Here is a 55,851-nt window from a genome sequence, read left to right on the forward strand (position 1 = left end):
GTGGTGGTCGAGCGGCTCGCCGAGCGTGGGGTCACCGTCGACGTCGACGCCGGGGACCGGCCCGACGACGTGGCCTGGCTGTCGGAGGCGCTCGACCGCGCGGCGGCCCTGGACGAACCCGTCGACGGGCTCGTCGACGACGACGTCGACGAGCAGCAGACCGCCTCCGACCCGGACGTGGACACGGCCGAGCAGGCCCGCGCACGGCAGGAGGCGCGGGCCGCCCGGCGTGCCGAGGCGGCCCGCCGGCAGGAAGAGATGGCCGGCCATGTGCGGGCGGCGTGGCCGGCCGAGCGCGCCGAGAAGGTCATCGCCAGCGAGGCGTGGCCGGTGCTGGCGTACAAGCTCGACCAGCTCGACCGGGCCGGCTACGACGTGCAGGCGATGCTGCGTGCCGTCCCGAGCTTCATCGACCGGGCCCACACGCCGGCGGCGTACGCCTACCGGGTGATGGACGACGCGGTCACAGACATGGCTGCCGCCGAACGCGCCCAGGCCGCCGGTGCGCGGGCCGACGAACGCGACCAGCGCACCATTGACGGGGACTGGCGCGAGCGCGCCGGCGCGGCGCACGCGGCCGGCGACGACCAAACCGCCCGGGCGGCTGCTGACCGGGCTGACACCGCGTACGCGGCCGCCGAACGCGACGCCGACCGGGCCGCCAGCCACGAGGAACGCGCCGCCCAGATCGTCGCCCAGGGCTACCCAGACCGCACCGACACCGCCGTCGCCGAGGCCGCCACCGCGGCGACCGCCGCCACCAGCCCGGGGGCAGCACGGCCGGCACGCACTGTGGCCCGGCCGGTGACTCAGACCCGCGGCACGGCCCGGGCGCTGCCGCGCGAGCCCGGCGGACGATGACCGTTGACGTCACCCGCAGGGGTGACGAGCGGCTATCACCCGTGCCCGCAACCTGCGGGTTATCAGTGTGCGGGCCTACCGTGGCACCATGATCAATCCCGGTGCTCGTCCGGTCGACAACGCCACCGAAGCCGCTGCGGCGGCGAACATCAAGGTCTTCGTCGTCGCCGTGATGGAGCAGGGCGGCCAGCTGGCCGGCGACCCGATCCGCGACCCGGAAGCCGACCGGGGACGGCAGGTACGGCTACCTGTTGCCGGCCGCCAACAGCACCACGATCCGGGTGCTCATGGCTGGGGTAGAACTGCAGCGCGTGCGCGACGACCGGTCCACGAGCGCGCCCTGCCTGTGGGTCGGTGATGAGGCGTGGTGGTGGCACGACGCCGTCATGATGGCTGCCGCCGACGCCCACCCGACCGTAGCCGAACCTACTGACCAGACCGAGGGGTAGTGCCGCTGCTGTGCGGCGCCGCCGCTGGCCTCCCCGGCCTGCGCCCGCACCGGCTGCGTCACACCTACGCCACCCGACTCCGCCAAGGCGGCGCCGACCCCGCCCAAGTCCAAGCACTGCTCGGCTACAGCTCCCTGGACACCACCGCCCGGGTACTTCCGGGCCGGCTCCGCCGAACAGGCAGCCATCGTCGAGCGCGTCTTCGAGTAGGCTCCGTCGGACCTGCTGACCACAACCTGAGAGGCAGCTATGGCGGAGCCATCAATCTATACGACGTGGTTCTTTATCTAGTTCGATCAACCAGTGGGTGCCGTCGCGGTCAGTAAAGTCCACTTGGAGCTCAAATAGGCTCGGTAGCTCATCGGATGGCATTCCGAAGGGCCAGGCGACAGGAAGGTCCTTCAGGTTCCAGGTCAACAAATGCTGATCGTCGGCTTTTAGGACAGGCAGAGGCTTGGGATTGTTTGGGTGCGGAAGCATCACGTCGTCAACAGGAAACCAAAGACAGCTCTGCACCTTGAAGATTGGTTGATCGCCGTAATTCCCGACGGTCACCTGGTAGTCCCTCACCGCCACAAATTGGGTACCGCCGCATCCAGGGTTGTGCAGCACCACCGCGCGGGCCTGCGGTGTTGCTGCAGAAAGACGTCCCGAGCCGAGGGTGGACAGCGTTTGGGGTGGTTCGTTGGTTGACCTCATCCTCGGGAATCGTACCGAGGGGTCAAATCGGAGATCACCCATGGCATCTTTTTGCGGTTGGGGTGGCGCGTCCCGGGGCTCGCCCGAATCATCCAGGTCCCTTAGCGCACGAACGTCAGCACGCAAGTGAGTGCCTAGGCCGCGACGCACGAGAACGATGATCTCTCGTGCTTCGCAATCTGGGTTGTCGCAGTAGAGTTCGACTCGAAATGGGTCTTGCTCCCTGTCACCGTAGGACCGCCTAAGCATCTGCGTGCCACAGAAGTAGCACGGATATGCCAAGTAGCCATCGCTTTGGTCGCGGGCGCGACGAATCGCGGGCTGGTCTCCCTCGCCGTAGCCCGTCTTGTCGAGTGCCTTCTTAGGCTCCTCTGGGACTGGCCAGCCCTTTGCGACGTGTATTGACCGCACGATCTCACGTGCGGCCCTCTCGGCGTTCTCAGCCTTCTCCGCGACGTAGCTAGCCCACTCCCAGTGCTCCTTGCCGCGCTGGTCAAGCTTGCCGTCCCAGGCTCCCACGACCAAGCGTGCGGCGTACTCGAGTTGTCCGGTCAGCCCGGTGACCCACGCTGAAGTCTCGGCATCCAGTTCGCGGGCAGCCTTGGAGTTTGGAACCGCACGTGCTTGACGTTTACCGGCTAGCTCTTGGTCCAGTTCGGCAGCAGGATCAGTGGCCTCCTGTTCGGAAGCACTGCGATTCGGCGGATCTTCGAAGTCGCGGGCAGCGACCCACAACTTCTGGAACTCTTTGACGATGTCGCCGTCGCCAGCGAGAGCCATCACGACTACTTCAAGATGTCCGTAATTGGGTAACTTTTCGCATCGCAGCACGGAATGCACCGTACTGTGGCTAATTACCTGAGTTCGTTGAGCGAGAACCCGAGTGCTCGGCTCTCCGTGTTCGCGGTGCAGGCGCTTAATTCGGAACCGCAACTGGTCCAGCGGATTGGGTTGGTCGGGTTCCCCGTTCAGGTCGGTCACGCGATGCTCTTCCTTGATTACGGCGTACCCGATCAGAGTGTCAGAACTTGTAAACGGGCGCGACCCCCCCCGCAGCCTAGCGGGTGAGTCATCGTCAGTGTTCGTAAAGATCGGTTTTGTGTTGTAAGCCGTCGTCACGGATCGTAAACGTCGCTGGTGAGGTGCATCAGGATGGAGTCACCGCGCCACCGGCCCGGCTCCGCTTTCATGACGCTCTACGTCGCCAACGTGCCAAACCGATGTGGGTGTCATAGCGGTCTGCTCTCTCATCGAAGGGATCTTCTTAGCCATGACCGATCCGACCCTGGTTGCGCTCCTGCCTGCTGTGATGGTTGGAGCATTGGGGGCGGTATACCTGTGGTCAGCCGACCGAAGCCGGCGAACGCGCGCCTGGCGCTTGCTGATGCTTCTCTTCGGTATCCGCCACTGACTGGGCTGTCCAGCAAGACCGAGGCAGTCTTACCTGCGCCACTGGGATCCGTAAGGTACGGGCGGGCAGTCAGGCTCGTCACTGTTTGTCCGTACCTTGCGGACTTCCGGTCAGCGCCTTGGCCATTTGCACTCCAACGAAGCCCAAGTCACGACATGCCGACAAACGGGGTTGCCGGCGGTTGCACGGTTAGGCCAAGGTCGATTCATGGCCACGGGGGAGGAACCGGCCAGGTCGACGCTTGGCCCGATCGCACGCGCACGGTTCGCGCTCACCGCGCTGGAGACGCTCGACCGGCTGACCGAGTCCGGCCAGCCACCCACCGACGACGACCTGGCGGCGCTGCGCGGCTGGCCCGGCTGGGGGCCGCTCGCGCCGGCGCTGCAACCCGGGGTGGGCGGCACGTGGGCCGAGATCGGGCAGCGGCTGCGCTACCTGCTTCCGCCCGAGGCGATCCGCGAGGCCGAGCAGGCTACCTACAACGCTTTCTACACCCCGGCCGAGGTCGCCGACGGAGCCTGGCGCATCCTGCACGGCCTGGGCTTCGCCGGCGGCCGGGTGCTGGAGCCTGGCTGCGGGGCGGGCGCGTTCATGGCCACCACCCCGGCCGAGCTGACCGGCCAGGTGCGATGGCTGGGGGTGGAGCGGGACCCGACCACCGCCCGTATCGCCGCGCTGCTGCACCCGGATGCCGAGGTGGTCAATGAGCGGTTGGAGCGGGCCCGGCTGGCCGCGGCGTCGGTCGACGCGGTGATCGGCAACGTGCCGTTCGGGGACGTGACCGTCTACGACCCGGCGGCGCCCAAGCCGGTCACCGACGGCATCCACAACTACTTCATCTGGCGCTCGATCCAGGCGCTGCGTCCCGGCGGCGTGGCGGTGCTCATCACCTCCCGTTACACCCTGGACGCCGCTGACCCGGCCGCCCGGGCGGCGTTCGCCGAGGACGCCGACCTGCTCGGCGCGATCCGGCTGCCCGGCACGGCGTTGGAGCCCGGCGGCACCCGGGCGGTCACCGACATCCTGGTGCTGCGCCGGCGCAAGCCGGGCGAGGCCGCCCGCGACCCACAGGCGTGGATGGACACCGCCGACCCGTTCGCCGACCACCCCGACATCCCGTACAGCGAGGTCGAGCGGCGGGTCAACGCCTGGCTGCTGGCCCGGCCGGAGATGGTGCTCGGCGAGCTGACGCCCGACACCGCAGTGCGCTACGGGTTCAACCTGGCCGTCACCCGGCCCGACGGCGCGCCGTCCCTTGAGATCGACCTGGCCGCGGCCGCCGACCGGATCGTCGCCGAAGCGGTCGGCGCCGGACTGGCCCACGACGTCGACCCGGCACCGGCGCCGCTGACCGCGCTGTCCACCCGCGACGACGGCCGCAAGGAGGGCTCGTTCCACATCATCGACGGCGCTGCGATGCAGGTCGTCGACGGGCAGCTGGTGGCTGTCACCGAGCGCCGCCAGGGCGAGGAACGGCCGCTGTCGGGCAAGGCCCTCGCCGAGCTGACCGCGCTGTGCCAGCTGCGCGACGCGGTGACCGAGCTGCTGGCGGCCGAGGCCGACCACAGCCGCCCGGACGAGGCGCTCACCCCGATGCGGCAACGGCTGGAACGCCTCTACGACGCCTACGTCGCCGCCTACGGGCCACTCAACCGTTGCACCCTGGTCAGCGGCGAGCCGGACCCGGAGACCGGGTTCGCCACGGTCAGCCGCCGCCGACCGGCGATGGGCGGGTTCCGCCGCGACCCGGACTACGCCACGGTGCTGGCGCTGGAGATTTGGGACGACGACACCGCCACCGCCACCAAGGCACCGATCCTGACCAGGCGGGTCAACAAGCCGGCCGAACGCGTCGAGCGAGCCGAGACCGCCGCCGAGGCGCTGGCGCTGTGCCTGGACGAGCACGGTCGGCTGGACCTGCCCACCGTGGCCAGGCTGCTGAACATCGACGTCGCCAACGCGCCGGCCGAGCTTGGCGACCTGGTGTACGCCGACCCAGCCACGGGGGAGTGGATCACCAGCGACGAGTACCTGTCGGGCAACGTGCGAGCCAAGCTGGAGGCCTCCCGCGCCGCGGCCGAGGCCGACCCGGAGCGGTGGGCGCGCAACGTCGCCGCGCTGGAGAAGGTGCTGCCGGCAGACCGGGGCCCGGAGTGGATCCGACCCCGGCTGGGCGCGTCCTGGATCCCGGCCAGCGACGTGCAGGCGTTCATCGGCGAGGTCATCGGCGGCCGCTGCCGGGTGAGCTACGAGCGGGTCACCGCCACCTGGGAGGTGGCCGGGCCGCGGGCGGGGAACATGCCGGCCGCGGCCACCACCGAGTGGGGCACCGACCGCGTCGACGCCTACCGGCTGGTGGAGCTGGCGCTCAACGGCCAGCCGGCGACGGTGTACGACACGGTCGTCGACGACGAGGGCCGCGAGCGGCGGGTACGCAACCAGGATGAGACGCTGTTGGCCGTCGAGCGCCAGCAGGCGCTGCGCGAGCGGTTCGGCCAGTGGGTGTGGGAGGACCCGGAGCGCACCGACCGGCTGGTGGCCGAGTACAACCGGCGGTTCCGCTCGCACGTGCCGCGCCGGTTCACCGGCGCCCACCTGACCTTCCCCGGGCTGGCCGCCGACGCCACGCCGTACCCGCACCAGCTGGACATGGTCGCCCGGTCCCTGGCCACGCCGATGACGCTGTGCGGGCACGGTGTCGGCGCCGGCAAGACGCTGACGATGTTCCTCACCGCGGTCAAGGCCAAGCAGCTCGGGCTGGCCCGCAAGCCACTGATCATCGTGCCGAACCACCTGTTGGAGCAGATCGCCCGCGACGGCGCCCGGTTCCTGCCCGGCGCGCAGATCCTGATGACCACCAAGGACGACCTCAAGGACGCCCGGGCACGCAAGCTGTTCGCCGCCCGCTGCGCTACCGGCGACTGGGACGCGGTGGTGATGACCCACCAGGCGTTCGCCGCACTGCCGGTGCACCCGCGCACCCAGGCCGACTACGTCAACGACATGGCCGCCCGGCTGCGCGAGGCCCTGGCCAACCACCCCGACGACGGGTCGCGGCGCATCAAGCAGATCGCCAAGCAGATCGACCGGATGGAGGCCCACGCCCAGGACCGGCTGGCCCACGCCACCGACGACGGCGTGTACTTCGAGCACCTCGGCGTGGACTTCATTCAGGTCGACGAGGCGCACTACTTCAAGAACCTGTTCCTGGGCGCGACCACCGAGGGCTTCCAGATCGCCCCGTCCAAGCGTGCCACCGACCTGGACCTCAAGCTCAACTGGCTGCGCGAACGCGGCGGCCGCGCGGTCATGTACACCGGGACCCCGGTGCCCAACAGCCTGATCGAGGTGTTCGTCTGGCAGCACTACCTGCAACCGGAACGCCTTGAGGAGCTGGACCTGGCGCACCCGGACGCCTGGGCCCGCACGTACGTGAAGTTCGAGACCGGCATCGAGATCGCCCCGGACGGGGCCAGCTTCCGGCTCAAGACCCGCCCGACCGGGCTGGTCAACAAGGCCGACCTGCGGCTGATGCTGTCCGAGGTCGCCGACATCCGGGCCGTCGCCGGGCTCAACCTAAGCCGCCCGGACCCCGTCTACACCATCGAGGCGATCCCCGGATCACCGTTGCAGCGCGCCTACGTGCGCTGGCTGGGCGAACGCGCCGACCGGATCTCGGGCAACCGCACCGACAACATGCTCAAAATCTGCTCCGACGGGCGCAAAGCTGCCCTGGACATGGAGCTGGTCGGCATCCCCGACCCCCACCCCGGCAAGGTCGACGCCGTGGTGCGCCAGGTGGTGGCCAACTACCACGCCACCAAGGACCTGCAGTTGCCCGGCGACGAGGGCACGGACCGCCGCGGCGGCCTGCAAATCATCTTCTGCGACCTGGGCACCCCGAACGCCAAGAAGGGAGACCAGGCCTATGGCAAGATCCGCGCCGGGCTGGTCGCCGGCGGCATCCCGGCCACCCGGATCCGGTTCATCCACCAGGCCACCACCGACACCGCTAAGGCCGCCCTGTTCAGCTCCTGCCGCGCCGGCGAGGTATCGGTGCTCATCGGCAGCAGCGACAAGCTGGGCGTGGGCACCAACGTGCAGACCCGGGTCACGCACATGCACCACGTCGACCCGACCTGGCGCCCCGCCGAGATCGAGCAACGCGAAGGCCGCGGCATCCGGGCCGGCAACCTCAACCCCACCGTCGGCATCACCCGCTACGTCACCGAGGGCAGCTTCGACAGCTATATGTGGCAGACCCTGGAGCGCAAGCAGAAGGGCCTCGACGGGTTCTTGTACGGCGATGACGACGACTCGGAGATGGAGGAGATCAGCGACGCCGCCCTGTCCGCGGCCGAGGCCAAGGCCCTCGCCTCCGGCAACCCGATGCTGCTGGAGAAGGCCGAGGTCGACGCCGAGGTGTCCCGGCTGACCAACCTGGCCACCGCCCACACCCGCAATCAACGGCGGCTGCGCGGCGACATCGAGACGTGGCGGCGCCAGATCGGCGTGCTCGACCAGCGGGTGGCCGCCCTGACCGCGATCGCCGCCCGCGCGGCCGGCAGCCGCGACCAGGCGTGGTACACCCCCGGCGGGCAGCCGATCGCCGTCGACGACGTGCCCGCCCGGCTCGCCGCCGCCGTCACCGAGGCCACCACCAGCCGGTACGGGCCGACGCTGACCTGGCGCGACCTGCGGATCACCTTCCAGGCCGACCACAGCCAGTGGCGCAAAACCACTCTCACCGCCAAGGTGGTGGCCGACTGGCGCCACGAGATCGAGGTGCCGCTGACCGAGACCTGGACCAACAAGGGCCAGCACTGGCGCATCCGGGAGGCCATCACCACCGCCGTCGACGGCGCCGCCGGCACCGCCGACGAGCTGCGCCAACGCATCGCCGACCTGCACGCCCGCATCGCCGACGCGCAGGCCCGCCTCGACCAGCCCTTCGCCCACAGCGACGAGCTCGCCGCCGCCCGCGCCCGCCGCGACCAGGTCGCCGCCGCGCTCGAAGAGGCCGCCAACGACGACACCCCCGACCACGCCACCGACCCGGACGCCCCACCCCGACTGACTGCCGAGCAGGAGCTGGAGCTGCTCGTCGCCGAGGCCCAGGCGCAGGCCCGCGCCGCGCTGCCGGCCGAGCCGATCGTCATCGACGCCGCCCCGGCCGCCAGCGAGGCGGCGGCCGCGGACGACCACGACCAGGTCGACGAGCACACTGCCGCCGCGCCGGCCACCGATACGCCGCCGGCAACACTGCCGGTGGCCGCCGAGGCGCCAGCCGCGCCGCCCGCGGCTGAGGTCGGACAGCCTGCACCGCCGACTCCTGCCGAGACGGTCGCCCCGTCGCCGGCGGCCCGCGCCGCCGCGGCGTTCACCGGCCGCAAGCCCACCCCCACCGCGGAGACGCTGCCCATCCCGGTGCCCACGCCTCGCCGCGAGGAGCCCACTCACGTGGCCCGCCCGGCCCGCCGGCCGGCAGCGCCGCGCGGGTTCGCGCCGGCGTCCAGCGCCGCGTTCGAGCAGCTGGACCTGTTCGCGTCCGCCCCGCCACAGCCTGCCCCACCGCCACACAGCGACGTCACCGCCGGCCCGCAGCTGGACCTGCTCGCCGAGCTGACCCCGGCCGCCGACGCCGCCCAACGGGCCGCGGCCGCCTACCCAGCCACCAACACCCCCGCCGCCACGGCGATTTCACCCACCGCGCCGGCGCCGGTGCGCGCCGGCGAACCCACCCAGGAGCGAGGCGAGGCCCGATGACCGTCATACCCGCGCGCTACCGTCACGCCATGACCGACCACGGGCCCTACATCGCCGCCGTCGCCACCGCGGTGCGGGCCGCCGAGGTGCCGCTCGTCGACACGGCCGCCACCACCGAGGCCGGTCGTCGCCAGGCCCGGCTGCGCCTCGACCCACAGGCCACCGTCGAGGCGTTCGGCGACGCCGTCCACGTCGAGCTGCACTGGGACGAGGAACGCGGCTGGCGCTACGTCGCGCACTACGAACCACACACTGGCCTCGCCAACACTCCCGTCTATCTCGGCATGGGCGTGCTCGCCACCCCGACCGAGGTCGCCAACTGGATCGCCGCCGTGCTCATCAACCCCGGCATGATCGCCAGCTACGGCGACGACGAGATCGACCCCGCCCGCACCGCCGGCAGCGCCGACGCACAGTTCGAGGCCGAGCTGGCCGCGTACGGCACCCCTACCACCATCTGAAATTCAGCGCCCGGCACGGTGCCGTCGACATGCCGGACCCATCGATGGCATCGCCCCTGCCTTGCATCGCGCAACTACCATGACTCCTCGAAAGGCCACACGTGCCGTAAGGCAAAAGACCGGCAGGGTCAGGTGTGGGCGGCGACCGGTAGAGCAGGCTCGTGGCGGATCCGCGGGGGAACTCTGCCGAGGACGAACTTGCCGGCGGGGGCACGCGAGAGAAGGTTGACGACCTCGCCCCCTAATGCCCAGTCACGAAGCGCGGGGCGCTCGTAGTCACGAGTGTGTGCCGCCGGACTCCAAGGAGTTCGTCGTGCTCAACTGGGCATCCCTGCCGGACTGGCTCGGACTCGTGTTGACCCTCGTGATCTATCTGTTCCCCCGGCCAGAGCGCAGGCCACGGGGCAAACACTGCCTGCGACGCGGACGACCGAGTCGACGTCGGGGCTGACGAGCGGCGCCGGCAAGCCGGCGATCTCGATGGCGCTACGCGCCCCCGCTTCTTCCTAGCGCGCCCTCAGCTTGGCACCGGCCGACTCCCGGTCAAGGGCCGCAAAGCATCTTGGGAAATCCGTCCAAGATCCTTTGCTCTTCGACCCTTGACCGCGAGCCTCCTCGGCCGGTGCGCGGCGCTGAGAAGAGCGGCGGGGCAGCCCGCCGCCACGCCCATCGGGCGCGCGATCCCTCGCGCAAGCGCCGTCGGACGCATGCGCCGTAGGCGACTGGGAGGAACGATGACCGGCACCGCTGTGTCCGTATGAGACGATGCCTGGCGGATCCTGTGCACCGCCGACGCACACACCCACCGCCCACTGGTGGCCTGGGCCGCCGGCGTGATCTCGGCCGGGACGGCGTGCGAGCTGGTGCGCTAAGCCGCCACCCGCGCGACCTGGCGCTGGCCGAATACTGAGCGGGGCAGCGGGGCAGCGCCGCTGTCGTCTATCATCAACGCCATCGCTACCAACGGGATCCGTATCGCTTACATCGTGGCGTTCCTTGCCATGGTGGCTGTCGGCATGATGCTGCACATCTCGACGCTGCTTGCCGTGGCCATTGGCGTCTTTGTCATGCTCCCCATAGCCATCGCCGACCTCGTTGTTTCCCGGCGCCGCAAGAGAGCCGCCGCCGACCGATAGTCGGTTGGCTAGGGGGCGGCCCTTAGCGGTCGAGCATCGCGGGCTAATGGTGATCTAGTACGGACGGCTGAACTCATATGGAGTCTGCCGACTCGGCCGGTCATTAGGGGAGCGGACCGTGCATTACTATTCTGTTTTTCTCGTGCTTCGTCGCTTTGCGCGTTTATCCCGGGTCTAAGAATCGCGCTGTAAACGGACGGCGTGCGGAATGCGCGAGTGGCGGCCACCGGACCGGTGGCCGCCACTCGCGTAAGCCTCTCGCGGCGTTACCTACATTCGTTGTCGTTTACGACGACGCCCTGCTGTCCCGACTGGTCAGTGAGATTGAACTGGAAGCAGCGGGAGTCACTCGCGTCGATTGACGTGCCGATGCGGTACAGCGCCAGGAACAGGGTCTTCAGGTTGAGGGACACGGCACCACACGCCATTGTGGCCAGCGACCGCAGTGCCGCGTGCGGGATCTTGCCGATGGTCGAGCAAGACACGACGATGGCGGTGCCACCAGCCGCACTGATTGCTACCGCGTAGCTCCGTGCCTCGTAGCCCCACATGTTGAGATATATGTTCCACCCGTAGCTAAGCTTCGGGTCAGTTACGACCGGGAACGTAGCGCCGGTCACGTCGGTGTGCTGCACCAGGGTGGAGCCGTCGACCTGGTAGTTGGTCGGCAGGTCCCGTCCTGTGGCGTCCTTGGCCCAAGGCGCTTCAATCATCCCGGTGATTTTTCCGGTGTTTTCCTCGACGAGGGTGAAGCCCGCGCCGGTCGGTACCAGCTTTACCCCTGCTGGCAGGTCAAGGCGGTAGCTCTGGGTGGTGGGAGCTGACTGGGTGCGCAGCACATTGATGATCTGCGCGCCACCGGCAGTCGGCCGGACGACGGTGTCGGTGTCTCGTGCGACATCACCGAAGGAGCGGCCTGCGCCCAAGGGTTGGGTTTGGCGATGATTGGCCCCCATCAGGGTCATGGTGACAGTTTCGCCGGCGGCGCTGACCTTGGCAGCCGGGGTCGCCGTGTCGATTGTTACTGCGCCGTTGCTGGCAATGGTTGGACCGGACTGCTGGTTTGCGTCGGCACGCTCCAGCGCCGCGCTGACCCGGTTGGTTAGCGGAGTTGGCGCTGCTGTCGATGTCGCAGCCTGCGCGGTTCCTGCAATTCCGGTCACAAATGCGACCACAGAAATGGCCACGCCTACGTTTCGCTTGACTGTCACAAGCATCCAATCTGCCAGCGCTGTAGCGCATTTAATAGATGCGGGTAACTTTAAATTGCCGCAGTCTGGGTCACTATCCCCAAGCTGGGAGACATAAATCACAGTTGATGAATACCCGACAATTGCGTATCGGATTTCCTGGCCTCACTCTAAGGCGATATAAGGCAGCAGTTGTTAAGGTTGTGGCAACCGGGGGCATAGCGTGCTTTCGATAGACTTCGGTTGTCATAGCGTGCCGACTGTCCTGGGGGATCCGATGCCGAGGATGTTGAGGCTGCCGTCGACAGGCCGACTGCCTGACGGCCCTCACCGCAGTTTTGTCGAAGAGTTTTTTATGCACTACCGTGAGGCGGGCCGACCTCCGCTGCGCGTCATCGCCACATGGATCCAGGTCAACGCTGACTCTCGCGACCTTCCTGGCACCGCAAGCACGGAGACGATCCGCCGGGTCCTTACCGGCGTCAGCGTTCCGCGCACCTGGCTCACTGTTGAGACGATCCTGGAAGCCCTTTGTGGCATCGCTGGTAGGAGCACAGGCGAAGAACGATGGCCCGAGGACAACTCGAGCGCGACGTTCAAGGACGCGCTGAAGGAGCGCTGGAACGCCGCGCTTGACCACTACGAGGCAGACCTGCCCACGTTGCCGCCACGCCCCAGCCCCATTTCTGCATCAGCACCGAGTTCGCAGTTCGGCGATCCGTGGGCGTCGGTGCAACCGGCGCGCTCACCGTTCGACGACGAACCACTTTTCTAGCGCCGGACCCACCTCTGGCTGTCCCTTTACGGACTTCCAGGCACGCGGCCGGGGAGGGCCTGTGCCGATCCTCCCCGGCACCTGGTCAGATCGGGATAACCGGTCCGCCGCCGGCGAGGCCGCCGTAGAGGCCGGGCTGAGCGGTGAGCACGTCGCAGTCGTGGTCGATGGCCGCCAGCACCGCGGCGGCGGCGTCCAGGCGCCCGACGATGTCGTAGGTGGCGGCGAGCGCCTGCCAGTCCTCGGGATCGGGGGCGAGCAGCGTGGTGGCGTGGTGGTTGACCAGCAGGTCGAGCCGGTCGGTGTCGGTGATCGCCCAGCGCGCCTGGGCCAGGCACAGGATCGGTAGGCCGGCCGCGCCGCTGTCGTCGGCAACCTCGGCGAGCGTCTCGCCCACATGGACCGAGCCGTGGGTGAAGTCGCGGATCGCGGAAGCGTCGAGGATGACGCGGATCGGCCGGGGCTGGCCGGTCACGCGGCGTCGGCGGACAGGCCGAGCTGTCGGCGCAGGGCCTCACGCACCTCGGGGGTGCGGCGCTCGGCGGCGGCGAGCCGCTTGCGACGGGCCTCGGCCTTGCCCTCAGCGGTGACGGTGATCCCGGCAGTCTCCAGCATCGCGGCGGTGTCGTCGCGCAGGTCGGGGCCGGGTGTCGTCACGTGTTCGAGGATACCGCCGGTGTCCTGGTCAGTCATCGGACTGCCTCCCATCGGGCTGGCCTGGCGCTACGCCGACCGGGCTGGTCGGCAACGTGCGGACGGTGACTGCCCGGCCGGGCGGGGCGAGGACGGTGGCGTCGCCGGCGGCGTCGAGGGTGAGGATGAAGCCGCCCAGATTGGCCCGGCGGTCGGTGGTGGCGGTGTCGTCGAGGTCGAAGCCCAGGGCGTCGACCGGCAGATCCACGACTGGGTACATCTCCCCTCGCTGCCAGCTGTACGGGGAGGGCAACCCCTCCAGATGGTGCAGCCGTCGGCCAGGCCGGAACCGCACCCGGGGGCGGTCGTACCCGGCCACGGCGATCGGGTCGCCGGCGACGGTGAACCCGGCGACGATCTGGCGCTGCCTGCTGCCCAAGACAGCGGCCACCCGGGCGGGGTTGATGTCGCGGTCGGCGAGATTCCAGTCGCCGAGCACCACCTCCTCCACCGTGCTCTGGCCGCGCAGCACCTCGGGCCACCGTCCACGGACGTTGACTACCAGCGCGAGGTCCCTGTCGGTCATGCTCCTCATTCGGTCGGAAACGTCATCGGTACCATACATTCCATAATAACTATATAGAAGCAGTAGACTGGCACCAGATCTTCCATGCCTCCATAAGTGGAAGTTATGGAGGCCTTTTTGTCACACGTCTCGCGTACGCTGAAACCGTCGGGTTGGCATAAAAGCGATATACCGGGAGCTAAGCCGTGGACAGCCATGAACCGCCGGCCAAGTCCGGCACCATCGCCCTGATCGGCCGACTGGATGAACTACTCGGTCAAGGCGGCGAGATCAACCGGGCCTTCACCAAGGCAGTCATGGCCGACGCCCACCCAGCCGGCCCCGACGCGGTCGCCGGAGCATGGCACGAACTCGCCGACTTGCTCACCCTGGCGACCGGCTACGCCCGCCGGCTAGCCAGGACACCGGTCGCCGGCCGGCCGGAAGACCGGTGACCGTACGCCAGCTGTACATGCGAGTACACGTCATCCGCGATGCCAGAACCTGCGAGGAAGAACAGCAGTGACCGACCAACCCGCCCCACCGGTGCTCGCCGGCGAGATCCTGCCCGCTGGCAACGCAGTCGTGCCGGCAACCGAAACGTCTCGGACGGCCGGCCCGGACGTCGACGCGCTGGTGCGCCAGTGGCTGGTCGAGTACCCCTCGAAGCACACCCGCGACGCCTACCGCCGAGACCTCGCCGAGTGGTTGTCCTATTGCGACAACTCCGGCCTGGAACCGGTGGTCGATCCGACCCGCACCCACGTCGCGGCCTGGCTGCGGCTGCGCGAGGAGCTGCGCGAGAGCAACTCGACGCGGGCCCGCCGGCTGGCCGCGGTGTCGGCCTGGTACCGGTGGCTACTCGCCACCGGCCACCGCAACCCGGAGGCGGGCAACCCAGCCACCGCGCTGGACGCCCGCAACAAGCCGAAGATGCGACCGCTGACCTCGGCGGCCGCGCTCACCCGCGACGAGGCCGAGCGGCTACTGGCCGCCGCGGACGCCGACACCGGCGGCGCAGGCCTGCGTACCCCGGCGATCGTCGCGCTGCTGCTGTACTGCGGACTGCGGGTGTCCGAGCTGGTCCACGCCGACCTCGACCAGCTCGGCTACGACCGGGGCCACCGGGTACTGCGGTTCATTACCAAGGGCGGGCAGCCGCACGTGGTTCCGCTGCCGGCCAGCGTGCTGCGCCGGCTCGACCCCTACCTGGCCTCCCGCCCCGACCTGGCCGGCGACCGGCTGCCGACCCACTTCGCCGGCGTGCGCCCGGCCCGGCCGCTGTTCGCCACCGTCACCGGCGGCCGGCTCGACCGGGGCGCGGTGTGGCGGCTGCTGCGTCGGCTGGCCAAGCGCGCCGGAATCAAGGTCACGATGAGCCCGCACGTGCTGCGCGCCACCTGCGCCACCCTCTCGCGTGACGCCGGCGCGGCCCTCGACCAGGTTCAGGAGCTGCTCGGCCACAGCGACCCCCGCGTCACCGCCGGGTACGACCGGCGGGCCGGCCGTCTCGACCACTCCCCGGCGCTGGTCCTGCAGCGCTTCCTGCACGATCCGGCCGACGCCGCCCCAGCCGGGGACAGCGCCGCGTGACAGGTTCCGGACAGGCGACCGCGCACCCATCTGTCAAGATCGAAATAGGAGGACCAATATGGACCGAGGAATACGCGGTGGTCTGGGTAACTGGAACGCCGACGAGGTCGACCGGTTCGAGCTGGCGCAGCAGACGCTGCGTACCCTGATCGCCGCCTACAGCGCCCGGATCGCCGGCGCCAACGACGTCGAGGCCGATCGCCTGCGCGCGGAGCGGTCCCGCTACGCCGACGAGCTACGCCGGCTCGACCCCACCGACACCGCCACCCTGGCCCGGATCGCGGCCGACTACCCGGCGCTGGTGGACCGGGTCCGCAACCTGCGGTGAGCCAGCTCGACCCCCAGGAGCCTCGGCTCACCGAGGCTGAGGCTGCGCGCATCTTCGTCCAGGACATCGTCCCGGACCTGCTGGCCGGCGGTCAGCCCAGTGAACAGCCGATCGTAGTGATCGTGGCCGGTCAGCCCGGCGCCGGCAAGTCCCGCGCGCAGGCCGCCCTGCTTGCCGCGTTGGGCCGCGAGGACACGGTGTCGATCGACGCCGACGACCTGCGCCCCTACCACCCCCGCTACGACGAGCTAGCCCGCGCCGACGACCTCACCGCCTCGGCCCGAGCCCACCCGGAAGCCGCCCGGTGGGTCAGCATGGCCATCGACTACGTCATCACCCGCCACGTCGATGTCGTCGTGTCCGCCACGCTCGGCAGCCCCGACACCGCCGCCACAATGATCGACCGGTTCCGCCAGGCCGACTACCGGGTCGAGGTCGCCGTGGTCGCCGTCGACGACGTGCGCAGCCGACTCGGCGTGCTGTCGCGCTACCAGAGCCAGCGCGACCAGCTGGGCATCGGCCGGTACGTGCCGCCCGACGCCCAGCGCCGCGCGTACACCGGGCTGCTCGACACCGTCGACCGCATCGACCGCGAGCACCTGGTCGACGCCGTGCACGTCTACAACCGCAACGGCCAGCAGCTCTACACCAACCAACGCGCCGCGACCGGCTGGGACCAGACGGCAGGTACCCGCGCCGCCATTGAGATCGAGCGTGCCCGCGGGTGGACCCCTGACGAGGCCACCCAGGTCGTCACCACGGCGAACGAGCTCGCTCGGTACCTGCGCGTCGAGCTGCGCGGCGAACTGGCCGCCGTCGTCCGCGACGCCCGTGACCGGGTACACGCTGTCCGGGCCGACTCCCCGGAATCAGCCGCCCCGACCACCAGCGTTGACCCTGCCCACCGAGCTGCCCAAGCCTGGTCCACCCCGACCCAGCAGGCGCTCCGCAGAGCCTCCCCGCCGTTGACGCCGCCCCCTACCCGGTTCACGCGCCAGGACGAACGCGACGACCGCGGTCCTGCCCGGTAACCAGCACGGCGGCTGCCGTGGTGGGTCAGTGGCAACCGACCTGGACAGCAGGTCCGTCCACAGCCGAGGACCGGAAGCGGCGCGGCAGTCACAAGGCTCTTCGGGTACGAGCGCGCCCACAAGATCAGCCAGGTCTACGTCACCACCTGCGGCTTCTCCGATCAGGCACGGCAACCGCAAGGTGACGTCCACCGGCGGCCCGCCTGATCTTCACGGCCGACGAGCGGTTCGACGTTCGGGAGCTGTGAAGATCAGGCGGGCTAGCCCAATGGGCAGCTACTCCCGCTGGTCGGTCTGCTCGATGACGTCGGCGTCATCGCGCTCGTGGCCGCGGTCGCGGTCCCACCGCCACCCGTACCGTGATGCGGCGGTGAGCACGGCCGCGAGGCCGAACAGTACTGCGGCCAGACCCCACAGCGCCTCGCCGGCGATGACCAGGGCGCCAGACAGGAGGAGAACGCCGACGGTGATGACCGTCGGCAGAACCGCCCGCCATCCTGCGCGGTCCTGGAGGGCCTTGCCGTGGGCAGATGGAACTGGCGGCCGGACCGGCCGCTGTTCTTCATTCATGATCTTTTAAGCCTTTCCGAGCGTTGAACTGCGGGTTTGGACTGGTAGCACCTAAAACCTTAAGGCTTACGCCGCAGCCGAATTGGCCTCCCGAAGTTGCCGCAACGGGAAACCGGACACCGCGCTTGCCGTGGATATCATCCCCTCCCCGGGCGGCGCGCGCAAACCATCCCCCGAGCGCCGTCACGAGTTTCGCGGAGGTCCCTTATCCAAGGCGTGCGCGAGCGTGCACGTGCGCGTGGCGCGGTGCCGGCGCGGGATTGTAAGTACGCCCTCCACACTCGCCGCCCCCCGGCGGCGCGTGTGGCATTCGTGGTCGGTTGCTCGGCGACGCTGGGGGTTCGGACAAGGGCCCAGCTGGTGCCGCCTGGGTCACTGGATTAGCGAGGTCACAGGTTGATAACTAGCGGGGTCACGGAACGATAACGAGGCACAACTGTGAACCACGTCATCACGAGGCGTCACTGTAAGTGATGCCTGCAACGCCGCAGGTCAACGGTGTGGAGTGAGTCCGGCTGACTCACTCCCAGTGAGTCGGCCGGACTTTGTCGTGTCAGCATCTACGTGTCGTTGCTTGCTTGACGAAACGTATGCGCCACTCCATGGCATCGGGAGGCAAGTCTATGACGCTGTCTGGTGGTTTTGACGTTTGAACGTCAAAACTTCGTAGCAAAGTTCGTGGTAAAACCCGATCTGACGATGCGGTGCACCATTGTTGTTCGGCGGGGCTATTCGGGTTTGCGACTCCACTCTTGTTGGGTCTTTGGCGGGAGACGATAGTGTCGATCGATGCAGTGGTTTCCTGTTATGCGACACGCGACAATTGCGCAAGCTTATACTGTGTGATTAAAAGGGCGAACTTAACCTTCGGCGTGTGAATCTTTTTAGCGTTTGGCATCGTGAATCTTATTGGAGTTCACTCTCCGGCTTTCATCTTGGAAGCTTGGATGGCATACTTGGTGTTGCGCATGTGCAACGCCGTTGTGGGTGTGACCTGCGCAAAGGCCCGAGCGTTGGACTGGTAGCACAGACTGCGATGGGCAGATGAACGGCCGCCTCTGTTGCCGCGGAGGCGGCCGTTGCCGTGTGTTGGATAGCACACCGGTTCGCATCCTCAGGTGGCTGACAAAGCAACGGCGCCCAAGAGAGGCACATGTGAGATCATTGTCTGTAGCCAACCAGTAACTACATCCCGCAAGTCCTCGGGACTTCTCGCCCTTGAGAGGTCGGGCAAGGGTTGACTTCGGCTCGATCGGACGTACCCCGGCCCACGGTCGAGGTCTCCAAATGTCCCGTATCGGCGCGCAAGATCCTGTGGAAATCTTGCTGCCAATCGAATCCACTCTGGAGTCTGGGCAGCGGCTCCATATGGCGCTACGGCGTTGTCACCCTATTTGGGTGAGGGGATGTCACCGCTCAGGGTGAGACCCGGAGAGTCCACAGCAGAACGTTGTACTTGACCCGGCACGGTGGTGCGCTACCCAGGCTGGCGGCCCTCGGGGAACTGCACGAGTACCTCGGTGGGCATCGGTTCGGTGGGCATCGGTTTGGGCTCGTGGTGACGTCCGGGTCGGCCTTCCTGAGGGGGTTGGCAGCGGCCGAACGGGCCGTACTCGCTGGTGAGCTGGGTCAGGTGGGGGTCGAGGTGGTCACGCCACCACACGCTCATGCCGAGGGCCTTGTCGGTAACGCGTAGGGCTTCCCAGGCCCGCCAGAGTGCGTAGATGCGGCTCAGTGCCTCGGGATGGGCCCACCACTTGGCGCACCAGAACACGCCGGCGCCGGAGCCGGCGGCGATGCGGCGCTCGACGACGTAGCGCAGGTACTCGTCGACGAACTGGGCGACGTTGTCGTACAGCAGCTCGGCGGCCTCGCCGTCGTCGGTGGCGGCCAGCGCCGACGCGCCCGCGGCGGGAGGGGCCGGCGGAGCGCCGGTGAGTTGGTCGAGCAGGGCGTTCAGGGCGGCGACGTCGTCGTTGGGGGCGGTCATCGCTGCTCTGGGCTCAGGTCGTCGGGGTCGCCGGCGGGTACCGGCTGCGGATCGAGCGCGGTGTCGTACTGGCCGGAGGGGTCCCAGCGGGCCAGCGAAGCCCGGATCGCCGCTGCGTGCGGACCGTGCTGCCAGGGCTGGGTACGGGCCAGCACCGGTGGGTTGCCGGAAGAGTAGACGACCATCCGGCCGCGCGGCAGGGCGTGCAGGTCGGCGACGTCGAGGATGCGCCGGCGCTGCGGCTGGTGGGACACCGACCGGTCGCCCCAGCCGGAGCCGCTAGTGGTGGTGGAGCGCACCATCACGTCGGTCTCGCCGATGAGCTTGCTCAGTTCTTCGAGGAAGTCGGGGTCGGCGACGCCGCCGCCGTAGGTGCGGACGTTGGCGCTGCTCCACAGCTTGCGCATCCCCTCGCGGCCCCACACCTCCACGCCCTGGGCGTAGCTCTGCAGGATCGTGATGATGGCCAGGCCGGCGGAGCCGAAGAAGCTGTACTGGCTGGGCAGCTGCCGCAGCCGGCAGATGTTGGCCGCCTCGTCGAGCACCGCGAGCAGCGCCGGGTCCAGGCGCCGGCCGGGCCGGGTGCGGGCTCGCTCGGCGCCGGCGCGCAGCACCGCGTCGGTGATCGCGGCGACCAGCGGGGCCGGCGACCCGGGGCCGCCCTCCGACAACAGGTAGATGGTGTCGGTGGAGGACACGAACGCGACGGGGTCGAACTCGGGCACGCCGGGCCGGTCGGGTGGGGTGACCCAGCGGGTCACGGCCGGCTCGGTCAGGCAGATCAGCAGCTTCTGGCAGGTTGCGTACACGCTGCCGCGGGTGCGGTCGGGCATGTTGAGCACGCCCCGGACGGATTCGGACGGCAACGGGTATCCGTGCTCGGCCAGGATGACGGCCGGCTCCTCGTCGCGCGGGGACACCGACCACCGGTAGGCGTCGATGACCGTGCGGCCGGCCACGGCGGCGGCCAGCAGCAGGTTGGCAGCGAGCTCGGCGCCCATCGGGTCGAAGAACGCGTCGGCGGTGGCGCCGGGCGGCCGCTCGGCGGCGGCGAAGTGGTCGGCCAGCCGGCGGGCGTCGGTGATCGTGGTCAACCCTGCGAGGGGGTTCCACCACATCTGCGGGGCGCCGCCGATGATGTCCTGCGGGTCGAATACCCAGACCCGGCCGCGGGTGGCGCGCGGGTCGCGGGTGGCGTCGACGATGTCGCCCTTGGTGCTGGTGACCAGGGTCGGGCCGGGGCAGGCGACCACCGCCGGGATGGCCCGTGAGGTGGTTTTGCCTGACCGTGGTCCCCACACGTCGACGGCCATGTCCTCCCAGGACTGGCGTAGCTCCATGCCGCCGGCGACGGTGTAGCCGATGAGCACCCCGGCGTCGTCGGGGTCGACCCGGTCGGCGCCGGCGAGGCTGGGCCGCAGCCGCCGGGCGGACTCGGCGACCCCTTGCGGGCTGAGCGAGGCCAGGTCGGCGCGCTTGGCCATCCGGCGGGCCTTGTCGTCGACGCGGCTGCGCCGGCGGCGGTGGCGGCGCCAGGCGACCATCACCGCGGTGACGACCGCGGCGAGGAGGACCAGTTCGGCGGCGAGCACCAGGCTGCACGCGAGCGTCCAGTGGATCCGGCCGTGGATGAGGTCGCCGGCGACGACGAACAGCCCGCCGCCGTGGTAGCCGGGCGGGCGGATCACCGTCACCGGCACCCAGACCGCCGCGGCGACGATGAGCATCAGCAGCGCTCCGCCGCCGACCAGGTAGCCGGCGTCGCCGCTGTCGCGGGGGCCGCTGGCGCGGGCCGGGCTCATCGGGTGCGCTCCATCGTCCAGCGGAAGTCGGTGTTGCCGAGCTGCTTTTCGATCTCGGTGGGCTCCAGATGGACCGGGATGCCCGGGCGCGAGCCGACCTTGAGCAGGAAGTTGCCCCGGCCGACCAGGGTTGCGCTGTCGCCGCCGGCGTCCCAGCTCTCCGGCGCCGCCCAGGCCAGCACCTCGCGCCGCTCCGCCCGCGACAGCGGCCGTACTCGAGTAATCGCGTCCAGCTCCTGCTCGGAGCAGGCGCCGATCATCAGCACCGCGCACCGGTCGGCCAGACCCCGCGCCTTGGCCCGGTCGTGCTCGGTGGGCAACGCCTCCAGGTCGGCCAGGGAGTGGGTGATGTAGGCGATCCCGGTGCCCTTCTGCCGGTTGAGCCGGGTCAGCGCGTCGGCCCGATCGACCAGGCCGTGCCCGACCCGCAGCGCCCGCCACATCTCATCCAGGACGGTGAAGAACGTGCGCGGCGGGGCCAGGCCGAGGTCGGACAGCCGGTGGGCGGCCTCCACCTGACCGAACCCGTACGACCAGGTCGACAGCAGGGTCGCGGCGGTGAGCAGCTCGTCGGTTTCGTTGATGCCGGAGATGTCCACGCACACCGCCGGGGTGTCCAGCCGGATGGCCGCGGTGGTCTGGCCCTCGAACGTCGGGCCGAGCGGCCCGTGCAACAGCGAGCGCAGGGTACGGCGCAGCGTCTCGGTGTCGGCGCGGTAGCGGGGCAGGTCCTCCTCGGCGTGCCAGAGCGTCACCCAGCGCACCTCCAGCGGGGCCTCTTCGATGACGCGCAGCACGTCGGAGAGCACCGGCTGGGTGTCGGTCTCGCGGTCGGCGAGGTAGCGCAGCGCGGCGGTGAGCACGGTGACCTCGTCGGAGCTGACCGGACCGCCGCGGATCAGCGTGGTCAGCGCGACCAGCATGTTCAGCCGGCGACTGACGACCTCGGCGCGCAGCTGTTCGGCGTCGCGGCTGTCGGTGACCCGGGCGAGCACCTGCCGCCACGGCCCGACGTCGAGCGGGTTGATGCGGTCCAGGCCCGGCCCGACGCGCAGCACCTGACCGCCGAGCGCGGCCACCAGTTGGGCGTAGTCGGGTTTGAGGTCGCCGAGGATGAGCGGGGTGACGCCCTGGGCGGCCAGGCCGAGCACCATGCGCCGCACGCTGGTGGACTTGCCCATCGCCGGCTCGGACTGGACCCAGACGCTGGGGGAGTTGATCAGCCTGGCACGGGTGTACCAGGAGATCGGGTCGAAGCACACGGAGGCGCCGCTGTAGCGGTGCCGGCCCATCGGCACCCCGATCATCGGTACGCTCGACCCGACGCCGAACGGCCACAGGCCGCAGACCTGCACGCTGGTGCCGCGGTACTCGGTCGGGGTGTCCACCCACGACACCCGGCCGCCGCCCGGGCCGGCGTAACCGTAGCGGGTCGGCCGGCGGGTGGGGCGGGGCGGCGATGGTCGGCGATCACGAGCCATGCGCCCTCCTAGAACGGGATCGTGGCGTGGGTGGGTAGCACGACACCGGCCGGCAGTAGCGCGGCGAAGCTGGCGGCCTGGCTGCCGTACATGGGGCGTAGCACCAGCCGGGCCTCGCCGGCGCGGGCCCGGATGATCCCGTCGGCCTCGTCGAGCTGGGCCTCGTCGGCCACAGTGACGGTGACCATGACGGTGAACCGGATCATCGCCGCGCCGGCGGCCTCCTCGGCCGCGGCCTGCTCGGCGGCGGCCAGGTCGACCAGGTCCCGGGCACTGGGTCGCGGCTTCTTGCTGGCGTTGAACCGCGCGTCGCGCTTGTCGGCCTCCACCAGGCGGGCGGCCTCGGCCGGGGCGTAGGGCCGGTAGATGATGGCCACCCGCTTGCGCAGCACCGGGGCCGGATCGGGCTCGGCCAGCCGAGAGAAGGTGTTGGCGAACACCACGCCGCGGGGCGCCTCCACCATGCCCCAGGTCCGCGACACCCCGGAGTCGTGCCGGTACGACGTCCAGCTCTCCCGGGTGGCGACCGGCCCGGCCTGCGGCCAGGCGGGCACCAGCTCGGGGTGCTGGGTGATGTCGAGCGTGGCGGCCGGGTCGTAGGCGCTGCGCACCACAGCCGCCAGCGACCGGGCGCTCATCGGCACCACCCCGGCGCCGCCGGCACCGGTGATCCCGGCGTGCAGGTGCGGCAGCCGGGCGGCGACCTCCCGGCACATGTCCTCGTGGCTGAGCTTGCGGCCTGGCGGGGCGGTGTAGGTGAGGCTGACGCGGGTCTCGATCTGCGCCGAGCCGGCCGGGTAGTCGCGCACCACGTCGGCGAGCACCTGGCGGGCCAGTTCCGGAGAGTCGGGCCGGGTGGTGGCGGCGACCTCGGCCGCCAGTCGGGTACCCGGGTCGGGTGTGGTCTCCACCGTCACTGCCGCCTGCACCAGCATCGGCTCGCGTGACAGCGCCGACAGCCAGGACGCCAGCCGCGCCACCCGGGCGTCGATGACGGACTGGTCGACCAGGTCGGTGCCCTCCGGCGCGCAGCGAAGGGTCACCGTGTAGTGGCGGCTCTGCGGCACGACTACGACCGCCACGGTGCCCGCCCGGCCGCTTTCGACCTCGTACACCTCGCTGCGGGCGAGGATGCCAGGCAGTTGGTGGCTGTCGGTGACCCGGCTGGCCACGCCGGACAGGTAGACGTGCTGGCGGCGCGAGCGCCCCAGCCACCAGGCCCACCGGGCGGCGAGCACCTGCATCCCGGTGCGGCCGTTGACGCGGATCGCCAGCGGAGCCAGCAGCAGTGCCCCCACGACCGCGGCGATCAGCGCGGCGATCAGCGACACCGCCATGAGCGCGGCCGCGACGATCATTACGAGGAACGCGACCGCGGTGGCGGCCGGGCCAAGCCCGAACAGGCCGGCCCGGCGCCCCTCGCGCCAGTTGCCGTAGGTGCGCTGCTGCTGTTGCGGCTCCCGAGTCGTTGTCGTGCTCACTGCTGGTCACCTCCCGCTCCGCTCGCCCCGGTCTCGCCGACCTTGCGCACCACCGCGGGTCCGACCTTCGCTACCTGGGCGGCGGCTACCACGCCGGCGCCCACCGGGCCCGCCGCGGCCGCGCCGGCCGTGGCACCGCCACCAGCGGCGGCCGCCGCGCCACCAGAGCCCGCCGCCGCACCGCCGGTGCCGGCCGCTGTTCCCGCAGTACCGGCCGCGCTGCTGGTACCGGCTGCTGTGCCGCCGCCGGCGGCGGCGGCCGGGGAGCCGGCCGGTTGCGTGGCCGATCCGGCTGGCGCGGGGGACGTGCCGGGTGGTGTCGGGCCGGACCCGGTGGCCATCTGTGGCCCACCGCTGCCGCTGCCGCTGCCACCGCTGCTGCGGCCGCGCATCGTGGAGCCGAGCTCAACCGCGCCGGTGGCCACCTGGCCGAACGCGGCACCGGCGGCGAGCGCCGCGCCGCCGCCCTCGCCGCCGGACAGTGTCGCCACCGGCGGGGCGATCAGCCGCATCAGCGCGGGCAGCGCGACGATGGCGATAGCCACGGTCATGCAGCCGCTCAGCAGGGTGCTCAGGTCCTGGCCCTTGCCGAGCATCCACAGCGCGGCGGCGTACACCGTCGCGGCTACGGGTTTGTAGAGGATGAACGCCAGCAGCCAGGTGACGTACCGGTCGCGCATGGCGCGCCCGCCGCCGCTGATGCCGGTGGCGGCGGCGACCGGCAGTAGCCCGGCCAGCAGGATCAGCCCGGCGTCGCGGGCCAGTAGCAGCATGATCTGCACGATTGTGCCGAGGAACAGCACGGTGCCGACGCCGATGACGACTATGGGCGACAGCGCGGCGAACGCCCCTTCCGGGGCCAGCGCCAGCAGTCGGCCGCCCAGGTCGGCGTCGGCGGCCTTATTGAGAATCCAGGGGGAGTAGTCGTGGTCGCCCCAGGAGGTGAGGATCTGCACCGCGGGCACGCCGGCGGCCGACAGCAGCACCATCGTGGCCAGGCCCCGGCCGAGCTGGCCGACCTCGCGGCCGTTGCGGGTCAACGCCAGCCGGATCGCCGAGATCAGCAAGGAGGCAACCGCGATCAGCCCGACCAGCCAGTGGGTGTAGCCGCGCAGGTAGGCCACCGGGCCGCTGTCGGTGGTCACCCCGTTGGTGGGCACCGCCAACCACGACGTGATCAGGGTTTTGAACGTCTGCGCCGCCGCGGTCGCGGTCTCCTTGGCGATCGTCTCCAGGAAGCTTTTGGCCGAGTTGGTGATGAGGTCACCGATCGGGTTGCAGTCAGGGTCGATACCGGGGATGCACGCCATCAGCGCGCCCCCCACTCCACTACCCCGGTCAGGTCGGTGGCCTGGCGGTTGACCGACGTCCAGGACCCGCCGGGCGGCGCGACCATCCGCCAGTCCCCGTCCCGCCACAGCAGGGTCAACGTCAGGATGTGGTAACGGGCCGCGCCCGCGGACGGGGCCCGCATGGCCAGGCCGATCACGGCGGTGTCTGGGGTGTAGGACTGGTACTGGAACCCGGCGATCTGGCTCAGCTCACCCGGCTGGGCCGGCACCGCGCCGGCGCCCCGCAGCGCGGCCAGCAGCCGGTCACGGTCGGCGGACGGTACGAACTGCTGTTGCAGCGTCGGCTCCCACGACTGCTGGCCCGCTGAGAACCCGGCCCGGGTACTGATCTGCGCGGCGGCGATCAACGCTCCAACCGGGGTGTGGGTGTACCCGGAGGCGGTGCCGCCGCTGACGGTCTTCGGCCCGTCGGTGGCCGAGACCGGCACCGCGACCTGCCCGACCAACTGCCAGGTCACGTTCGCCGGGGCGGTGGTGGGTACCGGCGCGGCCGTGGCCGGGACGTTCGACGACGTCGCCGGCGCGCCTGTGCCGGTCGCCACCGGCGGCGGGCCGGGCTGCGGGGTGGGCTTGGGATCGGATGGCCGCAGCGCCAGGGCCACGCCCGCCACGACGATCAGCGCCAGCAGGGCGGCGGCGGCGATGAACCCGGGCCGGGTGTAGGGCGGCCGGTCGGCGAAGTCCGGCTGCTGCGGTGCGCTGGTCATGACTGTTGCCTCCCGGAGTTAGACCAGCGCCGCGACGATGCCCGACGCCGAACCGATGAGAATGCACGCGCCCAGCACCCAGCCCAGCTGCGCCACGTTGGTGTCGTCACCGCGGCGGTGGGCGATGGCCATCCGCGAGGCCGAGTAGAGGATGCCGGCCACGCAGGCCGCGGTCGCCAGGTAAGCCACCCACCGCAGCAGCTTGATGAGCTTGTCTGCGCCGGGCGGCGCCTCGCCGGTACCCGGGTCGGGCACCTCGCCGAGCACGTGCCCGGCCAGTACCTGCAGCTGGTCGAAGTGGTCGAGCAATGTCGTCATCTGTGTCCCCTAGATATTGAGAGCCTGGCCAAGCGCATGACGCAGCGCGGCCACGTCAGGAGGCACCCCCAGATCCCGGGGGTCGTCGGCGGCGAGGTACTCCTCCACCCAGCCGACCCGCCACAGTGCGGGCGTCCACCCGGCGGTCAGCTGCAGGCGCTCGGTCACGATCCGCGGCGGCCGTCGCGGCGTCGCGGCGACCGCGACCAGCCCGACCAGGCGCACCCCTACCGGTGCCTGACGGCGCTTGTACTGCTCCAGGGCGCCGACCGCCGACCACAGCCCGCGCGCCGACGCCCGGCATACCAGCACCACGTCGGCGGTGGGCCAGCCCTGCTCCAGAAGCGGCCACGCCATCCCGACGTCGACGCCCACGTCGCACACCCGGGCCAGCGTGCTGGTCCCCGCCCCACCGTGACAGCCAACCCACCACACCGGCGGCCAGCCACCGGCGACCACCTCGCGGGGAACCGGCCGCAACGCCAGCGGCGGGGGCGCCGTCGGTCGGGTCCGCAGGGGCTGCGGGGGAACGCCAGCCGACGCCGATCTCACCGTCCCGCCCGCGTCGCCGAATGCCGGCGCGCTTGCTGTTGAATCGAGGTGATTGACTGCATTGCTGTCCTCCCCGCGCTCGGTCAAGATTTCGCTCCGTCGTGACCGAGTACCAGACGGTAGCACCGCCCGACCAGCGGCATCTATCGTGATTGATCGCATTGGCGACGAACTCGTTGCCGCGTAACGCCTTTCGTCGCAACAGTTACGCGACCACGGGGGAGGCGAAGACATGACGCCCAAATCAGGCATCTACCAAGATCAGCGGATAGCGGGACGTTCTGTCCATAGTGGTGTCCTCATTCTGGCAGTCGTCGCGCTCTGCCTGACATTGACGGCCGGTTGTACGAGCCGGCACGAGGCGGTACCGGCAGCCAGCGCCACCCCCGGCACGGCCAGCGCCAGTGCGGCCGACGGGCCGGCAAGCAGCGACCCCGGTCTGCCGCAGGCGGGCCCTGAGACGCCGGGTCACGACGACGACAAGCCGGCCCCGCCGCCGCCCCCGCTGGCGCAGGCCGCCGCCACCGCCGGGGTGTTCGCCGCCGCCTGGGTCCGTGGCGGGCTGCCGGCCGATCAGTGGTGGGCCGGCGTCGCGCCGCTGTGCGAGGCCGGGTTCGCTGCCCGGCTGCGTACCGTCGACCCGGCCAACCTGCCCGCCATGGCGGTCACCGGACAGCCGGTGCCCGTCGGTGCCCCGCCGGCGGCCGGTCCGGCCGTCTACACCGTGGCCACCGACGGCGGCATCCTCACGGTCACCGTCGCCGCGCTCGGCGGCAAGTGGCTGGTCACCGGCAACGACTTCACCCGGGCGGCCCGATGAGCATGAGCCGAGGCAGCATGGCGCTCGTCGCCGGCGTAGCCGTCATGATCCTCGCGATGTGCGGCGGCACGGTCGTCCTGCCGCTGCTGATGGCCGGCGAGTCGCAGGCCCAGGCGGCGGCCTGCGGTGGCCTACCTGGCCTGCCTGGTGCCCTGCCGTCCGGCCCGGCTATCGGAGCATGGTCCGGTGCCCAGGTCGCCAACGCCGCGGCCATCGTCACCACCGGCAAGAGCATGAACGTGCCCCCGCGCGGCTACGTGGTGGCGCTGGCCACCGCGATGCAGGAGTCCAAGCTGCTGGTGCTGGCCAACGACAACCCTCGCTATCCGCTCGTCGCCGCGCACAGCCTGGCCCTGCCGCACCAGGGCACCGGTCACGACAACGACTCGGTCGGGCTGTTCCAGCAGCGTCCCAACCCGCCCGAGGGGCAGGGATCGTGGGGCACCGTCGCCGAGTTGATGCAGCCGGCCATCAGCGCCCGCAAGTTCTACACCGCGCTGCTCAAGGTGCCCGGCTGGGACAAGATGCGCCTCACCGACGCCGCCCAGGCCGTACAGCGCTCCGGCTTCCCCGAGGCGTACCAGCAGTGGGAGGACGACGCCGAAGCCCTCGCCGCCCAGGTGCTCGGCCTGCCCGACATCGGCCTCATCGGCGGCGGCCCACCCCAAGCCCCCTGCGGACTGGACAACCTCGGCCCCGTCCCGGTCGGGCCCGGCGGCTGGGTACAGCCGGTACGCGCCCGCATCATGAGCCCCTTCGGCCCCCGCGGCGGCGCGTTCCACGCGGGCGCCGACCTCGGCGCCGGCCGCGACGAGCCGATCCGTGCCGCCACCGCCGGCGTCGTCGAGGTGGCCGTGTGCCAGTCCAGCAGCGGCACCTGCGACCGCGACGGCAGCCCAGACGTGCAGGGCTGCGGCTGGTACGTCGACATCCGCCACGCCGGCAACATCGTCACCCGCTACTGCCACATGGGCCACCCGCCCCGCGTCCAGGTCGGCCAACGGGTCAACGCCGGCGACGTCATCGGCTTCGTCGGCAGCTCAGGCAACTCCTCCGGAGTGCACCTGCACTTCGAAGTCCACCTCAACGTGCCGGCCGGCGCTGGAAACGCTGGCCGCGCCAACGCCGTCGACCCGGTTGCCTTCATGCAGCAGGTGGGAGCCTCGATCGGAAAATGATCTAGGAGCCGTCGGGCTTCCCGCACCGTTGGCCTCCACTTCAGGGGTGAGCAGCCAACGGCAGTCGGCGATAAGTCGGGTGCATCGCGCCGCCAGGTAGCGCAGCCCCTCGACGGCCGCCGCGGCCTGGCCAGCGGGGGCGGGGTGGGACGGCCGCCAAAGCCCAAGCAGCGGCCCCGCCACCGCGTCAACGACGGTGTACAGCGCGACGTCGGCGGGTAGCGCATCGAGCGCGGCACGCACGTCCTCGACGACTGGGGCGATCCGGCCGGTGAGACCGTCGCGTCCCAGTCCGGCGACGCCCGCCAGGCATCCCACGCGGCGATGACCGCGGCGACAGCCGCGCGGATGTCACCAACGTCCTGATCGAGTACAGGCGGTCAGCTCAGGCCGGTCGATGTCGCATTCGGATTGCTTCTCGGCGAAGATCCGCTGGCAGACGGCGGCGCGCAGCATGTCAAGTTGGCGCCCCAGATTCTGCTCACCGGTTGTCACTCGGGTGTCGCCGAACTTGATGTTGGTGATCACCGCCGGCTCGGCAGTCAGCAGTTCCGACGGTTCGATCGCGGTCTCCCGTCCCTGATCTTGCCAGAACATGGCATTCGACAACTGGTGGCGACCGGACTTCTTGCAGGAGTTTTGGTGGTCGCCGATCATTCTTGATCTTCCATCATCGTCTGCAGAGGCGATGGTTCTTTAAAGATCAAGAGGTCAGCTCGATGTGGTGACTTCCGTGCCCCGGAACGACATCCTGCTGGTCGGTACGGCGATCCGACGCGTGCGTTACGCAGGGTAACGCCATTCAGAGCCTTGCCCGAAAAGTCATGAAATTGACTCATGTCAATGTTGTGGTCAGACTGCGGTAGGTATGGAATCAGTCGTGACTGTTTAGTTCACGTATTCATTCATCTACACGTCTTAAGCGGAGTTGCGCACTGCATGTCGGCCGCAACGGAATGCAGCCAACCGCACGGGGGCTTGGGGAGGAGTCTTGGCGGCATACGATCGGCAGGGGTTCATCGACTACGCGAGACTGATCCGTCCATGGCTGCACCGGGAGGCGTACCGACTGTGCCGCGACTGGCATGAAGCGGACGATCTGGTGCAGATAGCGCTGTACAGGATGTACCGCCGGTGGGACCAGCTAAGGGAACAGAGCCAGCTTGCCGCCTACGCCCGCCGCGTGTTGCTCAACACCTACCTCAGCGAACACCGGCGGCTTCGGTGGCGGTACGAAATCAGCCAGCCGCAGCTGCCTGGACAAGCCGAGAGTTCCGCTACCCAGCAGGTAGACGACCAGGTCTACCTCGCGGCGGCGCTCAAGCGGCTTGGGCCGCGCCAACGCGCGGTCGTTGCCTTGCGCTTCTACGCCGACCTCAGCGTTGAGCAGACGGCGGAGGTGCTGGGCTGTTCCGCTGGCACCGTCACCAGCCAGACCCACCGAGCGCTCACAACCCTACGAACCATGCTGCGCCAGCGAGGATGGTGATGATCCGATGCCGGCATAGGACATCCTTTGCCGGTTCGGGCAATGACCGCCGCCCGTGCCTGGGCAGCACGGGCGGCGGTGTCTGACAAGGTCAGGTAGCGGCGATTCAGCGATCGTCGGAGTTGTGTGCGGACCGCAACGCGGCCTCGATCCGTAGCCCGACGCCGACGATAGCCATCAGCGAGGCGACGACGAACGGGGATGGGCTCGGGGCTGGTTGCATCGCAGCGACCGCGCTACCAAGGAGACCAGCGACGATCCCAACGGTGCCAACTACCCGCAAGCTGCTGGACTTCATGCTGATCTCCACTCCTTCAAGCTGCGCGCGTCTAGCAGAGACTGGCCCACCAGATGGTGGCGTACAGCGTCGCACCCAGCGACGCCGACGGCGGGCTGTGGACCACGTCGACGGCGGCTACACCTTGGTTGTAATTGAACGCATTACAGCCGTTCCACTTGGCGCCGAAGCCGAAGCTGCCGTTGAAGGTGGGCTGGAGGTTGTCGGCGCACAACTGGCTGCTCGCGCTGACGGTCACCTTATCGAAAGTAAGGGACGGGTTGAACGTGCCGCAGCTGCTGGTGTTCACTACGCCGGTCGGGCTGTACTGCACCACCGTGTTGCCGGAGTCCCAGTCGTTGCGGAGACGGAAGTTGGTCAGGGCGTGGCCGGTGGTAAAATTGCCGGTGTCGTTGGCCGTACCGGAAATCTGGTCACCGACGTACCAGTCAGCGCCGTTCATCTGCATCACTTTGCGGACGTTGCAGCCGTGGCCCCAGGCGTATGCCTTGCCGTCCTTGACATCGCCCGATACATCCACGCACCAGCTGTCGAGAATGTCGCCAGGGGCGAGGGCCGGGGCCACCGCGTGGGGCTGCACCATATCGTCCACCTCAGCGTCGCTGAAGCCCACGGCGCGCGCTTCGTCGGCGGCCAGGCTTCCGTTGGCGACGTACGTGGTCCGCGCCGCTGCTAGTTGCCCCTTCGTCTTGCTAGGCGTCTTCACCGCTGCGGTGATCGCACCCACGGGGTTGTCGGCTAGGGAGGCGTCGACCTGGACTGTCAGGCCGGGCATCCCGGAGACAGTCACGCGGGATTCACCCACGCGCCATGACGTGGCCCAGGCGCCGTGTCCGATCGACCGTTCACTGAGCAACTTCGCGTCCGTGGCGCCTGTTAGGTGGAAAACCTTCGAGCTGTCGGAGGGCGCGGCCGTAGCGGCGGCGGCCGAGACCAGAACGGTCAGTGCCGCGACTGAGGTAATGGCTAGTAGTCTGTTACTAGTCCTCACGATGAAGCCTCTCTGGTAGTCGGGGTTTCGCTCGCGGGCATGGAGTCGCCAGGGCGTCGCACCGCCCTGGCGATCTCGTCCTTGTCTCCCCTTATGGCGACCGGCTCGATGGCCAGCATCCTTGCGTGTGTCTCCTTCCCTGTTCTCGCAATCCGGGCGCCGATGGACAAGGAACAGCATTAGCTGGGCCGAGACGTTGCCGCCGGCGACTGTGCCGGCGGGCGTTACGGCCCCTCAACCATCTACATGCTCCGGCTTCGGCCAAGCACTGCATCGCTGCGGAAAGGAATGCAGTAGCCGAGGAACGTGTCGATGCACCAGTACTTGTCGTTGGTGGTGTGGCCGTCCCAGCCGAAGTCGTGGATGGGCAGGTGCCAGGAGACCTGCCCGGTGGACAGTTCGAGGTAGGCCACGACCGGACGGACCGGGTCGGTCGGGTCGTAGCCGACGCCGGCGGGGCTGCCGGCCTGGTGGGCCAGCGCGAGCGCGGTCCAGATCAGGGTGTTGTGGCGGGCGTAGCGGATAGTGATCTCCGGGCTGTCGGGGCCGGTGTGCCCGTCGCGGGACGGGTCGGTCGCGACGATCACGCCCAGGACGTGGCGCAGGCGTCGCAGCGCCGCGGTTGTGGTGGTCGACCTGGTGGTCATCGCACCCCCTCGGGTGGGTGGTGCTGCGCCGTTGCCGGATCAGGTCGAGCCAAGCGTCGGTCAGGTCGGCGAACTCGGCGTGGACGCGGCCGTCGCGGCCCGGGTCATTACGGTCGCCGGACAGTGCGGCCCTGGTGTCCAAGCCCAGCTCGACGGCCTGCGCGAGGGTCAGCGGGGCGGCGTAGTAGTCGCCGATGACCTGGCCGAGTAGACAATGGTCGGGCTGGTGCATCCGTAGCCGGTCGAGGTTGATGCGGTTGGCCCAGCCGGGGTGGTGGGCGTCCAGCCAGGCCTCGCTGAGGGCCACGCGGGCGGCCACGTCCGTGGTGACGGTGGGCATGGCGGTCACCGGGCCCACATGGCCAGGGCGGCCGCCACCGCGGCGGTGGCCAGGCCGGCGACGAGCAGGGTCACCGCGCGGCGCACCGCGACGTACTTGCGGTACAGCGCGGTCGACAGCCAGCGCAGTTCGTGGGCGCGGTCGAGCAGCGGGTCGTCCCGGTGCGGGCTGGTCAGGTCGGTGAGGATCTCCTGGCCGTCGGCGGCCTTTGCCCAGCGCACGAAGCCGAACAGGCCGCCGAGGTTGGGTCGGATCGCCAGGGCGAGTTGCTCCACGGCGGTGCCGACCAGGCCGGCGGCGATCCAGGTGGCAGCGGCGACCGCGGCTGGCACGGTGCGGCCGGTGCCAGCGAGCAGGGCCAGGCCGCCGCCGAGCAGCACCCCGGCCAGGCTGAGCAGGGTGCTGCTCTTGGCGTCGACGCGCTGCAGTTCGGTGCGGACGGTGGCCAGCTCGGCGTCGAGCCGGGCCTGGGCTTGGCGGCGGCCGGATGCGTCCGGGTGCCGGTAATCGGCGATGACGGGCAGGCCACCGGTGCGTCTGTTCCAGCCGGCTACGGGCCGACCGGGTGCGGTGTGGGGTTCGTCGAGGTCGGGCATCATGGGCCCTGCCTTCCTGTGCGGAGGTGGCGGGCGGCCCCGGGTGCTGACAGGCGGTGGGGCCGCCCGCGCTGATGGATCGGTGGTGTTGGCCGTCTGGCGGCCACCGCGCCCGCCCGGACGGGCCGGGCGGGACGGAGGCGGTCAGACCGACGCCGGGGCCGCCGGGCGCGGGTCGACGTCGTCGACGAGCCGCGGCCGCGGCCGGACGACCACGGCCGGGGTACGGCGGCCGAGGCCGGACAGGGCCAGCAGGGACAGCAGCGCCCAGGCGCCGATCGCGACGGCGGCCGCGAGGTCGCGGCCGGTGTGCGGGGCGCCGGCCCACACCATTCCGGTGGTGACCGCGCCGATGAGCACCCAGCCGACGCGGGCGCTGCGCAGGCCCATCCAGGACGCGACGAACAGCACGGCGGTGGCGGTCAGCCAGGCTGCCCACAGTTGGCTGGCGGTGGCGGGCAGGCCGGCGGTGTGGGTGTCGAGGTAGTGGTGGACCGGGTCGGTGATGGTGTGGGCGATCGGGCCGTGGGTCAGCCATCGGCCGGCGCGGGTGACGGCGTCGGCGCCGGCGTGTGCGCCGTGGCCGATCGAGGAGATCAGGCTGGTGACCAGCAGCCACAGCAGCCAGAGCGCGGCGGCTGCCAGGGTCAGGGTGAACATCGCGGCGCCGGTGGCGATCCACGTGGCGGGGTCGGTTGCCCAAGCGGGTAGCCGGCGGCCGGTGGTCTCGATGTCGTCGGTGTCGGGGTTGTCGACGGGGGACAGGTGCGGGGTGGACACGTGGGTTCTCCTTCGAGAGCTCGGACCCCGGGGGTACGGGGTGCGGGTTACGCCGCGGTGGGCTGGTACTGGCCGTATCCGGCCTTGTGGATGTGGCCGAGGCGGACCAGGTCGCCGAGCAGGTTGTGGACCTGGCTTTCGCTGTAGCCGGTGGTGTCCTGGATTTGCTTGGGGCGGGTGTGGCCGGCGCGGATGGCGTCGAGGACTTTCTGCTGGCCGGGTAGCAGTCCGGCCGGGGTGCGCGGTTCGGGCACCCAGAACCGCTCGACGCGGCGCACCGGCGGATGGGCGTCGCCGGCGAATTCGATGACGTCGACGTTCGGCGCGGCCTCGGCCTTCTGCATCGCCTGCAGGTCGTCGAACATCTCGTCGAGGCTTCCGGCGTCGGCCAGCTGCAGCAGCAGCGTGTCGTTCATCGCCTGTTCGGCGGCGAGTTCGTGGCGGCGGGCGTAGGCCTTGCCGGCGGCGTTGGTCTGTCGGATCGGCAGGCTGCGCCAGGTGATGCGCTGCGGCCAGGTCGCGGCGAGGTCGTCGGTGACCCAGTAGCCGCGAAACGGCGCCGACCGGGCGCCTTCTTCGGGGTCGCACAGGTAGGCGTAGCCGGGCAGCTTGGGGAACTCGCGCGGGTTGATGTCGACGCCGAAGACGGTCTTGGCGTTGAGTGTCTTGGACCGCAGGATCACGCCGTTGCCGGCCAGCAGCGACTGGCGCAGCGTGTCGGCGAGGTTGCCGGCACCGCCGAACGCGTCCAGGGTCGGTGACTGGCTGGCCATGACCAGCCCGACGCCGACCTTGCGGCCTTCCCGGGCGATGGTGCAGGCCGCCAGCTGGGTCGCCGCGGCCAGCAGCGGGTTCTCCTGCGGGCTCAGCGGCTTGTGGCACTCGTCGAGGAACACCAACAAGCCGGGCCGCTCGGGGGTGGGGTGGAACCCGACGTGCTTGTAGAGCCGGTTCTCCACACCGTTGATGCGCATGACCCGCAGCGCGGCCTGGAACATGTTGTAGATCGCCTCGAACGAGGTCGCGGCGTAGTCGGCGTGCTCGGTCAACAGGGGTGAGCTGCTGCCGTTCTGCCCGTCGCCGTACCAGATGACCGTGGGGTGGGTCACCGAGGCCGCGCACGACATGGCGATCTGCTCGATCATGCGGGACTTGCCCGAGCCGGTGCCGCCCTGCAGGTAGCCGCCGAAGATGCCGTCGGCGCGGTAGACCGACCACTGCGCCACACCCTCGCCATCGGCGAACGGGCCGAGGTTGACCGACCCCGACGCGGCGTCGAACCCGGCGGCCGGCCCGGGCCACAGCTGCGGCTTGCGTACCGGCGGGCGGGTGACGATGGTCAGGATCGCTGTCGGTGCCGGCCGGTCGGGGTGGACCTCGACGATAATGTCCTGACCGGGCAGCAGCCCCAGTCCGGAGCGCAGGACCGCCGGCATGGCACGCACCTGCTCGACGGTGTGCACGCCGGGCACCAGGTGCAGCACATACCGGTAGCCGGCCCGGATGATCTGCGGTTCGGCGAGCCGAGAGCCGGCCAGCTGCCGGCCCTTGCCGCCGAGGTGGGTGGCCCAGCGGGTGACGTACAGGTCGTCGTCGCCGGGTTCGGTCAGTAGCGCCGGCTCGATGCCGGGGCCGATGCGGTGCTCGCGCCACCACAACAGGCTCAGTCCGGCGCCGAGGATGCCCAGCGTCGCGACCGCGCCCAGCGACAGGCCGATGTAGGTAACGGCGGTCAGCCAGGTGGCACCCAGGTACAGCGCGGCCAGGAACCGGTGGCGCAGCTTGCGCGACGTCATCCGCCGGCGGGTGGCCCACGCGGTGACCACGGCGACCACGAACGCCGTGCCGGCCACCCAGCCGGCGACCTCGGCGTCGTCTCCGGTGGCGTGTGCGGCCAGCCGGGCCGCACCGGCGGCCAGCACCAGGGCGCCCATCGCCGCCCACGGGGCCAGCTGCGCGCCCAGGCCGGCGCAGTCGATCTCGGCCGGGGCGGCCGGTGTGGCGGCCTCGGCCGGAACGTCGGCGCGGGCCTGCTCGTCGATGGTGTCGATCGTCGTGGTCACCGCGAACCTCCTCCGGCGGAAAGCTGTGGGGCTGGACGGGGCCGGGCGACGGGTGCGCCGCCCGGCCCCGCGTGGGCCTAGCGGCCCTGCTGCTGGTAGTCCTTGTCGCCGGCGTCGGGGTTGGCGTCGTACTGCTCCTGAACGCTCTTCTGCTTCTCGAGTTCGCCGGCGTGCCGCTCGGCGGCGGCCTGCGCGTTGGCGAACGCCTCCTGCATCTCGTGCGCGGACGCGAGCGCGGCACCGGACACCTTTGAGCTGGTCAGGTGACCGATGTAGCCCTCGTTGCCGGCTGCGCCGTGCTCGCCGGCGAACTGAGCCAGGCTCTTGGCGTAGGCGATGGACTGGTCAAGGCCGATGACCTCGGTTGTCACGTCGTTCTCCTTGCTGGTCGGAAACGGGATGACCTTCGCCGTCGGCTCGACGGCCGCCGGCTGCTCCTGGCGGGGTTGGGGGGTCTGCTCCGCGCCGGCCGCCCCGCCCGCGGTCGGCTCGGAGGTCTGTACGGCCGGCGCCGCCGCCGCCGGCCCGGATGCGGGCACCTGTTCGGGCCGCTCGGCGGGACGTCCCGCCGGTTTCTGCCCGCCCGGGACGGCCGGCTCGGTTGGCTTCGCCGGTTCGGCGTCGGCGGTCTCCACCAGCTCGGCGCGGTCGGTGGCCCGAGCCGCCGCGCGGCGCCGGCGCCACTCGGTCTGCGCCTGCAGGCCGTCGGAGAGCAGGTCGGCGAACCAGTCGCGGGTGCCGTATCGCGGCTGCGCCGGCGCGGCCTGCCCGGCCGCGCGGGCCCGCGTCTTCTTGAGCTCGTAGCGGGGGTTCGGCGTGCCCTTGACCGCGTAGGAGATGTCCATCGCCGCGTTCTTGATCAGCCAGATGAGCAGCCACAGCACGCCTAGGTCGAAGATGCCCATGTCACACCGCCACCGCGGTGGTGGACTTGGACTTCTTGACCACACGGCGGGCCATCAGCACGGCCGCGACGATGCAGCCGATCGCCAACCCGGTCGACGAGTCCGTACCCAGCCAGCCGGTCAGGTCCCGGTCGATCCAGGCCAACAGCTGACCCGACCGGTCGGTCACCGTCGCGCCCAGCTTGCCCCGCGTCGCCGAGGCCACGCTCGGCGCCAGCAGCGCCGAGGCGATGGCCACCTGGTTGGGCACCCCGTCGAGGAACAAATCCAGCCCGGTGCCGATCACTGCGGCGGCCAGCAACACCGCCGGCAGCCACTCCCACGGCAGCAGCCGCAGGATGCTCTTGACCAGGTGGCCCATCCAGGTGTCGGTGGCCAAGGCCCCGCCGGCGAGCGCGATCACCAGCGACGCCCAGGCCAGGCCGGTCACGCCCTTCTTCCGCGCCGCCTTGATGATGTTGATTCCCTTTGCCATCGCTCTCTCCCCTAGAGCAGGACCCAGGCCAGCAAGCCCAGGACAGGTCGGATGAGGTGGTCGGCGGCCCACGGACCCGGGCCGGTGGAGATCAGCAACTTCCACAGCACGAACACCGGGATGGCCCGGCCCGGCCGCTGGAAGATCCACTCGATGTAGCGGCACGCGGCGGTCACTGACAGACCGACGGCCACGTACCAGGCCACGCCCAGCCGCCGCAGCGGCCCATCAGCACGCGACGTCCAAGCGCCATAGCGGGCGTAGGCGGCCAGCTCGGCCCACGACGGCGGCGGGTCGGTCAGCACCGACGGCGGGGTCAGGTACGCCCTCACCGCCCGCAACGCCTGCCGTGTCCGGTCACGCACCGTAGTGGCATCCGGGTGGAGACTGGAGTCTTCACCAGCCGTTTCGCGCTCAGTGGGGGCACCCTCGGAGACTCCACTGGAGGCTGGAGAGTTACCGACCGTCACCGAGACGACCGTCGGGGCCGGGTCGAGGTGCGACGGCGGCGCTGCCGTCACGGTGGTCGTGGCGGGCGGGGTCTGCTCGCCGGTCGTCGTGGTCATTGCCTGCCCTCCTTGCTGCTCGATCGAGTCGATCGGGTTGGTCATCACGCCGCCTCGCCGTCGGTGGCGGGCGCCGTGCGGTCGCCGCTGCCGGGCAGGGCCGGCGCGTCGGTGAGGGCCAGGACCTGGCCGACGATGTCGGCCGGCACGGCCCGCAGGACCTTGCGGATGGTTCGGTCGGAAATCCCGGTGATCTCGGCCAGCTCGGCCTGGGTGGCGTCCGGAAACTGGGCGCGGGCGGCGAGCACCAGCGCCACCGTTTCCGGCTTGACCGTCTCCACGTCCGGCAGCTCGTCGGGCAGCACGGCCGCGACCGCGGCCAGGGATTTCCGCCCGCTGGCCCGGCTGATTTCCGCCCGAGGCGCACGCGCGATTTCCGCCCGAGGCGCACGCGCGATTTCCGCCCGCGCCGGCCGTGCGGTTTCCGCCCGCTCCTGCGCCCGGGCCAGCGCCCGGCGCACCCGGTCCAGCTCGGCCAGGGCGGCGTCGCGGGCCTCAGTGGCCGCCTGTGCCTGCTGCTCGGCCAGGGCTCGGCCGGTGGCCTGCCGCTCGGCGAAAAGCTGCGCCTCGTCGCGCTGCGCCTGCACCACCCGCAGCTTTTCGGCCAGCTGCGACGCCTGCCGGTCGGCCCGGTCGGCGGCCGCGCGGGCCTCGGCCAGCTGCTGCCGGTGTTGCTGTTCGGCCTGCTCAGCCGTAGCGCACAGCTGAGCGATCTGGTCGGCGGCGTGCTGCTCGGCCATCACCCGTGCCTCGGCGGCCCGGTCCGCCGCGGCGCGGGCCTCGGCCAGCCGCCCCTCGGCCAGCCGAGCGGCCTGCTGCTGGGCGATGGCGTGCTGCTCGGCGCGTTCGGTGGCCGCGCGGGCCTCGGCCACCGCCGTCTCGTGGCAGGCGATTTCCGCCCGCGTCGCGGCCTCGATTTCCGCCCGCGTCGCCGCTTCGGCTTCCGCCCGTGACGCCGCGTCGGCGGCTGCCGTTTCCGCCTCGACCCGCGCGGCGGTTTCCGCTTCCGCACGCGCGGTTTCCGCTCGCGCGTGCGCCTCGGTTTCCGCCAGCTGCCGTCGGACGGTCGCCGTTTCCGCCCGCGACGCGCGGACCTCTTCCGCCTGCCTGGCGGCCTTGGCGGACGCCTGCCGCTTCCGGTCGGCCTCCGCTTGGGCGTACCGCCGGCCGCTGTCGAGGTCGCCCAAGACCAGCTTGGACAGCAGCAGGAAGGCCAACGACGGCAGGCAGGCCAGGAACCGCGCCGACCAGGAGGCGTTCGCGCCGACGGCCGACAACTGCGCCGCCAGCGACAGCAGCGCACCGCCCAGCAGGATCACCAGCGCGTACGACATCAACGGCTTGCCCTGGCGCAGCCTCTTGCGTAGTGACAACGTCGCCACCAGCGGCACCAGCTCGGAGATCACCGCGTTCGCCCAGCCGAACCACTCGGCGGTGCCCGCCGGCATCCAGTGCATCGTCCAGTCCCGCATGTGGGTGAACGCCGCCGCCAACGCCGACAGCATGATCGCCACTAGGACGATCAGCTTGACGCTGTCTTCGACCTTGTCCGCACGGTCGCCGCCGTTCGGCTGCGCCACGGTGGCCGTCGGCTCCTCCGCGATGGCGGGAGGCGTCGTACTCACCGCTCACCTCCGAGGGGACTGCGGTAGCCGGCCGACGGCAGCGCCCGCTCATCGATCCGACCGAGTTGGCCGGCGATCTCGGAGGCCAGCTCGGCCTCGGCGCAGGACTTGTGGACCGGCCGGCCCTGCTCATCACGGCCGTGGGTACCGGTGCCGCAGCAGCGGCACGGGCGCATCGTGGTCGCCCAGTGCCGGCCGTCGGACCAGTCCAGAGGCACGCGAATGGTCACCTCACCGGCCATCGGGTACCTCGCCCTCCGCCGTGGCGACGCCCGGTTCGTCGACCGCGCCGACACCGCGGCACGCGTCCAGCCAGCGCCACAGCAGCGCCACCGCGACCCCGGCCGCGCCGGCGATGGCCAAGGCACCGACCAGCGCCCAGACCACCTCGTCGGGCACCGCGTGCCCCCACGGCCGCACCAGGTGGCCGGTGCCGTAGCCCGCCCCGGCGACCACGCCGGCGCCGATCGTCGCCGCCAGCAGCCGGTCGACCCGGCGCAGCCGCGCGGCCGGCTCGTCGACGACCTCGCCGGCGAGCACCTCGTGATCCGGGCACGGCCGTGGCCGCCAGCACATCCCGCGCACCCCGTCCGGCGCCGCCACCATGCACACCGTCTCGGCCAGCTCGGCATCGGTGACCCGGTCGGCGGCCGCGTCGACCGCCGCCCAGTGCGCCGCGCTGGCCGTGTGTTCCGCGCTTGCCCAGGTCCGGCAGGTGTGGCACGTCTGGCGCTCGTCCGCGGTCAACATCCCGGCGGTCTCGGCCGCGTCCTCGGCGACGATCAGCCGCTCCAGCACGGTGGCGGCGGTCAGCCACTGGCCGTGCCGGCCGCGGACATCCCAGACCGCCCCGCAGCGCGGGCAGCACCACCCGCTCGGCTCGACCAGCAGCACGCTGTCATCGAGCGGGCAGTACGGACCCACGGTGTCCAGCCGCACGTCCGGCGGCACCCGGTAGACCCCACGCCACACCAGCGGATCCGAGCCCAACGTCTTGGTCATCGGGTCACCCCCGCCAGGTCACGGCCGGTGTCGACCATGTCCCGCAGCCGCGCCGCCGGCTGCTCGTCGACGTCGACCTCGCCGAGCGTCAGGTCGTACTCGACGACCCCGGCCCGGGTGGTCTTGGCCCGGTACATGGCCACGTCGGCGGCCCGCAGCAGCTCGCGGGCGTCGTGGCCGGGCATCGCGTGGACCACGCCGACGCTGCCGCCCACCCGCACCCGGTGACCCTCGGCGTCCATCGGCCGGGCGATCGCCCGGGCCACGTCGCGGGCCAGCAGTGTCGAGAACACCGCCGCCGGCGACGACGCGATCACCACGAACTCGTCGCCGCCGAGCCGGGCGGCCAGGCCGAGGTCGGCGACCAGACCGGACAGCCGGCGGGCCACCTCGACCAGCACCGCATCACCGGCCGCGTGCCCGAACGTGTCGTTGACCGCCTTGAACCCGTCCAGATCGACCAGCAGAAGCGCGTACGGCGCACGCGCGGCGGCCCGGCGGGCCAGCTCGGCCTGCACGCCGGCGCGGTTGGCCAGCCCGGTCAGCGGATCGGCCTGCGCCGCGTGCCGGGCCTCGGCCAGCGCCGGCCGGGTCGACGCCCGCCCGGCCACGTACGCCGCGCGTAGCGCCGGCAACCCCAGCACCACCGCCGCGGCGGCCCCGCCGGCGACGGCCATTGTCGTGGACCTGACGCTCATCGGGCCTCACCACCCGAGCGCAGATGCCGGGCGCACGCGCGCAGTGCCGCACGCAGCACGGTCAGCGGCACGCCGGCGGCCCACTCGTCCAGGCCCGCCGGGGTCAGCTGCGCCGAGCGCAGCAAGGCGTGCCGGGCGTGCAGGTAGGTGATCAGCGACTCGGTCAGCCGTTCGGCGCGGCCGTCAGCTCCCCTCGGGAAGCAGTACACCGAGCAGACCATCGCCAGCAGCCGCGACAGCCGCGGCCCGAGCGTCGTACCGGGCATCGCGGCCAGCAGTGACGCGGTGGCCTCGCACAGTTCGGCGTCGGACGGATCCGCCATGACCAGACGAGGCAGAGTCGACGTGGCCATTCAGACCACCCCGATGCTGTCATCGATGTCGGTGCGGGCGGTCGCCACCAGCTGGCGTACCCGCTCGCGGGTCAGGCGGTAGAGCCGACCGATCGGGGCCAGGCCCCAACCGGCGGCGTGCAGTTCGGCCACGTGCTGGCGGCGCAGTTCCAGCAGGAGAGTCACCCGGGTGCGGTGCTGCTTGGCCTCGGTGGCGAGCCGGCGGCTCTCCGCTCGGTGGTGCTCGATCGCCTCGGCTACCAGTCGCGCCCGCTCGGCGGGGTTCTGTGTCGATGTTCTGGCCGAGACGTCATGATCGCGGACCCAAGCGGTGCCGAGAGGGTCCTGAACTGCGAGGATTGACATGGGTCGGATCTCCCTTCCACGGTGACGACCCGGAGAGGAGCCTCGGCGGGGTGCGATCCCGCCGAGGCTTCTGTGCTGTAGGGATCTGGTCCCCGAATCTTGCGGTGCTACCTGTCTTACCTGTATGAACAGGTGGACCAGCTTCAGGTTCTCTCTTGACGATCGATGCGTCAAGAGGGAGCGGCGAACTTGTGTAGACAGGCTGGACCGGACAGTCTGGAGGGCAAACGTGGGAGGTGGAATGGACGACCGCACGGTCGGAAATCGCATCGCTGCTGACCTGCGGCGTCGCATCGTCACCGGCGCGTTGCCCCCCGGCGCAGGCCTGCCGAGCGAGCGGGAACTGGGAGAGCAGTACAACGCCAGCCGCGGCACCATTCGCCGGGCACTCGGAATCCTCGTCAACGAGGGTCTGGTGACCAGCCGCAGCGGCCTGGGGCACTTCGTCCGGTCCGGTGAGCAGGTGCGGTTTCCTCACTCGCTGGCGGAGTCGCGTGCCGGTCGTCAGGCCGCGACGCAGGACGTATGGCGATCATGGGTTGCCGGCCTCGGCCGCAAGGGCGACGCGATCCTCACCGTGGCGATCGACGTTCCACCAGCCCATGTCGCCGAGGCGTTCGGCATTCCTGCCGGTGAGAAGGTCGTTATCCGCCGGCGTACCAGGCTCGTCGACGGTGAGCCATGGATGCTGTCCGACGCGCACTTCCCGCTCTCGATCGCGGGCGATACGCCCTTGGCCCAGGCCGGTGACCTGCAACCGGGGCCGCTGGTGCTGCTGCGCGAGCTCGGCCACGAACCAGTTCGTCACGCCGACGAGATCCGGGGCCGGATGCCCACTCCAGAGGAAGCCAAGGCGCTGAGCCTGGAGGCGGGGGTGCCGATCATCGAGGTCACTCGAGTGAGCTGCGACAAGAACGGCACTACGGTCCGCGCGACCGTCAACGTCTTCCCCGCGAACCGGTTCATCGTCGTCTACGACCTCGACGAGGACCGGGCATGACGGATGCCCCCGCCCTCACCATCGATCGTGCTGGCGCTGACGACTTCCTAACTGTCCTGGAGCTACTCGACGAGGCCGCCGCCTGGCTGCAAGCTCGGGGCATCCAGCAATGGCCGGCGCGGTTTAGTGGCGACGGCGACTGGCGGACCGAGCGGCTACGCAAGTACCTCGCTGACGGCGAGACGTACCTGCTGCGCAGCGACGGCGAACCGATCGCCACCGTCACCTGGACCCTGACCGCCGATCCGGACTACGCGGCCGGATGGCCGGACGGTCCCGACACCGGCGGCTACGTGCATCGCATGGCGGTACGCCGAAACTGGGCCGGACTCGGCATCGGTACCCGCCTGCTCAACTGGGCCGATACCCAGACCGCCAGTGCCGGTCGACGCTGGCTTCGACTCGACTGCAGCCGCACCAATCGTGCGCTACAGCGCTACTACGAGCGGCAGGGATTCACGCGTGTCGGCGAGGTCGTCGCCGACATCGACCCCGGTGGCCAGGACCACCCTTCGGGTGAGATCTACCGTCGCGGCTCAGGCGCGTTGTACCAGCGGCCAGTGGGGCAGGAGCCGGGGCGCGACTCACACCGTTGGTCGACAGATGTAGTTGTCAAGTAACTGTTGTTGCTGGTCAAGGTACGAAGCTCGATGCTGACGGGGGGAGCGTGTGAACGGCGGGAACCGTGACACCGCATTCACACCCCGTGTGAATGCGGCTCAGCCCTTCCGACAGCTTGATCGCGTTCGTAACCTGCGAGGCATGGCCACTGAGCCGAACCTGCTGCTCGACGCCTTGATCGAGCAGGCAGGGTTGTCTCATGCGGGATTCGCCGCCCGGTTGAACACCTGCGGTGAGTCGTTGGGCCTTCGGTACGACCACGCTTCCGTCGCCCGGTGGATTCGCGATCACGCAATCCCCCGCTCACCCGTGCCGAGCATGATCTGCGAGGTCCTCGGCGAGCGGCTCGGCGTGCGCCTGACTCTCGCCGACATCGGCATGGACCGCCGGGCAACAGCGGGTTCCAACGTGCCCCTGAACCGCGCTGTTGACCAAGCGACAGCACTCTGGCGCGGCGACCTAACGCGATCGGCCGATGGCGTAGCTACGAAGTTGTTGACCGGCTCGGACGCCGTCGCACCAGTGTGGGACTGGGAGAACCCACCCGACGACCGAGACGTTTCCCGGCCCGGCCACCGTCCGGTGAGCATGGCTGACGTCCAACGTCTTCGGGCCGCCCGCGACAGGTACCAGGAGATGTACCGGCGCGTCGGCGGGGTTCCGGTGCGCCCACGGATCGTGCACCTGCTTCACAGCGTGGGCGGGCCGTTGCTACGGGCGGCTTACGACAACGCGGTAGGACGCGATCTGTATCGAGCCGTCGGAGGCCTGGCCGCGCTCGCCGGAGTGTGCGCGTACGACGCCGACCAGCAGCCGCTGGCGCAACGCCACCTCCACCATGCGCTGAGGCTGGCCAAGGCATCGGGTGACCGCGGGTTCGGCGGATACATCGTGGCGCTGCTCGCGACCCAGTCCCTACACGTCGGTGAGTACCGCCTGGTCGTGCAATATGCCCAGACGGCACTGCGCGCCGCCGGGAGCCAGCTCACTCCCGCCCTGACCGCTGATCTGCACACACTCGCGGCCAAGGCGTACGCCCGGATGCATGATTCTGCCGGCTGCCACGAACACATGCGCCTGTCGGAGAAGACGGCCATACGCATCGACCCCCACGGCGAACCGGCCGAGGTCAGCTACGTACAGCCCGGTCTCGTCGAGTGCCAACACGCCGAAGCGCTGCGCCGACTCGGTGACCTGTCCACTGCCCAAACTCTTGCCGAGGAATCGGTCCGCACCCTTGATGCGATCCACCTCCGCGGTCGAGTGCACCGTCTGGCTGGGCTGGCGCTGATCCTTACCGCCCGCGGTGACGTCGACCGTAGTGCCCACATCGCCGGCCAGATGCTCGACAACGCCGACGGCATGGAGTCAGGACGCATACGTGACCGGGTCGCCACCGTCGTGAATGCGCTGAAGCCACACGCCGCCGAGCCGTCCGTGGCCGAAGTCCTGCGCCGCTACCGCTACCACGCCGGTTATGAAGGGGTCGCTTGATGAGCACGTGGAAGGTCGGAGACGAACGGACGCTCTACAGTGACCAGTGGGTTCACGTCGCTACTTGTGATGTCGAGCTACCGGACGGTCGCCACCTCGACCACCGCATGATCCGAACCGCGGCCGGAGCCGGCGCCGTCGTCGTCAGCGGCGGTCAGGTGCTGCTGTTGTGGCGGCACCGGCACATCACCGACACCTACGGCTGGGAGATCCCGATCGGCGGCATCAGCGCCGGCGAGGACCCGGTCGTAGCCGCAGCCAGAGAGGTCGAAGAGGAGACCGGCTGGCGACCTGGCCCACTCCGGCCGCTGGTCTACACCCAGCCCTCACCAGGTCTGATGACCTCGCAGCACCACATCTTCCAGGCCGACAGCGCCACCTACATCGGTCCACCCGTCGACGGCTTCGAGTCCGAACGCGTCGAGTGGGTACCGCTCGCAGATGTGCGGCGCCTGATCGACGAGCGGCACATCGTCTCCGGCACGACGCTCGTTGCGCTGCTGTACGTGCTGGCCAGCGAGCCGGTGGGCGGTACGCGTTGACCAGTGCAGTGATGCGGGGCTGCTCGTGCTATTCGCGCCTCGCCGAGGTCGGGTGGACAGGTGACGCCAATTTGATCTGCGCGTGTCGGCGTGGCGTCGTTGATCCGAACCAGGTTTTCGGTAGGACTATCGGCATGGCTGGCAATCGCCGAGGGCGGATGAACAAGGGGCCTCGCCACGCGCAGACGGTCCGCTTCCCGCTGGAGCACTTCGAGTACTACGCCAAGCAGGCTCAGGCGCTGCGGATCCCGGTGGGTGACTTCGTGGCCTACCGGATCGCGGTGTGCGAAGACCTGAAGATCCCTGGCGCGGTGATCATGGCACACCCGGGCCTGCTCGACCTCCTACCTGCTCATCGGCGGGAGGAAGCGCTACGGGAGAACCCGGGGCTGGCCGCAAGGTACGAGGCGCTGATCGGCGCCGCTGACTCGACGCAGCTGGAGATGCAGGTCGCCTAAGACGTCCGCGCCGTAGGACGGCGCCCGCACAACTTCATAGACACCAGAGACGGCGGCCCCGGGCCGTTTGCTTGCCGGCTTCAACCCGTGGACCGCCGTCGTAACCACCTGCGACTAGTTCGTGGGCCTCTTTGCGTGAGGACCTATGAGACTGAGTACGCGGGCGGGACGCTTGCGTCCTTCTGCTCGCATGGTAGCGGGGCAACCGGACGAAAGCATCGGCTGGTCAAGGGGTGTGGCAAATTTCCTTGCACCCCCTTCGGTTATGCCCTGCTTTTCGGCTTTTTATGCCTCGAGTTTCGGACATCGCACCGTCGGTCCGCCCGGTGACGGCGTGGAGTACTCGCGGGCGGCGCCGTGCTGCCCACGGTGCCTGGCTCGGGTGGCCCGGTGAGCGCGTCCGTGTTCGTCGACGTCGAGACGACCCGCGCGGGCCAGCTGCGCGTCGCGCTGCCGGAGATGGTGCGCCGACCGTACGCGACGGGGCAGCAGGTGCGGTGCGTGCGGTGCGTCGAACACGGTGTCGACCGGTTGGGCGTGTCCCGGGACGGGCCGGGGTCGCCGGCGTTGTGCCTGCCGTGCTGGCGCAGCCTGCGGGAGCAGCGGCTGCGCCGCGAGCGCCGGGAGTTCGTCGAGCTGGTGTGGGAGGGTATCGGCGAGGCCCAGTCCGCCGCGGCGTGCCAGGCCTGCGGCGCTCCGGAGCCGGTGCCGGACTGCTGGCTGTGCGGGTACTCCTGGCTGGCTGAGGCCCGCGCGCAGTTCGAGCGCGACCAGGCGGCGGCCGCGGCCGCCGAGGCGGCCGAGTGCGCGCGGATCGCCGCACGGACCGAGGCGGAGGCCTGGGTCGCTGACGTGGCCGGGTGGGTCGAGCGGTTGCAGGCGACGCTGACGGCGTACGTCGCTGGCGGTGGCCGGGGCCGGGCGGTGGAGCTGGTGGCCGATCTGCTGGCTCGTCAGGCCGCGGCGCGGTCGAGTGCGCGGGGGCGGCCCAGCGTGCTGGCGCGGGTCGGGGCAGTGCTGGCCGTCGACAGTGACTGGCGATCGGGGCGGCGGGCGATGCCGGGCCGGGAGCGCACCGCGGAGCTGGCCGGATGCTCGGCGCGGGCGGTGTCATCGGCGTGGCGGCAGGCCGAGGCGCTGGGCTGGGCGACGCGGACGGGTACCGGGGGGCGGCTGTCGCTGGCCGAGCGGGTGGCCACCGGCCGGGCCAACAGCCGTTCGCAGTGGGACCTCGCGCCGCTGCACCGTGGTGACCCGACGGCCCGGGAGGGCCACCTGCAGACGGCGCTGGAGTTGCTGGGCGAGCTGCTGGAGCACGCTCTGGACGTGCTCGGCCGGGCGCAGGGCACCCTCGACGAGCTGCGCGCCCGTACCGGGAGGTGGACGGACTGGCCGGAGCGAGCCCGCCGGGCGCGGCTGCGCCAAGCCGTCGCCCAGACCCGGACCCGGATCACCACGCTGATGACCGCCGACCAGGCCACGAATATTTGCACCCCCCACATGGTGTCTACAGGTATGAGTACTTGTTCCTGTTCGTACTGGGGTTTGCGGTTCTCTCCGCACATCATGATCCACTCTGAACGATGCGCGGTACGGCCGCGCGGCGGCCGGGGGAAGATCGGCGCTTCGCGCTCAACAACTAGAGGGGGTCGGCGTGATCTTGATGGTGCGAGTGGTCGTAGGTCACCACGCCTAACGCGTCCTAGGACGCCTGACCGGTGGGGACGGCGACCACAGCCCCGTCCCCGACCTGCGTGGGCATGCTGGGCCACCCATCTCGCCCGTGAACTGGTCAAACTCTGGCCATGGCTGGCTCGGGTACCGCGGCCGCGGGTGGTGGCCACGCTGGGGGCCCGGCTCGGTCCGGACTGGACCGCGACCACGCTGGCCCGGTGGGTGACCGACCAGCGGGCCCGGCCGGTACTGGCCGACCCGGTCGCCCCCTTGGCCTACCTGCGCGCACTGCTCGACAACGCGCTCGCCGGCGCCGTCACGCCGCCACACCCGGCACGAACGCATGACGAGCACCGCCGCCAGGTCGCCGCGGCCGCCGGCGCCCAGCAGATGGCCGGACACGCCCGACTGCGCGCCGAGTTCAACGCCCGCGACGACGCCGCGGCGGCCGCCACCGGGGCCGGCCGGGCCGCCGCCCGGGCGGAGCTGGCCCGCATCGCCACCCGCCGCGCCGAGCGGCGGTCTCCGCTCGCTGACTGTGACTGGCCCGAGGTCGCGCAGCCCGGCAGCGGCCCGCCCGGTGCCGTCCGGAATGCCGGCGCCGGCTCGCATGATAGTGCTTCACCATCGACTGTCCATCGCTGACGCATCCCAGACGCTCTCAGGCTGATGTTCTCCGCAATAGAGTCGGCAAGATCGTATAGTAAATAGTTTCCGGAAACAGATACTTAATAAATGTAACTAGAAACTATATCTGTGGTAGGGTGAGGGTATGACGGAAACCTCCGAGGCGGGCCTGGTGGAGCGCGAGTGCGCCCACTGCGGCCAGCCGTTCAGCTATCCGCGCGGCGCGCACCGGCCGCCGAAGTACTGCTCGCGGGTGTGGCCGGAGGCGCCACGGACCTGCCAGGCCCGGGCCAAGGCTCGACGCATGGCTAACCGGGCCGCCGGGCTGGATGCGCCGCTGGAGACCATGCGCGAGGACTCCAGCCAGGTACTGCCGCAGATCGAGGCCCTGCGCGAGGTGCTGGACAGCTACGCCGCCGGCGTACGTGGAGTCGAGGAGGCGGCGCTGCGCCGTGCCGCCGATGCCGAACGCGAGATGCAGGAGGCCGTCGACCGCGCCGAGGCCGAGGCTCAGGCACGTCAGCGCGCCGAGCGTGCCGCCCAGATTGCCGAGCAGGCCCGCGCCGAGGCTGTCGAGGCCCGCCGGGTCGCCGAGCGCATGGCCCGTGACGCCGAGCGCGAGGCCGAGGAGCGTGTCTCCGCCGCATGGCGCACCACTCTGGAGCACGAGGCCGCCCGAGCGGCCTCGGAGACCAAGGCCGCTGAGCAGACCACCGCCGCGACGCACGCCATTGAGGCCCGCCGCGCCGCCGAGCAGAAACTGCGCGATACCGCCGCCCGCAATGCCGAGCTGGACAAGCAGCTCGCTGTCACCCGCGCACAACTCCAGGCCGCCGAACGGTCCCGCGACGAGGCCACCGCTCGTGCCGACCGGCTCGACATCATCCTGACCACCATCACGGCCGAGCGCGACGCCGCCCGCGCCGACGTCGAGCGGCAGGCCGCCGAACTCACCGAACTACGCACCCAGCGCGAAGCTGACCGGGCCACCCTCACTCAAACCCGCGAACAGCTCGCCGCCACCACCGCCCGTGCCGATGCCGCCGGCGCCGAGCTGGCCACCTCCCGCACCACCGTTGACCAGATACGTGCCGCGCTTGAGGAAGCACGTACCGCGGCGGCCGCCGCAGGCGCCACCGCCCGCGCGGAACGTGAACGCGCCGAACGCGCCGAGACCCGCGTCGACGAATTGCGCACCACCCTGGACGAGACCCTCGCCGGTCGCAAATTCGGTAGGCGCGCGGATTCTGGTTCCAGCGAGCAAGGCTGAGTGGCCTCCGCTGGTACTCCCCCACTGCTGCCGCGCCATTCCGATCCGACCAGAAGTGACAGCGGCGGGCCCGGAGCGAGTACTCCGGGCCCGCCGCTCTCGGTCTACAGGTGTTCCTGTTGCAGAAGGTCGATCAGCGCCTTCAGATCGTCTGGATGTAGTTCCGCTCGTAGAGCTACCGCGATCTTCTCCGGTGTCCCGCCCAGACGGCGGATCGCGACTGCCGCGGGTGATCGCCGAGTTCCCGTGGCGCCATCAGGGCTCGGAGATGGCGGCTCCTCCGTGGGGGCGTCGCCGCGGCCGGACCGATTAACCGCGGTTAACTGCGCTTGCTCCTGCTGCCGCTTCCACTCCCCCAGCTGCTCCTCCGGTGCGAATTTCGCTCCGATGTCGCGCGCGACCCGGATCGGAAGTTCGCCGGTGCGGACCAGGGCCTGCATCTCGGGTGTCAGCTTGAGCAGATTCAACCGCTGGCTCACCCATGCCGGCGTCTTCGCGAGCTGCGCTGCGGCATCCTTGCCGCTGCCGCACTCCTGAACCAGCAGTTGGACTGCCTGTGCTTCTTCGATCGGGTCATAGTCTTCGCGGTCGATATTCTCGGCCGCCGTGGCGGCGACGAAGCTCGACCGCGAGGCCGCCAGGTGATCCTTAACCGCGATGTCGAGCGTGGTAAGCCCGGCCTCGATAGCAGCGGCGCGCCGCCTGGCGCCGGTGACCTGGACGTACGTGGCCGTACCAATGGTGGTGCTGAACTCCGGAAAGGCTGTCAGGAACGCGCCTCGGCTGACCACAGCGCAGGGCTGTAGCTGACCGTGTACCCGCAACGACTCGGCAATCTTGGTGATCTTCGTGGGATCGGTCTTCACGTCGCGGGTGTTGAGCGGGTTCGGTGCGACCTGGTCGACCCGGATGCTTCGCGGTGTGGTGTCGGCGAAGCTCGGTACTCGCGCTTCGGGGAGGACTGGGTCGTCCGCGAGGGAAGACAGGTTGACGCGGCGCCCCATGTCACGCATCCAGAGAAGCGGAGGTGGTGGCGAACTGCGGCGTTACCTGGCCCCCGTAGCCGAGCTCGAGGGCCAGGCGGAAGAAGTCCTCGCGGGCTTCCATCGCCACCCGGTTCTTCGGATACTGGGTCACTACCACCCCGTCCGCGCTCGCCCTTGTGTGGATCTTGTAGCGGCGAACGACCGTGTTGCACATCGGCCACCGCTTCCGGGCGATGTACTGCGCCGTCTGCTGAAGGTCGGGCAGGCCGTCTCGGGGATCCCAGGAGTTGACGACCACTCGGTACGGAATTCCCCGAGGAGTAAGCACCTGCTCGATGGTGCGAGAGGTCGGGTCGTAGCACAGAGGTTCGGGCAGCATGGGCACAACAACGTCGTCGCATTCGTCGAGAGCTGCCTGCAGGATGTTCTCATCCTCGAGTGAGCCCGGCGTGTCCACGAAGATGTGCTGGTAGTCCAACTGCTTCAGCCGCCGGAGATCCCGAGGGTTCTCCACCTGAGCGAAGTCGAAGGGCAGACCGCCCTGCTGCTCCACCCGCCGCGACCACCATACGGAAGAGGCTTGCGGGTCGGTCGACGCGACCAGTACCGGGCTCTGAGGGTCACCGGCCGGCGCCTGCTCTGCCACCTGGCGGAAGATCGGCTCTGGGTTGACCAGGACGTCGTAGGTAACGGCGGCCAGATTCACGGCCAGCGTGGTCTTGCCGACGCCGCCCTTCTGGTTCACCAGTGCATGGACCAAGGCAGGCATGTAGAACTCTCCGTTCCGTCTGCTTCCCGGGCGTGCCCCGGTACTTCGGATACGGCCATGCTATGGGCTCGATACCTGCTGACGTGGCCGGCTCGCCGACTTCGTTAACCGCGGTTAATCACCTGGTGGCCCGGTGTCAGGGGGATGAGGCGCAGAGGAACGATTAACCGCGGTTAACGCGTTCAGTGGGAGCCTCGCTGGTCACTTGGTGTACAGCGCGGCCAGCCGGTGTGCGGGTGACTGATCGAGTGTGCTGCGGCTGCGATCGTAGCGACGGGTAGTCCGGGGATCGGCGTGGCCGAGGAAGTCCTGTACGTCGAGTAGTGGCGCGCCGTTGTCGAGGGCGGCGGTAGCGGCGGCGTGGCGCAGACTGTGCGGACTGATGCGGTCGGCGGCGGGTAGCCCGGCAGCGTGGGCCAAGCGGCGCACAGTGGCGAACACGTGCGCCTGAGTCAATGGCTTCCCGCCAGATGTCCGCAATAGCAGGCCGGTGATGGGCACGCTGGCGAGCTGCTCGGCCGTCGCGCCTTTGATCCGGGCGTACTCCTGGTTGCGGTGCGGGGCGACGACCCGTTCAGCCATGCGGTAGGCGTCTGTCGGGGCGTAGCCCCGACTTTGGTAGGTCCGTGTCGCTTTCTGGAGCTTGTCGGTGTAGAACCGCTCGGCGGCGGCACGGTCTATGGCGCGCCGGCGATCGGCCAGGTACGCGTCGAGCAACCGGACGAGAGCGGGAGGGAGGGGCAGTTCGCGGCAGCGGCGGCCCTTGCCGTTGATGACCACGGTGCGGTGCCCGCCACTGGTCCGCAGGTTCTCGCAGTGCAGGGCGATCGCCTCGCCGACACGTAGCCCGAGGTAGGCGAGGAAAGCGATAAGGACCCGGTCGCGGTCGGCGGCGTCGACCGCCTGGGATGTGTAGCGCGGGTAGCCGCGGCAGTGGCTGATCCGGGTGGCGAGCGCGTTGTCGGCGGCGCGCATCAGCGCGCGGACTTCGGCGACGGTCAGTCCGACGGTGGGGGAGAAGTCCCGGTCGACCGGCTCTCGGCCGACCCCGGTGACTGGGTTGCGCACCGCGATGTCCGCGTTGAGAAGGTAGCGGTACCAGCTCGACAAGGTGGCCAGCCGCCGGTTGAGGGTGGCCGGGCTTGGCGCCGGCTTCGCAGCGCGCAACGCGGCGAGGTAGGTGTCGACGTCGAGGCGGGTGACTTCCAGCGGGTCTAGGCTGCGGGCGTCGAGCCAGGTCAGGTAGTGGTCGAGATCGTGAAAGTACGCCCGGTAGGTGTGGGCCGACCGGCGCGAGGCCAGCCACGCGCCGGTAGTGGCGATGGGGTCCCAGCGGGTACCGGGGCGGCCGGCCGGCAGTGGCAGCTTCTCGACGTCGTCCGCGATTTCCTCGATGAGGAAGACGGCCTTCTCGGTGGCGGCCTCGGGAGGGGTGGTGTCGGAGCGCATCCCGCGTCGCGCTGGTCGGGTCCGCTGGCGCGCGGCAGTCGGCGGGGCGGCGACCGGTGTGGATGGGATGAGGGCGCCCAGGCCGACGCCGAGCCCACCGCGGCGGCGTGGGTCAGAAGTCTGGGGCGGGGTGGTCACGGCCGCCAGCCTATGGCTCCTCCCGGTTGAGAATAGCGATTATCACTATAGTGTCGCACTGACGGGCCACTCTCTTCCGCGACGCCCGAACCGGGTCGTCAACCATCGAGAAGGGATCGTGATGACCTCGCCCGCCACCACCCCGACCGGCACCTCCCGCGCCGTCTGGGCCGCGATCATCCTGTTGACCGCGCTGCCTATCGGAGCCGCCGCTGGCCTGCTGTCGCACGCCGGCGGCGTGCCCGTACCGCTGGCCGTCGTCGCCGGCGGCGGAGCCTTCGGTGGCACCGCCGGTCTGTTGCTGGCCTTGGCGCACTTCCTCACCGACAACCGTGTGTAGAAGGCCGGTCATCGACGGGTACGACGAGCCCGGCGTTCCGCGGCGTCCAGGGCTGGGCCGTCTTCGGGGTGCTCCCCCTTGCGCCCGGTCGGCCAGAGCAGCACCAACACGGCGTACGCGGCGCGGCGACGTGTGGGCCGCCGAGAGAACACCGCGGTGCACGACATGACCACGATGAGCCCCAGGTACACGCCAGCGAGGACGGCGAGCACCGGTCCGGCGACGCCGGGCAGAGAGGCCAGGAAAGCCACTGCAACTCCGTCAGCTGCTGAAACCCTCCGCGCTGACGGGGCGGCTTACCGCAGCGGACGGTGCCGGACTCGAAGATCACTCTTCGACCCGTTGCGCCCCGGAGTTCTTCGGTGTGACCGGGGGCGACACCATCGCTGCGTGCCTTTCGCGGTCGCGAGCCGCGCGCCGGCCTGGAAACCGGGAAGGCGTACACGTCGATGATGACACAGGGGGTGCGGCGAGCATGGAATCACCGCGCCGGCCGGGATCTGTTCAGACATGCACGGCCTCGGGATCAGCGGCGAGCACGTCCACGTCGGCACGTGACAGGCCTGTAGGTCGGCAAGAACGAAAAGGCTCCCCAGGTTCCCGGGGAGCCTTCCGGTGGTGCCACACTGAGGTGAGTCTTACCTGCCTACGGTTCCTGCTTCGGCAAGAGTCGATCGAAGAAGTCCGCGAACGCCTCCCGGTCGTCGTCGGTCAGGTGGCCGTCCATGTCGACTGCGGTGTGCAAGGTGTCCGCTGTGGTGCCTCGAGGAATATCGAGTTCCCGTTCGGCCTGGCCGATCGTTTCGGCAAGCATCGCATGCGCGACGGCTGGGTCGTGCCGTATGTACCAGGCCAGCATCCGGGCGATGGCCGGGGTCAGACCGTAGGAGTGGTCGTTGTCGGGGTCGTCGGCTCCGACGAACCGGTGGAGTTCACGGGTCGCGGTCTGTTGACCGCTGAGGTCACCGAGGATCGCGTAGCGGATCGTGGTCGCCAGCTGTGTCATTGGCACGATCTGGTCCAAGTGGCCGGCGACTTGCCAGCCGAGCCCTTCGGCGACCTCACGAATGGCCGGTTCGGTGCGCCAACGCAGTGCCCACCGTCGGCGGAAGGCCGGCTTCTCCCACAGTTCGAGCAGGAACTTGCGGCTGAACCGCTGCCACAGCTCCGCCGTTCCGCGCGGCAGGTTGACCTCGCCGCGTTGCGCGCTCATCGTCGAGGCGATCGCGTCTGGGTCCTGCTGGCGGGCCTCGGCGTACTCCTCTGCGACCGGCCGGGACCACAGGTTACGGCCGGTGACAGTGGCCTGCGGGAGCGGGATGTCGTTCTCGCCGCGCGCCAGGTACGCGCGCAGGGTGGAGGCGGCCACCCCGGCGATCTGGGCCAGCTCGGCCACGCCCACGAGCTGGTCGGCGGCGAGTTCTGGCGCGGTCAGGCTGATCACGCACCGGTCGAGGGCCTGGCCGCCCCGTTCGACGTGCCCGGCGGTCCACAGCGCGAGATGGTCGGCCCACCTTCCCACCAGCGGCTGCGCGGAGTCGACGTCGATGATCGAGAGTACCTGCGCACGAGCCGGATCTCCGGCCACCGCCCGCAGATCCGCAGCGGTCACCGTTGTCGCCGCCGGCACTGCCCGGCGCACGTACGTCTCACCGGCGGCGTCCCAGACCTGCGCCGGCCGGTACCAGGTCTGGCCGTCCCACCAGTAGCCGCCCGCCCTGAACAGCAGTGCGGGCCCCCAGTACGCCATGTACGCCGATGCGGCATCCCCGTCGGCGTAGAGCACGACCGACCGGCCGTGCTCCGGGTGCCACCGCACGCACCAAGCCAGGTCGGTGCGCACTGGGTCGGTGGTAAACGCCACCCAGCCGCCGTTGTGGATCTGGTCCTCCCGTCCCCACATGCCGGGTGACTTCTTTCGACCGATCCGCTCGATGGCGACCGGGTCATCGACCGGGATGTGCGTGTCGTCCACGAAGGGTAGTTCCGGGAGCGGGTGGTCCGTGCGCATCCCGTTCGCGACCGCTCGCCACGTATACCTGTACTGCACGCTGTACTCCTCTGCGTATTACGCTGTAGATAAGTACAGCATAGGCGCTGATAAGATCGTCATCGAGGGAGAATTGACATCCGCCGCTAGGACGATGGCATCAGTGCGCAT

57 protein-coding genes are annotated in these 55,851 nt (G+C 70.2%); 23 read left to right on the forward strand and 34 right to left on the reverse strand.

Annotated elements, in window-relative coordinates; all coding sequences use genetic code 11:
* From ACNTMW_RS30860 to ACNTMW_RS30870, 3 genes are all read left to right on the forward strand, one after another.
* A partial coding sequence (locus ACNTMW_RS30860) for a hypothetical protein (RefSeq protein ID WP_426637488.1) occupies window positions 1–861 on the forward strand: 861 nt, incomplete at its 5' end.
* An 88-nt stretch (window positions 862–949) separates the two neighbouring features.
* Window positions 950–1,219 carry a hypothetical protein gene (locus ACNTMW_RS30865; RefSeq protein WP_426637489.1) on the forward strand — a complete coding sequence of 90 codons (270 nt, stop codon included), beginning with the start codon at window positions 950–952 and terminating at the stop codon, window positions 1,217–1,219.
* A 90-nt stretch (window positions 1,220–1,309) separates the two neighbouring features.
* Window positions 1,310–1,636: a tyrosine-type recombinase/integrase gene (locus ACNTMW_RS30870; protein WP_426637490.1), complete on the forward strand. Its 327-nt coding sequence runs from the start codon at window positions 1,310–1,312 to the stop codon at window positions 1,634–1,636.
* Here the strand turns inward: ACNTMW_RS30870 and ACNTMW_RS30875 are convergent.
* Window positions 1,572–2,990, reverse strand: coding sequence for a hypothetical protein (locus ACNTMW_RS30875; protein WP_426637491.1), 1,419 nt, complete (start codon window positions 2,988–2,990; stop codon window positions 1,572–1,574). The genes ACNTMW_RS30870 and ACNTMW_RS30875 overlap by 65 nt on opposite strands.
* Window positions 2,991–3,627: 637 nt before the next feature.
* Here ACNTMW_RS30875 and ACNTMW_RS30880 point away from each other — a divergent pair.
* The 3 genes from ACNTMW_RS30880 (at window position 3,628) to ACNTMW_RS30890 (ending at window position 10,783) form a co-directional block, all read left to right on the forward strand.
* Window positions 3,628–9,186 (forward strand): helicase-related protein, encoded by a 5,559-nt coding sequence (locus tag ACNTMW_RS30880; protein WP_426637492.1) that lies wholly within the window; start codon window positions 3,628–3,630, stop codon window positions 9,184–9,186.
* A 29-nt stretch (window positions 9,187–9,215) separates the two neighbouring features.
* The gene (locus ACNTMW_RS30885) at window positions 9,216–9,647 is read left to right on the forward strand and encodes a DUF6292 family protein (protein ID WP_426637493.1); all 432 of its coding nucleotides are present in this window, start codon (window positions 9,216–9,218) and stop codon (window positions 9,645–9,647) included.
* A gap of 986 nt (window positions 9,648–10,633) precedes the next feature.
* Window positions 10,634–10,783, forward strand: coding sequence for a hypothetical protein (locus ACNTMW_RS30890; RefSeq protein WP_426637494.1), 150 nt, complete (start codon window positions 10,634–10,636; stop codon window positions 10,781–10,783).
* A gap of 266 nt (window positions 10,784–11,049) precedes the next feature.
* Here ACNTMW_RS30890 and ACNTMW_RS30895 read toward each other — a convergent pair whose 3' ends face one another.
* Window positions 11,050–12,000 carry a hypothetical protein gene (locus tag ACNTMW_RS30895; RefSeq protein ID WP_426637495.1) on the reverse strand — a complete coding sequence of 317 codons (951 nt, stop codon included), beginning with the start codon at window positions 11,998–12,000 and terminating at the stop codon, window positions 11,050–11,052.
* Between the two features lie 259 nt (window positions 12,001–12,259).
* Between ACNTMW_RS30895 and ACNTMW_RS30900 the strand changes: the two genes are divergently transcribed.
* A complete protein-coding gene (locus ACNTMW_RS30900) occupies window positions 12,260–12,748 on the forward strand; it encodes a hypothetical protein (RefSeq protein ID WP_426637496.1) in 489 nt (162 codons plus the stop codon).
* An 85-nt stretch (window positions 12,749–12,833) separates the two neighbouring features.
* Here the strand turns inward: ACNTMW_RS30900 and ACNTMW_RS30905 are convergent, their stop codons facing one another.
* The 3 genes from ACNTMW_RS30905 to ACNTMW_RS30915 are packed head-to-tail and all read right to left on the reverse strand — an operon-like array spanning window position 12,834 to window position 13,967.
* Window positions 12,834–13,223: a hypothetical protein gene (locus ACNTMW_RS30905; RefSeq protein ID WP_426637498.1), complete on the reverse strand. Its 390-nt coding sequence runs from the start codon at window positions 13,221–13,223 to the stop codon at window positions 12,834–12,836.
* Window positions 13,220–13,441, reverse strand: coding sequence for a hypothetical protein (locus ACNTMW_RS30910; RefSeq protein WP_426637499.1), 222 nt, complete (start codon window positions 13,439–13,441; stop codon window positions 13,220–13,222). Before ACNTMW_RS30910 ends, ACNTMW_RS30905 begins: the two co-directional genes overlap by 4 nt.
* The gene (locus ACNTMW_RS30915) at window positions 13,434–13,967 is read right to left on the reverse strand and encodes a hypothetical protein (RefSeq protein ID WP_426637500.1); all 534 of its coding nucleotides are present in this window, start codon (window positions 13,965–13,967) and stop codon (window positions 13,434–13,436) included. The genes ACNTMW_RS30910 and ACNTMW_RS30915 overlap by 8 nt, the downstream gene beginning before the upstream one ends.
* Window positions 13,968–14,152: 185 nt before the next feature.
* Here ACNTMW_RS30915 and ACNTMW_RS30920 point away from each other — a divergent pair, with 185 nt between their 5' ends.
* From ACNTMW_RS30920 to ACNTMW_RS30935, 4 genes are all read left to right on the forward strand, one after another.
* Window positions 14,153–14,401 carry a hypothetical protein gene (locus tag ACNTMW_RS30920; protein WP_426637501.1) on the forward strand — a complete coding sequence of 83 codons (249 nt, stop codon included), beginning with the start codon at window positions 14,153–14,155 and terminating at the stop codon, window positions 14,399–14,401.
* A 67-nt stretch (window positions 14,402–14,468) separates the two neighbouring features.
* On the forward strand, window positions 14,469–15,539 hold the full coding sequence (locus ACNTMW_RS30925; RefSeq protein ID WP_426637502.1) for a tyrosine-type recombinase/integrase: 1,071 nt from the start codon (window positions 14,469–14,471) through the stop codon (window positions 15,537–15,539).
* 58 nt (window positions 15,540–15,597) lie between these two features.
* On the forward strand, window positions 15,598–15,867 hold the full coding sequence (locus tag ACNTMW_RS30930) for a hypothetical protein (protein ID WP_426637503.1): 270 nt from the start codon (window positions 15,598–15,600) through the stop codon (window positions 15,865–15,867).
* On the forward strand, window positions 15,864–16,898 hold the full coding sequence (locus tag ACNTMW_RS30935) for a zeta toxin family protein (protein ID WP_426637504.1): 1,035 nt from the start codon (window positions 15,864–15,866) through the stop codon (window positions 16,896–16,898). The genes ACNTMW_RS30930 and ACNTMW_RS30935 overlap by 4 nt, the downstream gene beginning before the upstream one ends.
* A gap of 276 nt (window positions 16,899–17,174) precedes the next feature.
* Here ACNTMW_RS30935 and ACNTMW_RS30940 read toward each other — a convergent pair whose 3' ends face one another.
* The 9 genes from ACNTMW_RS30940 to ACNTMW_RS30980 form a co-directional block, all read right to left on the reverse strand.
* Window positions 17,175–17,468 carry a hypothetical protein gene (locus ACNTMW_RS30940; RefSeq protein ID WP_426637505.1) on the reverse strand — a complete coding sequence of 98 codons (294 nt, stop codon included), beginning with the start codon at window positions 17,466–17,468 and terminating at the stop codon, window positions 17,175–17,177.
* A gap of 1,477 nt (window positions 17,469–18,945) precedes the next feature.
* Window positions 18,946–19,458 carry a DUF4913 domain-containing protein gene (locus ACNTMW_RS30945; protein WP_426637506.1) on the reverse strand — a complete coding sequence of 171 codons (513 nt, stop codon included), beginning with the start codon at window positions 19,456–19,458 and terminating at the stop codon, window positions 18,946–18,948.
* Window positions 19,455–21,260, reverse strand: coding sequence for a type IV secretory system conjugative DNA transfer family protein (locus tag ACNTMW_RS30950; RefSeq protein WP_426637507.1), 1,806 nt, complete (start codon window positions 21,258–21,260; stop codon window positions 19,455–19,457). The genes ACNTMW_RS30945 and ACNTMW_RS30950 overlap by 4 nt, the downstream gene beginning before the upstream one ends.
* Window positions 21,257–22,741: an ATP/GTP-binding protein gene (locus tag ACNTMW_RS30955; protein WP_426637508.1), complete on the reverse strand. Its 1,485-nt coding sequence runs from the start codon at window positions 22,739–22,741 to the stop codon at window positions 21,257–21,259. The genes ACNTMW_RS30950 and ACNTMW_RS30955 overlap by 4 nt, the downstream gene beginning before the upstream one ends.
* 8 nt (window positions 22,742–22,749) lie before the next feature.
* Window positions 22,750–24,222, reverse strand: coding sequence for an SCO6880 family protein (locus ACNTMW_RS30960; protein ID WP_426637509.1), 1,473 nt, complete (start codon window positions 24,220–24,222; stop codon window positions 22,750–22,752).
* Window positions 24,219–25,547 (reverse strand): hypothetical protein, encoded by a 1,329-nt coding sequence (locus ACNTMW_RS30965; RefSeq protein ID WP_426637510.1) that lies wholly within the window; start codon window positions 25,545–25,547, stop codon window positions 24,219–24,221. Before ACNTMW_RS30965 ends, ACNTMW_RS30960 begins: the two co-directional genes overlap by 4 nt.
* Window positions 25,532–26,281, reverse strand: coding sequence for a DUF8175 domain-containg protein (locus tag ACNTMW_RS30970; RefSeq protein WP_426637511.1), 750 nt, complete (start codon window positions 26,279–26,281; stop codon window positions 25,532–25,534). Before ACNTMW_RS30970 ends, ACNTMW_RS30965 begins: the two co-directional genes overlap by 16 nt.
* 18 nt (window positions 26,282–26,299) lie before the next feature.
* Window positions 26,300–26,599, reverse strand: a complete 300-nt coding sequence (locus ACNTMW_RS30975) for a hypothetical protein (RefSeq protein ID WP_426637512.1) — start codon at window positions 26,597–26,599, stop codon at window positions 26,300–26,302.
* 9 nt (window positions 26,600–26,608) lie between these two features.
* On the reverse strand, window positions 26,609–27,058 hold the full coding sequence (locus tag ACNTMW_RS30980; RefSeq protein ID WP_426637555.1) for a DUF6668 family protein: 450 nt from the start codon (window positions 27,056–27,058) through the stop codon (window positions 26,609–26,611).
* Between the two features lie 424 nt (window positions 27,059–27,482).
* On the opposite strand from ACNTMW_RS30980, the gene ACNTMW_RS30985 reads away from it, so the two are divergent.
* Both ACNTMW_RS30985 and ACNTMW_RS30990 read left to right on the forward strand, forming a co-directional pair.
* Window positions 27,483–27,971 carry a hypothetical protein gene (locus tag ACNTMW_RS30985; protein ID WP_426637513.1) on the forward strand — a complete coding sequence of 163 codons (489 nt, stop codon included), beginning with the start codon at window positions 27,483–27,485 and terminating at the stop codon, window positions 27,969–27,971.
* Window positions 27,968–29,149 (forward strand): M23 family metallopeptidase, encoded by a 1,182-nt coding sequence (locus tag ACNTMW_RS30990; protein ID WP_426637514.1) that lies wholly within the window; start codon window positions 27,968–27,970, stop codon window positions 29,147–29,149. The genes ACNTMW_RS30985 and ACNTMW_RS30990 overlap by 4 nt, the downstream gene beginning before the upstream one ends.
* Window positions 29,150–29,500: 351 nt before the next feature.
* Here ACNTMW_RS30990 and ACNTMW_RS30995 read toward each other — a convergent pair whose 3' ends face one another.
* The gene (locus tag ACNTMW_RS30995) at window positions 29,501–29,806 is read right to left on the reverse strand and encodes a recombinase family protein (protein ID WP_426637515.1); all 306 of its coding nucleotides are present in this window, start codon (window positions 29,804–29,806) and stop codon (window positions 29,501–29,503) included.
* A gap of 334 nt (window positions 29,807–30,140) precedes the next feature.
* On the opposite strand from ACNTMW_RS30995, the gene ACNTMW_RS31000 reads away from it, so the two are divergent.
* A complete protein-coding gene (locus tag ACNTMW_RS31000; RefSeq protein WP_426637516.1) occupies window positions 30,141–30,638 on the forward strand; it encodes a SigE family RNA polymerase sigma factor in 498 nt (165 codons plus the stop codon).
* Window positions 30,639–30,967: 329 nt separating this feature from the next.
* Here ACNTMW_RS31000 and ACNTMW_RS31005 read toward each other — a convergent pair whose 3' ends face one another.
* Together ACNTMW_RS31005 and ACNTMW_RS31010 are read right to left on the reverse strand one after the other, a co-directional pair.
* Window positions 30,968–31,711: a hypothetical protein gene (locus tag ACNTMW_RS31005; protein WP_426637517.1), complete on the reverse strand. Its 744-nt coding sequence runs from the start codon at window positions 31,709–31,711 to the stop codon at window positions 30,968–30,970.
* Between the two features lie 458 nt (window positions 31,712–32,169).
* Window positions 32,170–32,574, reverse strand: coding sequence for a hypothetical protein (locus ACNTMW_RS31010; protein WP_426637518.1), 405 nt, complete (start codon window positions 32,572–32,574; stop codon window positions 32,170–32,172).
* Between the two features lie 31 nt (window positions 32,575–32,605).
* On the opposite strand from ACNTMW_RS31010, the gene ACNTMW_RS31015 reads away from it, so the two are divergent.
* A complete protein-coding gene (locus tag ACNTMW_RS31015; RefSeq protein WP_426637520.1) occupies window positions 32,606–32,785 on the forward strand; it encodes a hypothetical protein in 180 nt (59 codons plus the stop codon).
* Window positions 32,786–32,919: 134 nt separating this feature from the next.
* Here ACNTMW_RS31015 and ACNTMW_RS31020 read toward each other — a convergent pair whose 3' ends face one another.
* The 12 genes from ACNTMW_RS31020 to ACNTMW_RS31075 all read right to left on the reverse strand — a co-directional run bounded on the left by ACNTMW_RS31020 (window position 32,920) and on the right by ACNTMW_RS31075 (window position 42,322).
* On the reverse strand, window positions 32,920–33,513 hold the full coding sequence (locus tag ACNTMW_RS31020) for a Pycsar system effector family protein (RefSeq protein ID WP_426637521.1): 594 nt from the start codon (window positions 33,511–33,513) through the stop codon (window positions 32,920–32,922).
* Between the two features lie 141 nt (window positions 33,514–33,654).
* A complete protein-coding gene (locus tag ACNTMW_RS31025; protein ID WP_426637522.1) occupies window positions 33,655–34,290 on the reverse strand; it encodes a hypothetical protein in 636 nt (211 codons plus the stop codon).
* 47 nt (window positions 34,291–34,337) lie between these two features.
* Window positions 34,338–36,353 (reverse strand): hypothetical protein, encoded by a 2,016-nt coding sequence (locus tag ACNTMW_RS31030; protein ID WP_426637523.1) that lies wholly within the window; start codon window positions 36,351–36,353, stop codon window positions 34,338–34,340.
* Between the two features lie 77 nt (window positions 36,354–36,430).
* Window positions 36,431–37,258: a hypothetical protein gene (locus ACNTMW_RS31035; protein WP_426637524.1), complete on the reverse strand. Its 828-nt coding sequence runs from the start codon at window positions 37,256–37,258 to the stop codon at window positions 36,431–36,433.
* 1 nt (window position 37,259) lies between these two features.
* Window positions 37,260–37,733 (reverse strand): hypothetical protein, encoded by a 474-nt coding sequence (locus ACNTMW_RS31040; protein WP_426637525.1) that lies wholly within the window; start codon window positions 37,731–37,733, stop codon window positions 37,260–37,262.
* 11 nt (window positions 37,734–37,744) lie between these two features.
* Window positions 37,745–38,299, reverse strand: a complete 555-nt coding sequence (locus ACNTMW_RS31045; RefSeq protein ID WP_426637527.1) for a hypothetical protein — start codon at window positions 38,297–38,299, stop codon at window positions 37,745–37,747.
* A gap of 44 nt (window positions 38,300–38,343) precedes the next feature.
* A complete protein-coding gene (locus tag ACNTMW_RS31050; protein WP_426637529.1) occupies window positions 38,344–39,879 on the reverse strand; it encodes a coiled-coil domain-containing protein in 1,536 nt (511 codons plus the stop codon).
* Window positions 39,880–39,920: 41 nt separating this feature from the next.
* Complete coding sequence (locus tag ACNTMW_RS31055; RefSeq protein ID WP_426637530.1) at window positions 39,921–40,142, reverse strand: hypothetical protein; 222 nt, start codon at window positions 40,140–40,142, stop codon at window positions 39,921–39,923.
* A gap of 13 nt (window positions 40,143–40,155) precedes the next feature.
* Window positions 40,156–40,926 (reverse strand): hypothetical protein, encoded by a 771-nt coding sequence (locus tag ACNTMW_RS31060; RefSeq protein WP_426637531.1) that lies wholly within the window; start codon window positions 40,924–40,926, stop codon window positions 40,156–40,158.
* Window positions 40,923–41,624 (reverse strand): diguanylate cyclase domain-containing protein, encoded by a 702-nt coding sequence (locus tag ACNTMW_RS31065; protein WP_426637532.1) that lies wholly within the window; start codon window positions 41,622–41,624, stop codon window positions 40,923–40,925. Before ACNTMW_RS31065 ends, ACNTMW_RS31060 begins: the two co-directional genes overlap by 4 nt.
* Entirely contained in the window at window positions 41,621–41,977 is a 357-nt protein-coding gene (locus tag ACNTMW_RS31070) for a hypothetical protein (protein ID WP_426637533.1), read from the reverse strand. The genes ACNTMW_RS31065 and ACNTMW_RS31070 overlap by 4 nt, the downstream gene beginning before the upstream one ends.
* Entirely contained in the window at window positions 41,978–42,322 is a 345-nt protein-coding gene (locus ACNTMW_RS31075; protein ID WP_426637534.1) for a hypothetical protein, read from the reverse strand.
* Window positions 42,323–42,563: 241 nt separating this feature from the next.
* Between ACNTMW_RS31075 and ACNTMW_RS31080 the strand changes: the two genes are divergently transcribed.
* The 7 genes from ACNTMW_RS31080 to ACNTMW_RS31110 all read left to right on the forward strand — a co-directional run bounded on the left by ACNTMW_RS31080 (window position 42,564) and on the right by ACNTMW_RS31110 (window position 50,008).
* On the forward strand, window positions 42,564–43,322 hold the full coding sequence (locus tag ACNTMW_RS31080) for a GntR family transcriptional regulator (protein ID WP_426637535.1): 759 nt from the start codon (window positions 42,564–42,566) through the stop codon (window positions 43,320–43,322).
* Window positions 43,319–43,942: a GNAT family N-acetyltransferase gene (locus tag ACNTMW_RS31085; protein ID WP_426637536.1), complete on the forward strand. Its 624-nt coding sequence runs from the start codon at window positions 43,319–43,321 to the stop codon at window positions 43,940–43,942. The genes ACNTMW_RS31080 and ACNTMW_RS31085 overlap by 4 nt, the downstream gene beginning before the upstream one ends.
* A gap of 142 nt (window positions 43,943–44,084) precedes the next feature.
* Window positions 44,085–45,437 carry an NsdA family TPR-like regulatory protein gene (locus ACNTMW_RS31090; RefSeq protein WP_426637537.1) on the forward strand — a complete coding sequence of 451 codons (1,353 nt, stop codon included), beginning with the start codon at window positions 44,085–44,087 and terminating at the stop codon, window positions 45,435–45,437.
* Window positions 45,438–45,544: 107 nt separating this feature from the next.
* Window positions 45,545–45,979 carry an NUDIX hydrolase gene (locus ACNTMW_RS31095; protein ID WP_426637539.1) on the forward strand — a complete coding sequence of 145 codons (435 nt, stop codon included), beginning with the start codon at window positions 45,545–45,547 and terminating at the stop codon, window positions 45,977–45,979.
* Window positions 45,980–46,113: 134 nt separating this feature from the next.
* Window positions 46,114–46,437, forward strand: a complete 324-nt coding sequence (locus ACNTMW_RS31100) for a hypothetical protein (RefSeq protein ID WP_426637540.1) — start codon at window positions 46,114–46,116, stop codon at window positions 46,435–46,437.
* A gap of 390 nt (window positions 46,438–46,827) precedes the next feature.
* On the forward strand, window positions 46,828–48,756 hold the full coding sequence (locus tag ACNTMW_RS31105; protein WP_426637541.1) for a hypothetical protein: 1,929 nt from the start codon (window positions 46,828–46,830) through the stop codon (window positions 48,754–48,756).
* A gap of 127 nt (window positions 48,757–48,883) precedes the next feature.
* Complete coding sequence (locus tag ACNTMW_RS31110) at window positions 48,884–50,008, forward strand: coiled-coil domain-containing protein (RefSeq protein ID WP_426637542.1); 1,125 nt, start codon at window positions 48,884–48,886, stop codon at window positions 50,006–50,008.
* Between the two features lie 104 nt (window positions 50,009–50,112).
* Here the strand turns inward: ACNTMW_RS31110 and ACNTMW_RS31115 are convergent, their stop codons facing one another.
* The 3 genes from ACNTMW_RS31115 to ACNTMW_RS31125 form a co-directional block, all read right to left on the reverse strand.
* Entirely contained in the window at window positions 50,113–51,021 is a 909-nt protein-coding gene (locus ACNTMW_RS31115) for a ParB/RepB/Spo0J family partition protein (protein ID WP_426637543.1), read from the reverse strand.
* On the reverse strand, window positions 51,014–51,763 hold the full coding sequence (locus ACNTMW_RS31120; protein ID WP_426637544.1) for a ParA family protein: 750 nt from the start codon (window positions 51,761–51,763) through the stop codon (window positions 51,014–51,016). Before ACNTMW_RS31120 ends, ACNTMW_RS31115 begins: the two co-directional genes overlap by 8 nt.
* 201 nt (window positions 51,764–51,964) lie before the next feature.
* A complete protein-coding gene (locus ACNTMW_RS31125; protein ID WP_426637546.1) occupies window positions 51,965–53,350 on the reverse strand; it encodes a tyrosine-type recombinase/integrase in 1,386 nt (461 codons plus the stop codon).
* A gap of 118 nt (window positions 53,351–53,468) precedes the next feature.
* Between ACNTMW_RS31125 and ACNTMW_RS31130 the strand changes: the two genes are divergently transcribed.
* Window positions 53,469–53,690, forward strand: a complete 222-nt coding sequence (locus tag ACNTMW_RS31130) for a hypothetical protein (RefSeq protein WP_426637547.1) — start codon at window positions 53,469–53,471, stop codon at window positions 53,688–53,690.
* An 8-nt stretch (window positions 53,691–53,698) separates the two neighbouring features.
* Here ACNTMW_RS31130 and ACNTMW_RS31135 read toward each other — a convergent pair whose 3' ends face one another.
* A complete protein-coding gene (locus tag ACNTMW_RS31135; protein WP_426637548.1) occupies window positions 53,699–53,941 on the reverse strand; it encodes a hypothetical protein in 243 nt (80 codons plus the stop codon).
* Window positions 53,942–54,336: 395 nt separating this feature from the next.
* Entirely contained in the window at window positions 54,337–55,740 is a 1,404-nt protein-coding gene (locus tag ACNTMW_RS31140) for a hypothetical protein (RefSeq protein WP_426637549.1), read from the reverse strand.
* Window positions 55,741–55,851: the final 111 nt, after the last annotated feature.

It is taken from the genome of Planosporangium spinosum (assembly GCF_049999945.1).
Classification (GTDB): Bacteria; Actinomycetota; Actinomycetes; order Mycobacteriales; family Micromonosporaceae; genus Planosporangium; species Planosporangium spinosum.

What these genes read in the sequence shown, in the direction of transcription:
- ACNTMW_RS30865 (WP_426637489.1), top strand. Translation starts at nt 950, where the DNA reads ATGATCAATCCCGGTGCTCGTCCGGTCGACAACGCCACCGAAGCCGCT.
- ACNTMW_RS30880 (WP_426637492.1), top strand. Translation starts at nt 3,628, where the DNA reads ATGGCCACGGGGGAGGAACCGGCCAGGTCGACGCTTGGCCCGATCGCA.
- ACNTMW_RS30885 (WP_426637493.1), top strand. Translation starts at nt 9,216, where the DNA reads ATGACCGACCACGGGCCCTACATCGCCGCCGTCGCCACCGCGGTGCGG.
- ACNTMW_RS30895 (WP_426637495.1), bottom strand. Translation starts at nt 12,000, where the DNA reads ATGCTTGTGACAGTCAAGCGAAACGTAGGCGTGGCCATTTCTGTGGTC.
- ACNTMW_RS30900 (WP_426637496.1), top strand. Translation starts at nt 12,260, where the DNA reads ATGTTGAGGCTGCCGTCGACAGGCCGACTGCCTGACGGCCCTCACCGC.
- ACNTMW_RS30910 (WP_426637499.1), bottom strand. Translation starts at nt 13,441, where the DNA reads ATGACTGACCAGGACACCGGCGGTATCCTCGAACACGTGACGACACCC.
- ACNTMW_RS30915 (WP_426637500.1), bottom strand. Translation starts at nt 13,967, where the DNA reads ATGACCGACAGGGACCTCGCGCTGGTAGTCAACGTCCGTGGACGGTGG.
- ACNTMW_RS30930 (WP_426637503.1), top strand. Translation starts at nt 15,598, where the DNA reads ATGGACCGAGGAATACGCGGTGGTCTGGGTAACTGGAACGCCGACGAG.
- ACNTMW_RS30940 (WP_426637505.1), bottom strand. Translation starts at nt 17,468, where the DNA reads ATGAATGAAGAACAGCGGCCGGTCCGGCCGCCAGTTCCATCTGCCCAC.
- ACNTMW_RS30945 (WP_426637506.1), bottom strand. Translation starts at nt 19,458, where the DNA reads ATGACCGCCCCCAACGACGACGTCGCCGCCCTGAACGCCCTGCTCGAC.
- ACNTMW_RS30950 (WP_426637507.1), bottom strand. Translation starts at nt 21,260, where the DNA reads ATGAGCCCGGCCCGCGCCAGCGGCCCCCGCGACAGCGGCGACGCCGGC.
- ACNTMW_RS30955 (WP_426637508.1), bottom strand. Translation starts at nt 22,741, where the DNA reads ATGGCTCGTGATCGCCGACCATCGCCGCCCCGCCCCACCCGCCGGCCG.
- ACNTMW_RS30970 (WP_426637511.1), bottom strand. Translation starts at nt 26,281, where the DNA reads ATGACCAGCGCACCGCAGCAGCCGGACTTCGCCGACCGGCCGCCCTAC.
- ACNTMW_RS30975 (WP_426637512.1), bottom strand. Translation starts at nt 26,599, where the DNA reads ATGACGACATTGCTCGACCACTTCGACCAGCTGCAGGTACTGGCCGGG.
- ACNTMW_RS30990 (WP_426637514.1), top strand. Translation starts at nt 27,968, where the DNA reads ATGAGCATGAGCCGAGGCAGCATGGCGCTCGTCGCCGGCGTAGCCGTC.
- ACNTMW_RS30995 (WP_426637515.1), bottom strand. Translation starts at nt 29,806, where the DNA reads ATGATCGGCGACCACCAAAACTCCTGCAAGAAGTCCGGTCGCCACCAG.
- ACNTMW_RS31005 (WP_426637517.1), bottom strand. Translation starts at nt 31,711, where the DNA reads ATGCCCGGCCTGACAGTCCAGGTCGACGCCTCCCTAGCCGACAACCCC.
- ACNTMW_RS31010 (WP_426637518.1), bottom strand. Translation starts at nt 32,574, where the DNA reads ATGACCACCAGGTCGACCACCACAACCGCGGCGCTGCGACGCCTGCGC.
- ACNTMW_RS31020 (WP_426637521.1), bottom strand. Translation starts at nt 33,513, where the DNA reads ATGATGCCCGACCTCGACGAACCCCACACCGCACCCGGTCGGCCCGTA.
- ACNTMW_RS31035 (WP_426637524.1), bottom strand. Translation starts at nt 37,258, where the DNA reads ATGGGCATCTTCGACCTAGGCGTGCTGTGGCTGCTCATCTGGCTGATC.
- ACNTMW_RS31040 (WP_426637525.1), bottom strand. Translation starts at nt 37,733, where the DNA reads ATGGCAAAGGGAATCAACATCATCAAGGCGGCGCGGAAGAAGGGCGTG.
- ACNTMW_RS31045 (WP_426637527.1), bottom strand. Translation starts at nt 38,299, where the DNA reads ATGACCACGACGACCGGCGAGCAGACCCCGCCCGCCACGACCACCGTG.
- ACNTMW_RS31060 (WP_426637531.1), bottom strand. Translation starts at nt 40,926, where the DNA reads ATGACCAAGACGTTGGGCTCGGATCCGCTGGTGTGGCGTGGGGTCTAC.
- ACNTMW_RS31065 (WP_426637532.1), bottom strand. Translation starts at nt 41,624, where the DNA reads ATGAGCGTCAGGTCCACGACAATGGCCGTCGCCGGCGGGGCCGCCGCG.
- ACNTMW_RS31070 (WP_426637533.1), bottom strand. Translation starts at nt 41,977, where the DNA reads ATGGCCACGTCGACTCTGCCTCGTCTGGTCATGGCGGATCCGTCCGAC.
- ACNTMW_RS31075 (WP_426637534.1), bottom strand. Translation starts at nt 42,322, where the DNA reads ATGTCAATCCTCGCAGTTCAGGACCCTCTCGGCACCGCTTGGGTCCGC.
- ACNTMW_RS31080 (WP_426637535.1), top strand. Translation starts at nt 42,564, where the DNA reads ATGGACGACCGCACGGTCGGAAATCGCATCGCTGCTGACCTGCGGCGT.
- ACNTMW_RS31085 (WP_426637536.1), top strand. Translation starts at nt 43,319, where the DNA reads ATGACGGATGCCCCCGCCCTCACCATCGATCGTGCTGGCGCTGACGAC.
- ACNTMW_RS31090 (WP_426637537.1), top strand. Translation starts at nt 44,085, where the DNA reads ATGGCCACTGAGCCGAACCTGCTGCTCGACGCCTTGATCGAGCAGGCA.
- ACNTMW_RS31095 (WP_426637539.1), top strand. Translation starts at nt 45,545, where the DNA reads ATGATCCGAACCGCGGCCGGAGCCGGCGCCGTCGTCGTCAGCGGCGGT.
- ACNTMW_RS31100 (WP_426637540.1), top strand. Translation starts at nt 46,114, where the DNA reads ATGGCTGGCAATCGCCGAGGGCGGATGAACAAGGGGCCTCGCCACGCG.
- ACNTMW_RS31110 (WP_426637542.1), top strand. Translation starts at nt 48,884, where the DNA reads ATGACGGAAACCTCCGAGGCGGGCCTGGTGGAGCGCGAGTGCGCCCAC.
- ACNTMW_RS31115 (WP_426637543.1), bottom strand. Translation starts at nt 51,021, where the DNA reads ATGCGTGACATGGGGCGCCGCGTCAACCTGTCTTCCCTCGCGGACGAC.
- ACNTMW_RS31120 (WP_426637544.1), bottom strand. Translation starts at nt 51,763, where the DNA reads ATGCCTGCCTTGGTCCATGCACTGGTGAACCAGAAGGGCGGCGTCGGC.